This window comes from Sulfuriferula thiophila (assembly GCF_003864975.1).
GTDB classification, from domain to species: domain Bacteria; phylum Pseudomonadota; class Gammaproteobacteria; order Burkholderiales; family Sulfuriferulaceae; genus Sulfuriferula; species Sulfuriferula thiophila.
Genome location: NZ_BHGL01000046.1, coordinates 57,672 through 115,342, shown reverse-complemented (window position 1 = coordinate 115,342; position 57,671 = coordinate 57,672). Strand labels below are relative to the sequence as shown.

At 47.8% G+C, this 57,671-nt stretch carries 54 protein-coding genes (2 of these 54 cut by a window edge); 38 read left to right on the top strand and 16 right to left on the bottom strand.

The genetic code is table 11. The features are described from left to right. Together EJE49_RS12300 and EJE49_RS12295 are read right to left on the bottom strand one after the other, a co-directional pair. Positions 1-33, bottom strand: the beginning of a protein-coding gene (locus EJE49_RS12300) for an NAD-dependent epimerase/dehydratase family protein (protein ID WP_124951258.1). The gene continues 855 nt to the left of window position 1, outside the view; the window shows 33 of its 888 coding nt (coding positions 1-33); it begins with the start codon at positions 31-33; the stop codon falls past the left edge of the window. Between the two features lies 1 nt (position 34). Continuing rightward, positions 35-1,087, bottom strand: a complete 1,053-nt coding sequence (locus EJE49_RS12295; protein WP_124951256.1) for an LLM class flavin-dependent oxidoreductase — start codon at positions 1,085-1,087, stop codon at positions 35-37. A gap of 148 nt (positions 1,088-1,235) precedes the next feature. Here EJE49_RS12295 and EJE49_RS12290 point away from each other — a divergent pair, with 148 nt between their 5' ends. The 12 genes from EJE49_RS12290 to EJE49_RS12235 all read left to right on the top strand — a co-directional run bounded on the left by EJE49_RS12290 (position 1,236) and on the right by EJE49_RS12235 (position 10,588). Then, entirely contained in the window at positions 1,236-2,045 is an 810-nt protein-coding gene (locus tag EJE49_RS12290) for an ABC transporter ATP-binding protein (RefSeq protein ID WP_124951254.1), read from the top strand. Then, positions 2,045-2,836, top strand: coding sequence for a lipid asymmetry maintenance ABC transporter permease subunit MlaE (gene mlaE, locus EJE49_RS12285; RefSeq protein ID WP_124951252.1), 792 nt, complete (start codon positions 2,045-2,047; stop codon positions 2,834-2,836). The genes EJE49_RS12290 and mlaE overlap by 1 nt, the downstream gene beginning before the upstream one ends. Before the next feature lie 3 nt (positions 2,837-2,839). Then, complete coding sequence (gene mlaD / locus EJE49_RS12280; protein WP_124951250.1) at positions 2,840-3,349, top strand: outer membrane lipid asymmetry maintenance protein MlaD; 510 nt, start codon at positions 2,840-2,842, stop codon at positions 3,347-3,349. Then, on the top strand, positions 3,346-4,701 hold the full coding sequence (locus EJE49_RS12275) for a TolC family protein (protein WP_124951248.1): 1,356 nt from the start codon (positions 3,346-3,348) through the stop codon (positions 4,699-4,701). The genes mlaD and EJE49_RS12275 overlap by 4 nt, the downstream gene beginning before the upstream one ends. A gap of 105 nt (positions 4,702-4,806) precedes the next feature. Next, the gene (locus tag EJE49_RS12270; protein WP_223246949.1) at positions 4,807-5,385 is read left to right on the top strand and encodes an MlaC/ttg2D family ABC transporter substrate-binding protein; all 579 of its coding nucleotides are present in this window, start codon (positions 4,807-4,809) and stop codon (positions 5,383-5,385) included. Positions 5,386-5,394: 9 nt separating this feature from the next. Continuing rightward, complete coding sequence (locus EJE49_RS12265) at positions 5,395-5,661, top strand: STAS domain-containing protein (protein WP_124951244.1); 267 nt, start codon at positions 5,395-5,397, stop codon at positions 5,659-5,661. 5 nt (positions 5,662-5,666) lie between these two features. Beyond that, the gene (locus tag EJE49_RS12260; protein ID WP_223246948.1) at positions 5,667-6,569 is read left to right on the top strand and encodes an ABC transporter ATP-binding protein; all 903 of its coding nucleotides are present in this window, start codon (positions 5,667-5,669) and stop codon (positions 6,567-6,569) included. Further along, positions 6,566-7,321, top strand: a complete 756-nt coding sequence (locus EJE49_RS12255; protein WP_124951242.1) for an ABC transporter permease — start codon at positions 6,566-6,568, stop codon at positions 7,319-7,321. The genes EJE49_RS12260 and EJE49_RS12255 overlap by 4 nt, the downstream gene beginning before the upstream one ends. A 10-nt stretch (positions 7,322-7,331) precedes the next feature. Next, complete coding sequence (locus EJE49_RS12250) at positions 7,332-7,574, top strand: BolA family protein (protein ID WP_124951240.1); 243 nt, start codon at positions 7,332-7,334, stop codon at positions 7,572-7,574. Next, positions 7,574-8,827 carry a UDP-N-acetylglucosamine 1-carboxyvinyltransferase gene (gene murA, locus EJE49_RS12245; RefSeq protein ID WP_124951238.1) on the top strand — a complete coding sequence of 418 codons (1,254 nt, stop codon included), beginning with the start codon at positions 7,574-7,576 and terminating at the stop codon, positions 8,825-8,827. The genes EJE49_RS12250 and murA overlap by 1 nt, the downstream gene beginning before the upstream one ends. 10 nt (positions 8,828-8,837) lie before the next feature. After that, the gene (gene hisG, locus EJE49_RS12240; RefSeq protein ID WP_124951236.1) at positions 8,838-9,479 is read left to right on the top strand and encodes an ATP phosphoribosyltransferase; all 642 of its coding nucleotides are present in this window, start codon (positions 8,838-8,840) and stop codon (positions 9,477-9,479) included. Further along, positions 9,476-10,588 (top strand): glycosyltransferase family 9 protein, encoded by a 1,113-nt coding sequence (locus EJE49_RS12235; RefSeq protein ID WP_124951234.1) that lies wholly within the window; start codon positions 9,476-9,478, stop codon positions 10,586-10,588. Before hisG ends, EJE49_RS12235 begins: the two co-directional genes overlap by 4 nt. On the opposite strand, the gene EJE49_RS12230 is transcribed toward EJE49_RS12235, so the two are convergent. Then, positions 10,564-11,460: a glycosyltransferase family 2 protein gene (locus EJE49_RS12230; protein ID WP_223246947.1), complete on the bottom strand. Its 897-nt coding sequence runs from the start codon at positions 11,458-11,460 to the stop codon at positions 10,564-10,566. The two genes, EJE49_RS12235 and EJE49_RS12230, sit on opposite strands and share 25 nt — an antisense overlap. Here EJE49_RS12230 and EJE49_RS12225 point away from each other — a divergent pair. Further along, positions 11,446-12,501, top strand: coding sequence for a glycosyltransferase family 4 protein (locus EJE49_RS12225; protein ID WP_189941890.1), 1,056 nt, complete (start codon positions 11,446-11,448; stop codon positions 12,499-12,501). The two genes, EJE49_RS12230 and EJE49_RS12225, sit on opposite strands and share 15 nt — an antisense overlap. Here EJE49_RS12225 and EJE49_RS12220 read toward each other — a convergent pair. The 13 genes from EJE49_RS12220 to EJE49_RS12160 form a co-directional block, all read right to left on the bottom strand. Then, a complete protein-coding gene (locus EJE49_RS12220; protein ID WP_189941888.1) occupies positions 12,491-13,771 on the bottom strand; it encodes an O-antigen ligase family protein in 1,281 nt (426 codons plus the stop codon). The two genes, EJE49_RS12225 and EJE49_RS12220, sit on opposite strands and share 11 nt — an antisense overlap. 79 nt (positions 13,772-13,850) lie before the next feature. Continuing rightward, the gene (locus EJE49_RS12215; protein WP_124951228.1) at positions 13,851-14,831 is read right to left on the bottom strand and encodes a CgeB family protein; all 981 of its coding nucleotides are present in this window, start codon (positions 14,829-14,831) and stop codon (positions 13,851-13,853) included. Between the two features lie 34 nt (positions 14,832-14,865). Next, the gene (locus tag EJE49_RS12210) at positions 14,866-15,987 is read right to left on the bottom strand and encodes a glycosyltransferase family 4 protein (RefSeq protein WP_124951225.1); all 1,122 of its coding nucleotides are present in this window, start codon (positions 15,985-15,987) and stop codon (positions 14,866-14,868) included. 47 nt (positions 15,988-16,034) lie between these two features. Then, the gene (locus tag EJE49_RS12205; protein ID WP_124951223.1) at positions 16,035-16,784 is read right to left on the bottom strand and encodes a flagellar brake protein; all 750 of its coding nucleotides are present in this window, start codon (positions 16,782-16,784) and stop codon (positions 16,035-16,037) included. Between the two features lie 32 nt (positions 16,785-16,816). Next, entirely contained in the window at positions 16,817-17,107 is a 291-nt protein-coding gene (locus tag EJE49_RS12200; protein WP_124951221.1) for an EscU/YscU/HrcU family type III secretion system export apparatus switch protein, read from the bottom strand. Further along, positions 17,100-18,119, bottom strand: coding sequence for a flagellar hook-length control protein FliK (gene fliK / locus EJE49_RS12195; protein ID WP_124951219.1), 1,020 nt, complete (start codon positions 18,117-18,119; stop codon positions 17,100-17,102). The genes EJE49_RS12200 and fliK overlap by 8 nt, the downstream gene beginning before the upstream one ends. Positions 18,120-18,121: 2 nt before the next feature. Further along, positions 18,122-18,457, bottom strand: a complete 336-nt coding sequence (locus tag EJE49_RS12190; RefSeq protein WP_124951217.1) for a flagellar protein FliT — start codon at positions 18,455-18,457, stop codon at positions 18,122-18,124. Between the two features lie 5 nt (positions 18,458-18,462). After that, the gene (fliS, locus tag EJE49_RS12185) at positions 18,463-18,942 is read right to left on the bottom strand and encodes a flagellar export chaperone FliS (protein ID WP_124951215.1); all 480 of its coding nucleotides are present in this window, start codon (positions 18,940-18,942) and stop codon (positions 18,463-18,465) included. A gap of 273 nt (positions 18,943-19,215) precedes the next feature. After that, positions 19,216-20,793 carry a GGDEF domain-containing protein gene (locus EJE49_RS12180; protein ID WP_124951213.1) on the bottom strand — a complete coding sequence of 526 codons (1,578 nt, stop codon included), beginning with the start codon at positions 20,791-20,793 and terminating at the stop codon, positions 19,216-19,218. A gap of 185 nt (positions 20,794-20,978) precedes the next feature. Then, positions 20,979-21,626: a response regulator gene (locus EJE49_RS12175; protein WP_124951211.1), complete on the bottom strand. Its 648-nt coding sequence runs from the start codon at positions 21,624-21,626 to the stop codon at positions 20,979-20,981. Positions 21,627-21,633: 7 nt separating this feature from the next. Then, entirely contained in the window at positions 21,634-23,061 is a 1,428-nt protein-coding gene (locus tag EJE49_RS12170; RefSeq protein WP_124951883.1) for a PAS domain-containing sensor histidine kinase, read from the bottom strand. Between the two features lie 463 nt (positions 23,062-23,524). After that, positions 23,525-24,235 carry a class I SAM-dependent methyltransferase gene (locus EJE49_RS12165; RefSeq protein ID WP_124951881.1) on the bottom strand — a complete coding sequence of 237 codons (711 nt, stop codon included), beginning with the start codon at positions 24,233-24,235 and terminating at the stop codon, positions 23,525-23,527. A 24-nt stretch (positions 24,236-24,259) separates the two neighbouring features. Next, a complete protein-coding gene (locus EJE49_RS12160; protein WP_124951209.1) occupies positions 24,260-26,941 on the bottom strand; it encodes a bifunctional acetate--CoA ligase family protein/GNAT family N-acetyltransferase in 2,682 nt (893 codons plus the stop codon). A 301-nt stretch (positions 26,942-27,242) separates the two neighbouring features. Here EJE49_RS12160 and EJE49_RS12155 point away from each other — a divergent pair, with 301 nt between their 5' ends. The 25 genes from EJE49_RS12155 to EJE49_RS12030 form a co-directional block, all read left to right on the top strand. Next, positions 27,243-28,166 (top strand): histone deacetylase family protein, encoded by a 924-nt coding sequence (locus EJE49_RS12155; protein ID WP_124951207.1) that lies wholly within the window; start codon positions 27,243-27,245, stop codon positions 28,164-28,166. A gap of 440 nt (positions 28,167-28,606) precedes the next feature. Beyond that, entirely contained in the window at positions 28,607-29,332 is a 726-nt protein-coding gene (locus tag EJE49_RS12150) for a flagellin N-terminal helical domain-containing protein (protein ID WP_124951205.1), read from the top strand. Positions 29,333-29,394: 62 nt separating this feature from the next. After that, entirely contained in the window at positions 29,395-29,736 is a 342-nt protein-coding gene (locus tag EJE49_RS12145; protein WP_124951203.1) for a flagellar protein FlaG, read from the top strand. 17 nt (positions 29,737-29,753) lie between these two features. Then, on the top strand, positions 29,754-31,169 hold the full coding sequence (gene fliD / locus EJE49_RS12140) for a flagellar filament capping protein FliD (RefSeq protein WP_124951201.1): 1,416 nt from the start codon (positions 29,754-29,756) through the stop codon (positions 31,167-31,169). Positions 31,170-31,398: 229 nt separating this feature from the next. Further along, on the top strand, positions 31,399-33,930 hold the full coding sequence (locus EJE49_RS12135) for a tetratricopeptide repeat protein (protein ID WP_124951199.1): 2,532 nt from the start codon (positions 31,399-31,401) through the stop codon (positions 33,928-33,930). Positions 33,931-33,946: 16 nt separating this feature from the next. Further along, positions 33,947-35,065 (top strand): dTDP-4-amino-4,6-dideoxy-D-glucose aminotransferase VioA, encoded by a 1,119-nt coding sequence (gene vioA / locus EJE49_RS12130; RefSeq protein ID WP_124951197.1) that lies wholly within the window; start codon positions 33,947-33,949, stop codon positions 35,063-35,065. 9 nt (positions 35,066-35,074) lie between these two features. Next, positions 35,075-35,776, top strand: coding sequence for a WbqC family protein (locus EJE49_RS12125; protein WP_124951195.1), 702 nt, complete (start codon positions 35,075-35,077; stop codon positions 35,774-35,776). 77 nt (positions 35,777-35,853) lie between these two features. Then, positions 35,854-36,966, top strand: a complete 1,113-nt coding sequence (locus EJE49_RS12120) for a class I SAM-dependent methyltransferase (protein ID WP_124951193.1) — start codon at positions 35,854-35,856, stop codon at positions 36,964-36,966. 36 nt (positions 36,967-37,002) lie between these two features. Next, positions 37,003-37,662 carry an acetyltransferase gene (locus EJE49_RS12115; protein WP_124951191.1) on the top strand — a complete coding sequence of 220 codons (660 nt, stop codon included), beginning with the start codon at positions 37,003-37,005 and terminating at the stop codon, positions 37,660-37,662. Between the two features lie 65 nt (positions 37,663-37,727). Next, entirely contained in the window at positions 37,728-39,758 is a 2,031-nt protein-coding gene (locus tag EJE49_RS12110) for an O-linked N-acetylglucosamine transferase, SPINDLY family protein (RefSeq protein ID WP_124951189.1), read from the top strand. A gap of 88 nt (positions 39,759-39,846) precedes the next feature. Then, entirely contained in the window at positions 39,847-40,776 is a 930-nt protein-coding gene (locus EJE49_RS12105) for an exo-alpha-sialidase (RefSeq protein ID WP_124951187.1), read from the top strand. A gap of 92 nt (positions 40,777-40,868) precedes the next feature. Next, a complete protein-coding gene (locus EJE49_RS12100) occupies positions 40,869-41,654 on the top strand; it encodes a TylF/MycF/NovP-related O-methyltransferase (RefSeq protein WP_223246946.1) in 786 nt (261 codons plus the stop codon). 48 nt (positions 41,655-41,702) lie between these two features. Continuing rightward, a complete protein-coding gene (locus EJE49_RS12095) occupies positions 41,703-42,518 on the top strand; it encodes a phytanoyl-CoA dioxygenase family protein (RefSeq protein WP_124951183.1) in 816 nt (271 codons plus the stop codon). A 107-nt stretch (positions 42,519-42,625) separates the two neighbouring features. Further along, the gene (locus tag EJE49_RS12090) at positions 42,626-43,015 is read left to right on the top strand and encodes a hypothetical protein (RefSeq protein ID WP_124951181.1); all 390 of its coding nucleotides are present in this window, start codon (positions 42,626-42,628) and stop codon (positions 43,013-43,015) included. A gap of 71 nt (positions 43,016-43,086) precedes the next feature. Further along, on the top strand, positions 43,087-44,322 hold the full coding sequence (locus EJE49_RS12085; RefSeq protein ID WP_124951179.1) for a TolC family protein: 1,236 nt from the start codon (positions 43,087-43,089) through the stop codon (positions 44,320-44,322). Further along, positions 44,319-45,821: an efflux RND transporter periplasmic adaptor subunit gene (locus EJE49_RS12080; RefSeq protein WP_124951177.1), complete on the top strand. Its 1,503-nt coding sequence runs from the start codon at positions 44,319-44,321 to the stop codon at positions 45,819-45,821. The genes EJE49_RS12085 and EJE49_RS12080 overlap by 4 nt, the downstream gene beginning before the upstream one ends. After that, on the top strand, positions 45,821-48,952 hold the full coding sequence (locus EJE49_RS12075) for an efflux RND transporter permease subunit (protein WP_124951175.1): 3,132 nt from the start codon (positions 45,821-45,823) through the stop codon (positions 48,950-48,952). The genes EJE49_RS12080 and EJE49_RS12075 overlap by 1 nt, the downstream gene beginning before the upstream one ends. A 32-nt stretch (positions 48,953-48,984) precedes the next feature. Continuing rightward, a complete protein-coding gene (locus EJE49_RS12070) occupies positions 48,985-49,344 on the top strand; it encodes a copper-binding protein (RefSeq protein WP_124951173.1) in 360 nt (119 codons plus the stop codon). A gap of 259 nt (positions 49,345-49,603) precedes the next feature. Beyond that, positions 49,604-52,666, top strand: a complete 3,063-nt coding sequence (gene fdnG, locus EJE49_RS12060; RefSeq protein WP_145962018.1) for a formate dehydrogenase-N subunit alpha — start codon at positions 49,604-49,606, stop codon at positions 52,664-52,666. 12 nt (positions 52,667-52,678) lie between these two features. Next, complete coding sequence (gene fdxH, locus EJE49_RS12055) at positions 52,679-53,554, top strand: formate dehydrogenase subunit beta (RefSeq protein WP_124951167.1); 876 nt, start codon at positions 52,679-52,681, stop codon at positions 53,552-53,554. A 45-nt stretch (positions 53,555-53,599) separates the two neighbouring features. Further along, positions 53,600-54,235, top strand: coding sequence for a formate dehydrogenase subunit gamma (locus EJE49_RS12050; RefSeq protein WP_124951164.1), 636 nt, complete (start codon positions 53,600-53,602; stop codon positions 54,233-54,235). After that, a complete protein-coding gene (fdhE, locus tag EJE49_RS12045) occupies positions 54,232-55,161 on the top strand; it encodes a formate dehydrogenase accessory protein FdhE (RefSeq protein ID WP_124951162.1) in 930 nt (309 codons plus the stop codon). Before EJE49_RS12050 ends, fdhE begins: the two co-directional genes overlap by 4 nt. A gap of 17 nt (positions 55,162-55,178) precedes the next feature. Next, positions 55,179-56,633: an L-seryl-tRNA(Sec) selenium transferase gene (gene selA, locus EJE49_RS12040; protein WP_124951160.1), complete on the top strand. Its 1,455-nt coding sequence runs from the start codon at positions 55,179-55,181 to the stop codon at positions 56,631-56,633. 44 nt (positions 56,634-56,677) lie between these two features. Further along, positions 56,678-57,355: a nitrate reductase gene (locus tag EJE49_RS12035; protein ID WP_124951158.1), complete on the top strand. Its 678-nt coding sequence runs from the start codon at positions 56,678-56,680 to the stop codon at positions 57,353-57,355. Further along, on the top strand, positions 57,352-57,671 hold the start of the coding sequence (locus EJE49_RS12030; RefSeq protein WP_124951156.1) for a (Fe-S)-binding protein. It continues 1,033 nt past the right edge of the window; 320 of the gene's 1,353 nt are visible here — the first part of the coding sequence; the start codon lies at positions 57,352-57,354; its stop codon lies off the right edge, out of view. Before EJE49_RS12035 ends, EJE49_RS12030 begins: the two co-directional genes overlap by 4 nt.

Here is a 57,671-nt window from a genome sequence, read left to right as displayed (position 1 = left end):
ATGGCTGCTGCTGCCGGTAACTAATACTCGCATGTTAATCGCGCAGAGCCGGCATGACGTCGCTGGCGATACATTGCATCGATTCCTGAATGATTTCGGTATCCAGTGCCCCGGCGCCCACTGCACAAAGTAAATTGGTTACGCCTGCCTCACGATATTTTTGTAATTTGTCGATGCATTCATCTGGTGAGCCCACCACGACCATGCCGAATGTTTCCAGCATGGTTAAATTGATACCTAATTTCAGCAAGCTGCGGAATCGCCCCAGATCATGGAAATGCTCATAGCTGGGGTAAAGTTTTTCCAGTACGGGCAGGGTGGTGGCGAATAGTTGCTGATAGAACCAGACCAGTGCGTCTTTAGCGAGGACCCTGGCACGTTTGCCATCAGGCAGGCATAAAATACCCACGGTCATGCCTGCGCGGGGGGCTGCGGGTCCTTGCCATGCATCCAGATAATGCCGAATATCCTGTTTTACCATCATCCACGGCTTGAATGGGCCTGCCAGCATGCCGAGTTGTTCCTGAGCGGCCCATACAAAGGTATCGGGGCTGACTGCTGCCGTCCATATAGGGGGGTGAGGTTGCTGTATGGAATAGGGCAGGATATCCAGTGCATCAAGATGGAAATGCTCACCATGAAAAGTCACGGGTTGTCGCGAAAAGGCTAGTTGCAGAATTGCCAGCGATTCGGCTGTCAGCGTGCGACTGTTGCGCATATCCGCACCAAATGCGGTGTATTCCTGAGGCGAAAAGCCCCGTCCGATACCCAGTTCAAAGCGACCTCTGGATAAAATATCCAGTGTCGCTGCTCGTTCGGCAACATGTACCGGATGGTGGTAAGGCAGGGGAGTAACCCCTAAACCCAGGCGAATGTTCTTTGTACGTTGACTGGCGGCGGCCAGAACCAGATCGGGTTTGGATGAATGGGAGTAGCCGCGCATGAAGTGGTGTTCTACCAGCCACGCGCAACCGTAGCCCAGGCTATCTGCCAAGGTGATTTCGTTTAGCGTTTGTTCAAATGCATCAGCTTCGCTACGCTTAAGCTGCGGGGGTTGCGAGATTTCAAAAAAAAGATCGAGTTGCATAGCGTTCAAACATTATCAATATCTGCTTATGATGCCATTGTTGCGGCAAAAACACCAAACCGGATTTATATTAAGCAGTGGTCAATATATTTGTTGTCAGTGCCATATCGAGTTAGAATATCAGCATCTCAAACCCTTATAACATCTCGTGTCTACTGATAATCTCATCGAAATTCGTGATGTGTCATTTGCTTACCGTGACCGCCCTATTCTAAAGGGGATCAACCTGACTGCACCGCGTGGCAAAGTGATTGCGATTATGGGTGGTAGCGGCTGTGGCAAAACGACGCTACTACGTCTGATTGGTGGTCAATTACGTCCTTCTCACGGTGAAGTACGTGTCGATGGCCAGGTTATCCATCAGCTAGGCGTCGATGCGCTGTATCAAATGCGACGCAAAATGGGGATGTTGTTTCAATTTGGCGCGTTGTTTACGGACATGACGGTGTTTGAAAATGTAGCCTTTCAAATGCGTGAGCATACCAATTTGTCCGAAGCCGTGATTCATGATCTGGTATTAATGAAACTGCATGCGGTTGGCTTGCGCGGCGCGCAGAGCCTGATGCCACATGAGTTATCCGGCGGTATGGCGCGCCGTGTAGCGCTGGCGCGCGCAGTAGCACTTGATCCTATGTTAATAATGTATGACGAGCCTTTTGCCGGACTGGATCCGATTTCTCTTGGGGTTATCGGTAATCTCATCCGGCGGTTGACGGATGCGCTTGGTTTGACGTCAATTCTGGTGACGCATGATGTGCATGAGTCGCTGGAAATAGTGGATTATGTGTATTTTATTTCCAATGGGGTAGTTGAGGCCGAGGGTACACCGGATGAAATACGCGCATCTAAATTACCTTTTGTGCATCAATTTATTCATGCTGAGGAAGATGGTCCTGTGCCATTCCATTATCCAGCGCCTGACTATGCTGCTGATTTGGGCTTGCGGAGTGCTGGCTGATGTCAACCAAACAAAATCTGATTAGCCGTATCGGGCATCGTGTCATTGACAGTGTATGGCTGATGGGGGTTGCAACCCGATTTCTGATGCAGGTGTTATGGCGCTCAGGCACTAGCTGGCGACGCTTCCATCTGATCATTCGCGAGATATATGCGAGTGGTGTATTGTCGCTGGTGATTATTATTGTTTCCGGATTATTTGTCGGCATGGTGCTCGGTTTGCAGGGTTACGAAACATTGCAGACATACGGCAGCGAGCAGGCATTGGGTATCCTGGTGGCTTTATCTCTGGTACGCGAACTCGGTCCAGTCGTTGCCGCCTTGTTATTCGCCAGTCGTGCCGGCTCGGCAATAACGGCAGAAATCGGATTAATGAAAACCACTGAGCAATTAAAAGCCATGGAAATGATGGCGGTTGATCCGATTGCTCGTGTTATTGCCCCGCGGTTCTGGGGCGGGGTGATTTCCATGCCGTTACTGGCAGCGATTTTTTCTATTGTCGGTGTGTTCGGTGGTTATCTGGTGGGTGTGGTGCTGATCGGCGTTGATGAAGGTTCATTCTGGTCACAAATGCAAGCAGCGGTCGATGTGCGTGAAGATATCCTGAATGGTGTCATTAAAAGCGTAGTGTTTGGATTTGCAGTTACAACCATTGCTTTATTTGAAGGCTTTGACGCAATGCCGACTGCTGAAGGAATTTCGCGTGCGACAACCCGTACCGTGGTCACGTCATCGCTGGCCATTCTGGCACTTGATTTTATTTTAACCGCATTTATGTTCCGAGGTGTGTGAAGTATGGAAAGAGCTACACTGGATTTTTGGGTAGGGTTATTCGTAGTTGCTGGTTTGGCTGCGCTGCTTGCTCTGGCATTGAAAGTTGGCAATATGAGCAGCTTCGGGACTAGTCATAGCTACAGTGTCCAAGCTGACTTCAGTAATATCGGCGGTTTGAAAATTCGTGCACCTGTAAAAAGCGCAGGCGTTGTGGTCGGCCGTGTCAGTGACATTCGTTTTGACAACCAGACCTTTGAAGCCACTGTGACGATGAAGCTAGATAATAAATACAATTTCCCTAAAGATACCTCTGCGGCGATTATGACGTCCGGCTTACTGGGAGAGCAATATCTTGCCCTTGAGCCGGGCGGTGATATGAAAAATCTTGTTGCAGGCGATAAAATAAAAATTACACAGTCAGCGGTCGTGTTAGAGAGTTTAATCAGTCAATTTCTATATAATAAAGCATCTGATGCGCCTACAGCTGATTCAGCTCAGGTTGCAGCACCTAATTCAGGAGTCCATCCATGAAAAAAAATATAATCAGTGCCATGATTGCCATAGCCTTGGCTACGCCACTAACGGCGTCTGCACAGACGGTTAATCTTTCAGAAGCCGTGCAAATGAGTCTGAATGCTGATCCGCGCATCAAGGAACGTGAGCAGCTGGTTGAGTCCGCCCGCGCTTTGCTGGATGAGGCTGAAGGAAATAATGGATTAAGGGTTAGTGCCAATATATTCCTTGGACTTGCGCCACAAGTCAAAGGCGGCTTTTATCAGAATGGCGAAACTTCGGGAACGACACCCCGCACAGATGGTCCGTTTCCGGGTGGTTTATCAGATTGGACCTCGCTGCAATTTGCAATAATCAAACCACTGTATACCTTTGGCAAGATTGAACATTATAGCGAAGCAGCAAAAGGCAACGTAGATATTAAGCGCGGTGATGTTCGGATTGGACAGGCGGATACTGTCATGGACGTGAAGCGTGCTTATTACGGCTACTTGACGGCTCGTGATTCACGACGTTTGTTGGAAGATGTGCAAAGCCGGTTGGATGATGCATTATCGCGTGTTAAAAAGAATCTCAAGGACGATAATGGCGAATCGAAACAGTCTGACTTATATGCATTGCAAGCAGCTAGCGGCATGCTGGGTAAATACCTTAGCCAAGCCACAGCAATAGAAAAAATAAGTCTGGATGGTTTAAAGTTACTGACTGGCGTCGGTATGGATAGCAAGTTGCAGGTGGCGGATGACAGTCTGCAACCTGTGCCTTTGCCATCAGGCACACTAGCCGATTTTGAATCGCGTGCTGTGGCTGACCGGCCTGAAATGGCCCAACTGGAAGCCGGTATGCGCGCTCGACGTGCTTTGGTTGCCGCTAAAAAGGCGGAGATGTATCCGGATATTTACGCTGGAGTGATAGGGCAGGCTAACTATGCCTCACGTCGCGACACGCTGAATAATCCATACGTTTACGATTCGTTTAATAATTTCGGTGTTACGCCTGCGGTTGGCATGAAATGGGATATTAAATTAGGTGTGGTTCCAGCCCAGATTGCCCAGGCTCAGGCTGATTTGGAAGCGCTGAATTACAAAACGCAATTTGCGCAGGCTGGGATTCCTTTTCAGGTATCCGAAGCATATAACCAGGTCCAGGCCAATTATGTGGCTCAGCAGAAATTGGCGGATGGCGCAGCGGCAGGTAGGCGCTGGATGATTGCTTCATTGGCCGATTTTAATGCAGGTCTGGAAAAAGCTGATAAAGTCGCCGATGCGTTGAAAACTTATGCGCTGACCCAGGCTGAATATTTGCGTACTGTGAATGACTACAATATGTATGTAGCTCAATTGGCGCATGCAATTGGTGAAACTAAATAACCTCTTCGATTTCTAATTACTTTTAATATACGTATTTAAATCATGTTTACCTTATTTAATAAACTGCGATGTTTTTTTGTTGGCACTATGTTCGCTGCAATCAGTGTGTCTGCTTACGCAAGCGAAGTGGCACCCGATGTATTGGTAAAGACCACAACGCAGGATGTCACTACAATTCTTAAACGTGACAAAACGGTCTATGCAAATGACACCCAAAAGCTTTACTCGTTAATTGATGCCAAGGTATTGCCACATTTCGATTTTAACCAGATGACCATGCTGGCTGTGGGCCGTTATTGGCGTCAAGCCACACCCGCTCAGCAGCAAGCACTGGTTAAAGAGTTTCGCACGCTGCTAGTAAGGACATATGCCAATGCTTTGGCTGCGTTTAACAATCAGGTTATCGAATTCAAACCGTTTTCCATGCCTGTCGGGGCAACGGACGTGACAGTGCAAACTCAGGTAAAACAGCCTGGTGCCCAGCCCATTCCGATTGATTACAGTATGGAAAAGACGGCTGCAGGTTGGAAAGTTTATGACGTGACTATCGATGGAGTAAGTCTGGTTTTGAATTATCGGGGCTCGTTTGGTGCTGAAATTCATAATAAGGGTGTAGATAACTTGATTCAAACGCTGGCCGCGAAGAATCAACAGCCTAATACCAAGGCCGCAACATCAAAATAAGCATAAACTATGAGCAATACCTACCTTATCCAGCAAGAATTAACTATACCTACTGCTACAGAACAGTTGGCAGAAGGTATAGCTGCCTTGAACAAGGGGATGAGCGAGTTTGATTTTTCTGCCTTGCGTGAAATGGATTCAACGGCATTGGCATTAATTTTAGCCTGGCGTCGGGAAGCTGAACGCCTTGGTAAACGATTGTATTGTATTAATCTACCCGAAAACCTTAAAAATTTGGCCGCGCTGTATGGTGTGGAAAATTACATTTCCGCCTGAACGTCGTGACTATACCTGCTATTAGTATCCATCAGCTGCATAAGCACTTTGGCGCATTACATGCGTTACGAGGTGTTGACTTAACTGTTAATCAAGGTGAGTTTTTTGCACTATTAGGCCCAAACGGCGCAGGAAAAACTACGCTAATCAGCATTTTGGCCGGCCTGACACGCGCAGATAGCGGAACCGCACACGTCATGGGGCATAACGTCGTGACTGATTACCGCGCGGCTCGACAGTTGCTTGGTATGGTACCGCAAGAACTGGCCTACGATCCTTTTTTTACGGTGCGAGAAAGTCTGCGGATTCAGTCAGGTTATTTTGGTTTACGCCGTAATGATGACTGGATTGATGAGATCATGAGTCATCTTGGCTTGCTGGATAAAGCGGATGCCAATATGAGGTCACTGTCTGGCGGCATGAAGCGCCGCGTACTCGTTGCTCAAGCATTAGTGCATAAGCCACCGGTGATCATTCTGGACGAGCCAACTGCCGGTGTGGATGTGGAGTTGCGCCAGTCATTATGGACTTTTGTACGCCAACTGAATGCCTCTGGCCACACCATTATTTTGACTACCCATTATCTTGAAGAAGCCGAGGCTTTATGTGATCGGGTGGCCATGCTTAAGCAAGGACAAATCGTGGCGCTGGATAAAACTGCCAATCTGCTGAAAAATGCGAGTGAACTGCAGTTGCAGATCCGCATACAGCCTGATGCGCTTCCATCTGATCTCCAGCCCCGGATCATTAAGCATGTGGATAATGTTTATACATTAGGACTAAAAGCACCTGCCGAAATTGAATTTATATTGGCCAGCCTACGTTTGGCGGGTGTCAACGTGAACGAAATCGCGCTGGCGCAACCGGATCTGGAAGATGTCTTTGTGCAGATTATGGGGCGGTCATGATCGGATTCTATACCTTGCTTTATAAGGAATTATTGCGCTTCTGGAAAGTGTCGTTCCAGACGGTTTTGGCTCCGGTGATTACAGCATTGTTATATTTGCTGATTTTTTCACACGTGTTGGCAGAACATGTTCAAGTATATCCGGGGGTTAGTTACACCGCATTTCTGGTGCCTGGCCTGGTGATGATGTCGATGCTGCAAAATGCGTTTGCGAACAGTTCATCGAGTCTGATTCAATCCAAGATTACCGGTAATATTGTCTTTGTGCTCTTGCCGCCATTATCTTATCTGGAATTTTTTGCTGCTTACCTTGTTGCTGCTATTACACGCGGAATAGTGGTAGGTTTGGGTGTTTTTGTAGTGACTTTGATATTTACGTCTGTGAGCATAGATCATCCATTATGGCTGATTTTATTCGCTGTTCTTTGTAGCGGGATATTAGGTGCTTTGGGGGTAATTGCTGGTATTTGGGCAGAGAAATTTGATCAACTTGCCGCATTTCAGAATTTTATTATCATGCCACTGACTTTTTTGTCGGGCGTGTTCTATTCCATTCATTCGTTACCACCATTCTGGCTGGCCGTATCGCGGTTCAATCCGGTGTTTTATATGATAGATGGCTTTCGCTATGGTTTTTTTGGCGCGAGTGATGTTTCACCAGGCTTGAGTTTGCTAGTCGTGCTCGTAAGCTTTGTGGCATTATCCGCATTCTGTTTGCTTTTATTACAACGTGGCTACAAGCTGCGTCATTGAGATATTTATAATGGTACAACCTGATAGTATTAAACACTCCATTGAACAAGGAATGACATGTGAATTGGTGCGTGTTATGGGAGATGGTCAACATTTCGAAGCGGTTATTGTCAGCACGGAGTTTGCTGGTAAAAGCCGCGTACAGCAGCATCAAATTGTGTATCGTGCCTTGGGTGATCGCATGAAGGAAGAAATTCATGCGCTTTCCATGAAAACCTTTACCCCTGAACAATGGGCTGAGGAAAGTCGCTAATGGATAAGCTGGCTATACAGGGTGGTACACGCCTGAGTGGCGATGTACGTATATCCGGTGCGAAGAATGCTGCATTGCCGATATTGTGTGCGGGTTTATTAACTGCAGATGTATTGCATCTTGATAATTTGCCCAAGTTGAAAGATATCAGCACATCATTGACATTGCTTGCGCATATCGGCATGCAAGCGGCGCTGGATGACCATGGTGGTGTTGATTTACATGCGGCCGAGTTAACACGGCTTGAAGCGCCCTATGAGCTGGTTAAGACCATGCGCGCTTCGATACTGGTACTTGGTCCCATGCTCGCACGTTGTGGTGAAGCCATGGTGTCCTTACCCGGTGGTTGTGCCATTGGTTCACGACCAGTGGACCTCCATATCAAGGGTCTGCAAGCTATGGGTGCGGAAATCCATATTGAACATGGTTATATACATGCGAAAGCCAGCCGTTTACAGGGGGCGCGTATTTTTATGGATACCGTGACGGTAACTGGAACGGAAAATTTGATGATGGCCGCCACGCTGGCACAGGGTGTTACCGTGCTGGAAAACGCTGCCCGCGAACCTGAGGTCGTTGATCTGGCGAATTGTCTGATCGCAATGGGGGCTAATATCAGCGGTGCGGGCACGGACACCATTACCATCCATGGGGTAGATAAGCTGCATGGAGCGAACTTTAGCATCATGCCAGACCGCATTGAAACTGGAACATATCTTGTAGCTGCTGCGATGACGCAGGGACAGATCAGAATTACGCATACACGTGCTGATACCATAGATGCGGTGCTGGATAAATTGCGTGAAGCAGGTGCAGAGATTGAAGTGGGTGTGGGTACTATTTCACTGACTATGCGGCAACGACCACGTGCAGTGAGTATTAAAACAGCGCCATACCCGGCTTTCCCTACAGACATGCAGGCACAGTTTATGGCTATGAACTGTATCGCTGACGGCGTGGCGACAGTGACCGAAACTATTTTTGAAAATAGATTCATGCACGTGCAGGAGATGCAGCGTCTAGGTGCCAATATCGAAATTGAGGGCAATACCGCAGTCGTGCGTGGCGTAGAAGGTTTACAGGGTGCTGTCGTAATGGCCACTGATTTGCGCGCCTCTGCTTCGCTGGTTCTGGCGGCTCTGGTGGCAGATGGCGAGACAGTGATTGAGCGCATCTATCACATAGACCGTGGATACGAATGCATAGAAGAAAAATTCAACCAGGTAGGTGCGCGTATCAGTCGTGTACATTGAAGGGAATAATATGATTACTATTGCATTATCCAAGGGACGTATTTTTGAAGAAACGTTGCCGTTACTTGCAGCTGCTGGGATAGAGCCACGTGAAAATCCTGAGAAATCACGCAAATTGATTATCTCTACTAATCTTCCTGATGTACGTCTGATCATTATTCGTGCCACCGATGTTCCGACTTATGTACAACACGGTGCCGCTGATCTGGGTGTAGCCGGTAAGGATGTCTTGATTGAGCATGGTGGAGATGGTTTATACCAGCCACTGGATCTGAAAATTGCCCGTTGCAAAATGATGGTAGCCGCTCATCCTGCTTTTGATTATGAACAGGCTGTGCGTCAAGGTGCGCGATTAAGCGTGGCCACAAAATATCTAACAACTGCACGAGAATATTTTGCTGCAAAAGGTGTGCACGTCGATCTGATTAAACTGTACGGTTCCATGGAACTGGCACCACTGGTTAAATTAGCCGATGTGATTGTTGATCTGGTTAGCAGCGGCAGTACACTGAAAGCGAACGGCCTTGTAGCGGTTGCTGACATTATGGATATCAGTTCACGTCTGGTTGTTAACCAGGCAGCACTAAAACTCAAACGTGCAGAAATTCAGCCTTTACTGGATACTTTTGCCAAAGCGGTAAGCGCTGATTGAGCCAACGTTCTATGCCTTATGATCTGCCGAACGACCCCAGCATACGCCGTATTTTGATTATCAAATGGAGTGCGTTAGGCGATATTGCAATGGCGACCTGCGTCATGGAAGATGTGGCACGCGCTTTTCCGAATGCACAAATAGATCTGAATACGTTACCGCCCTGGGATAAATTATTTACCGGTGATCCGCGTTTCAGCAATATTAGTAAAATCAACATTCGCGCCAAGCAAGGTAAGTGGGCTGCGATATGGGCATGGATGCAACAAGTCAGACAGCAGCGTTATGATTTAATTGTAGACTTGCAGTCAAATGATCGCTCACGCTTCATGCTGATGTTTCTGCAATTAACCGGCAATGCTACGCGGTTTCTGATTGGTAATCATCCTAGCAGACCATACAATATAAGTGGTCCGGACATGCCTGGCGATCCAAATCCGGTACAACGGATGCGGGCGGCGATAAAAGCTGCAGGCATCCCAGTGAATACAGCACGACCAGTACTGCATATTCCAGCTCATAATCAGCAACATGCTCATGAATTACAAAAAAAATATGGGTTAACTGCAGGCCGTTATGCGATTTTTTATCCAGGCTGCCAGGCTGCAGGGTATTTAAAACGCTGGGGAGAAGATAAATACGCTGAATTAGCACGGCAATTGTTAATCAGTGAAGTGGATCAGGTTGTGCTGATCGGCGGCAAGGATGAAATTGAAGATTGTCGGCGCATTACCGAACTGGTGGGTGCTGGTGTCGTTAATTTATGCGGCGAAACTGAGGTGCTGGATATTGTACCTTTAGCACGAGATGCCAAATATCAAGTGGGTAATGATACCGGTACGGCGCATCTGGCAGCATCATCCAGTCAGCCCATGGTTGTCGTCTGTGGACCAACAGACCCTTATCGAGTCAAGCCGCAAGGAGATAACGTCATTGCGATTCAGGCTGATATGCCATGTCTGAACTGTTACTGCAAGCAGGACTGCACGCATCATTCATGTATGAAAGCGGTCCAGCCGGAACATGTTATTGAGGCGTTGCATTTCAAGGACGGTCCGGTAATGATCATACCGATTCCCAAGGCTCAGCAAGGTTTATCAGATTCATAAACGGGTGGGTTATCCGGCGCACCAGCCGGCATAAGGGTTTTGCCGTAACGCTTGCGCTGATGAAATTCGTAGAGTTTGGCGTATTTTAAAAACACATAAAAAGCGCCGCAAACAGAAGTAATGAAGCCACCCCATCCGTTTAAAAAAGCGCGTTTGAAAAAATAGGCGCGCAGAAAATAAAAGGGTGGGTAAAACACCAGCATCCATGGGTTAGGATAGGTGCCTTTGGCGACCTTGTCTTTAACCAGGCCGGTGGAATAAGCATTTAGTTTGCTTACTTTGATATCGATATCGGTTTCCCCATAGTGATAAAATGGCGCGGTCAGATTTTTAACTATGCCATCTACTTTGGGGGCCGCATGGACGGGCATATCAGTAATGTGGCCTTTATCTTTGCGGAACAGGCGCAAGAATTTATTGAGGCGAACAAAGCGGTTGTTCATTTGCCAGAACATTTGTTCCTGGCGCGGAATGGTGTAGCCATCAGCATCAGGTCCGCGTCGCAGTAAATCACGAATTTCCAGTTGGGAATCGGGTGAAAGTGCTTCGTCAGCATCCAGCAATAACACCCATAAATACGAGGTTTTCGTTAATGCTATCTGTTTTTGTTTGCCGTAACCCAGAAATGGTTGGTGGAAAATTTTGCAACCATATTGCTTAGCGATATCCAGTGTTGCATCTGTGCTGCCAGAATCAAGCAAGACTATTTCATCCGCCCATTTTACGCTTTCCAGGCAGCTGGCCAGAGTGCGTGCGTTGTTGAATGTCGTGACAAATGCTGAGAGTTTTTCCATGAAAATGTTAATGACTTGCTGTACGAAAATGACCCAAACTATACCACAGGGCAAGGTACGCTCTTGAAAATATTGCATGTAATCGCATCCACTGATGTCGGTGGTGCAGAAAAGCATTTGCTGGATTTATGCTTGCAACAACGTGAGTTGGGGCTGGAAGTCAGTGTCGCACTGCCGGCTGAAGGTGCGTTGAGCCAAGCGCTGGAAACTCATGGTATCAAGTATTCGCTGATTCGTTCTGGTGGCCGTTTGCATCCTCTGGCTTTATGGTCATTAAGGCAAGTAATTCGGCGTATGCAACCGGATCTGGTTCATGCTCATATGCTTAAGTCAGCCTTTATGGTGGCATATGCAGATCGGCAGATTCTTTGCGTTGCGACTGCGCATAATATTGTTAAACATCTTGGTCCATTTCGCCGCTGCCAGCATGTTATTTGTGTGTCCGAGATGGTGCGTGAGTCATTGTGTCAGTTAGGCTATCCAGAAGCGATGGCAACTGTGGTGCACAATGCCGTAGATACTCATGCATTTAATACGTCAAAGCGTGAAGCACTACGTAGCCAATATGGCTGGCAAAATCAGCTTGTTGTGTTGTGCGTGGCAAGGCTAGTCCCGGCTAAAGGTCAGACCTATGCCATTGCTGCTCTGGTTAAACTGATACCAAAATTACCAAATATAAATTTAGTATTAGTAGGCGAGGGTGATGATCGGGACAAACTACTGCAGCAGGCCCATCAATCAGGAGTGTCTGAACATTTAAGCCTGTTAGGGTCCAGAAACGACGTGCCTGACTTGTTGGCTGCAGCGGATATTTACCTGCAGCCCAGTATCAAGGAAGGTTTCTGCATCGCATTCCTGGAAGCAATGGCAACTGGATTAGCCTGCATAGGCACACAAACAGGTGCGATACCGACCATGCTTGATACGGGTAACAATGGTATCCTTATCCCTTCCGGAGATACGGATGCCATTGTCGAAGCCGTTTCATCCGTGGCAGTAGATGCGGAGCTGTGTACCCGTTTCGCGGCGGCCGCCAGAATTACTGCACAGACCCAATTTAGTCCCGAGAAACAGGCACGCGATACACTAGCCGTATATCTGCAAGCTCTCAATCAATAGCCGGTTTTTGTTTATCGGTCATGAGCACTGCAAAGAAAATAGCCAGCATCCACCAGGTCATCGCTGACAGTACGCTTGCGTAAAATGCAATCCCAGCGTTGATCGGCATGATGGCAGCGAATACAGCGATACCAACCGGGGCTGCATAATTGTTATGCGCACGAATGGCCTGCCATGTCAGTCGCACCAGGAATCCCAGAAAAAGGAAGTAGCCAACTACGCCGATGATGCCGGTTTCCACCAGGACTTCCAGAAATATCTGGTGCGGATGATTGGGCCCCATATCAGATCTCATCTTGAGGAAAAAATCATCTTTTTCAGCATAGGGTGGATAGGCATAGCGAAATCCTCGCGGACCGACACCATTAATTAAATGATCTTTACTCATTTTCAGTGCGACTACCCAGATAGGTAAGCGGATACTGGTCGCCGCATTAACCTTGTCATAATCACCACTGAATAATCCTTCCGTGGCTTCAATTTTTTTCTTGAACGGTGAGTAATGGTCGAGTGCTATCCCCATGGGGATAGCTAATAACAGCAAAATAACCACGTATTTTTTGATAGATCGTTGTGGATTGGTCATATATAGGTAGATTGCAAATCCGGCCATGCTGACCGCATATATCGCCCAGGAGGCGCGGCTTCCTGACAACAATACGACAGCCGTGTAGGGCGCCAGAAGTAGCCAGTAAGCCCATCCGTAACGACTCGTTTTCGCTAACTGGCGCACTTTTTCAAAATAGATTGCCCCAAATGGGGCAATCCATAAGCCCATGGTCAATTTTGGATAAAACAATCCACTTAGTCTGTCCGCTATCATTGGAGAACCGATGATATTCTTGCCGGTAACTGCCTGCAATAGGCCATCCGCAATGACAATACTAAACATGGCAAAAATCGCCGTGAAAAGTTTTGGCCTGTGATCAGGATTGGCCAGCGCATAAACGGCAAACAGAACTGCAAATGGGAAACGCATGAAGGCCAATGCTGTGCTCGCAGTAGGCTCAAACATTACTGCATCAGGCATTGAAGTAAGTATAGGTAGCCAGATGCAGGCAAAGAGTATCAGCGCCCAGCGCATGTTGCCAGAGTTAACCCGGCTAATCCCTTCTTTTGCCAGCAATACCATTCCACCTATCGCCATGAGTGCCAGTGGCACTTCAAAGCCCTTGCCAAACGGCATGGCTATTACGAATGCGGCAATTAACCACCAGCCATAATTCTGTACAGCATTAGTAAATCTTGAATCTGAAACAATACGTGGCATGACAGTTCCTGTTTGGTTAATATTGCTCGATTCGTCGGTATTGATTGTCATATATTCTATTCGTGCGGTTAGGCTCTGTTTATATTAAACCAACTTGAGTAAGCATAGTTTTCGCCCTATGCGCATAAGTATGTTCAGCCATCGCGCGTTTGTAGCCGGCCTGCCCAATTGCATTGGCAAAGTGAGCATCTGTTGCAAGACGGTCATACTGTTCGTGCAATTCATCAATGGAATGGTAGACCAGTATTTCTCTATCCACTTCGAAGCATAGATCAATATCCTTCATCGCATCATTCAATACGGGGGTCATGGTTGCGTAGGGTTCAAAGCTTCGTTGACTGAGACCATTGATGACATTTTTTTCGTTCTTGATATTAAGGACGGCACGACATGAGGCATAAACGCCGGGTAGCTTAGTGTATGGTAAGCGATAGGCATTAATTATATGCTGGGTATTTTTTAATTTTGACCAACCTTTGCCATACAGAGTAATAGGCCTCTTAATAGTGCTTATCATCTCTCCGCGACCCACGGTATTGTTTGCAACATAGATAATGGCGTTGGAGCGAATTGCAGGAATAGGGTGAAATATTTTCTGGTTAACAGCTAAAGGTAGATAACTTGCCGGAGCGGAATATCCATACTCATGGGCTGCGTCAATGAATGCCGTGTCGGTACAGAACACCCAGTCCACATGGTTGGCAAATATACCTTCAGCGCGGTTGAATTTGTCTCCCACCCAAACGATTTTGGTCGCATGGGGGCAAGTTGCTGTCGTTAGTTGGAATAGGTGTTCAGGTAACCAGTTCGAGGCAATCATGACGAACACGATCAGATCGGGTTGAAAGCTTTGCAATTTTTTCCTTAGGCTATCAGCCACAACTTTTGATTTGTCGCCCTGTATTTTGCCGAGCAATTTATAATATGTTGATTGTGCGAAGCTGTCGCCATTTAGAGCAAAGTAATCTACATCGCAGCCAGTTTGCTTGAAGGCTTCAACTGTATTTTCTGTCCAATGGACAATACTGTTGTATTTTCCGATTACCAGTACTTTAATCAATCACGAATCTCCAGTATTAAAATATTTAACAAACTTATTTATCGATAAGTTCTCGATACGCGGCAAGCGTGCTTGATTGCATATTAACCAAAGTAAAGGTCTGATTCTCTGCTATCGAGTATGGGTGGGACAGGCAGCGCTGAACGGTTTGTTGCAGCATATCCAAATCACATAATGGCACGAGCCCTTCGGGAAAGAGTGCCTGCAGCACCTCGCCAACGCCACCATGATTGTATCCAATTACCGGAATGCCGAGCGTGAGCGCTTCAGGTGTGGTGCGCCCAAATGCTTCAGGATCCTGCGAAAGCGAAAGTACAAGATCGGATACAGCCATAACTTCTTTCAAATCAGTACGATGGCCAATCAAGCTAATGTCCATATCCAGACTCAACGTGCTGATTTGCGTTTTCAGTTCCTGTAAGAAAGCCTGTTTTTTTGGGTCGGCTTCACCGACGATTAGGCCATGGACGTTTAGACCCGCATACTTCAAACGAGCCATGAGCTGAATAAAATCCAGTTGGCCTTTCCAGCGTGTAATACGGCCTGGCAGGGTGATTACAGTTTTACCGATCAGTTGCGGGTAATCTTTCCGCCATTTTTGCAGCCATGCATTATCTGGTTGATAGCCACGCGGGAATTCCTGCGGATCAACCCCTCGATAAATGAGACGGATAATTTCCGGGTTAACTTGCGGATAATTTGTGAGTATGTAGTTACGAATGGTGTTTGAAACGGCGATGACACGTTCGCCTTTGGTCATGACAGCACTATAGGCATTCACGGTATAGGCACCGTGTACGGTGGTGACCAGTTTCGGGCGCGTGGCGGGATCCATGCTACGCCAGGCAAGGTAACCTATCCAGGCGGGCATGCGTGAGCGCAAGTGGAGAATATCAACTTTCTGCTCGATTAAGAGTCGCCGTAAGCGTGGCACTAAACGTAATGTAAGCAGGGATTTTTTACCAATATCCCAATTGAAATGGGTTGAACCTTCGGATATCAGTTGCGACTCCATGCGACCACCCGCAGACATGACTAGCGAGCGGTGTCCGTTTTGTACCAGATATCGGGCTATTTCCAGGGTGCCGCGTTCGACGCCACCAGCATGTAACGCAGGGAGTAGTTGCAATACGGTGAGCGGGCGATTATTGGGCAAACGGCAGTTCCACAGTTTTTATATTTATAAGGATTAAACTTTGTAGCTTAAACCATGCCATGCATGCGGGCATTACGTTCACGCTCTAGCTGCATAATGTAGCGTTGTACCATTGTTAGCATGCCTGGTGCCATATGCACAAATTCACATCCTAAACGGCGATTGGTTTTGCCATTAGCCAAGCTGAAGTCTTGTGTATTGCAAACTTTTAATGTGACATTGATTGTTCCATTTTCAGGCAGATCAATCTGGCAGTTCTGATACGTTTGGCCGACTTGGGTTTCCAACAGGCGTTTTTCATCAAGTATGGCAATGCCACCACCGCTAATGTCGACTACAGACACCGTATGAAATCCTTCAGCCAATGGAATTTTGCAATGAACTTGCTGACCAGCAGGTGTATTAACCCGGAAATACTCACGACGTTGCAGGCGAATTAAAACGGGTGGCACGCTTATGCATAATGAAGGTTGCCCATCCTGGGTGCACTCGGTAACCTGAGAAGCGAAAAAGGAAATCCTTACTTTATCCAAAGTGGATTCGAACTCGATATCATCGGACTCGAGAACGCGCTGATTGATGAGAGCGCTTGGGGCGCAGTCAATAAAAACCAGGTTTTTCTTGTCATCTATATCCAATATAGATGTGACCACGACCTCCGCACCACCGTTGATTACCATGGTAATCAATTGATGCTGATCCTTAATACCTTGCAGCAGGCTTAATATTTCGCGGCGTGAATGGATTTGGTACAGGCTTTGATTTTCGGTACCAAGTTCAGGCTGAATAGGGGGCATGGTCAAATCGCTAGGTCAAAAATGTTTGATTATTATAGCTGAGACGCGTCATCAAGCGTGGATTTTTGTCCATTCTCAATACGATACAGCCAGGCGAGCAATTCTGCTACGGCACGGTATAAAGCAGGCGGGATGTGCTGATCAAGATCCACTTGCATAAGCAGTGAAACCAGTTCTTTGGATTCGTGCACAAATACCCCGTTAGCTCTGGCGCGAGCAATGATTTCTTCCGCAATCAAACCTTTGCCCTTGGCGACAACTTTAGGGGCGGCATCACCTGTTTGGTATGCCAGTGCAACTGCGGATGGTAGCGGTTTATTCATTTGATTTAACCAGCAATCCGTCCAGCGGTATGCCGGCCGCGGCTAACGCATCATTCAGTTTATTACCGTGTGACTTTAGTTGAGCGGCGGCGGCTTCTGTGTCGGCATGAATTTGCATTGTAAGGCGCTCACCACTGAGACGTAACGTTGCTGTAATTGTGCCCAATTGCGGCATTTCAAAACGTACATCACTGCGCCACGAAGTTTGTTCTTGAGCATGGCTCGTTTCAGGGGGGTCTTCACTTACCTCCCATTGCATGGTTTGACCGGGCCAAACCTCGCCTTGCCAGATAATGCGATTTTGCTCGAGGGTCTGTAACTGCTGATTAACTAATTGGGCGAGAGGCTGGGTGAGTGTTGGGACGGTAGTTTCACTACTAGCCTGTGTGGCTTTAGGCTCTGTGACCATCGTGGCAAATTGACTGATTAGCTGAGCTTGCGGTTCTTGTTTAATCTCCGCCAGCGTTCTTTGCCCGTTTACCCACTGATTTAAATGCGATTCATAAAATACGCCTGTTTTCGTAAGCGTATCCTGTAATGCATTTGCCAATTGGGGTGTCGAAAAATCAGCTAGCGGGACTATCGGTGATTTGCCTATTACAGGACTTGACTGGGTGCTGTTGGGTAAATTGTGCAGCAGGTTGTCGATCAGTTTTGCTGTGTTGCTCAATGAGGTTGTGCTGCTTGTGGAGATCGGTGTTGCTAGCTCCGGATCAGTATTAAGTAAAAAGGTAGGACGAGGCTCTTTTCCTATCAGTGTAAGCGTGAGTTTTTCACCTACGCCTGTTGATGCCGGTAAATTCATGCGGGCAGTTGCGTCCGCAATTTTAACCAGAAAGCTGCCATCGGTTAATTTGGCCTGAACATCGGCTTCTAATTGCTGACCCAGATTGATCTGGGTCAGCCGATGTAATACTTCTTCTCGTATATCCCCAAGCGGGGAGGTAGGCAATAAGGCATGAATCAATGTTACAGGTCGGGTGCCAGTGGGTTCCGGCAACGGAAATAACATGATTAATACGCTTGATGATTACCGTAAGTCATGGACAGTTTCCGCTCTGTATTGCCACTATTTATCAGATTGGAGAGTTGAGCCATCCAGGGTTCGGTAATATCTCGTATTGCACGATCATCAGCCAGTATTTGTTTAATGACTGCCAATTTGCGGGATCGCAATTCACTGCTGAGTTTGACAGGTGCTTCCCCCATTTGCAGCGTATGAATATGACCTGCGCAATTACTTTCTAACGCGGTAAGTTGCTCCCATTCGCCTTGACGAGCAGCCGTCAACATCTGTTTAGTGATAACGGCAACGGCTTCATACAGGCTAATGACTTCTTCACTGTTCATGATGGTTACGCCCTCAGGGAAGATGTAGCACGGGGGGAGAGTGGGTCAAACTGGTTGACGTTAACGGGTGCTGTGATTGGCGCTGAATTGATGTTGGTATTTTCAATCGCTAGCCATGCACCACGCAATTCATCAACTAATCCCGCAATTTCAGTCAGTATGGCAAGATCGTTTTTCAGATTGGCTTCGAGCAACCGGTTGCACATATATTCATATAACGAATCCAGCGTTAAGGCGATTTCTCCACCTACTTTTTTGTTTAAACTTGCACGTAAACCGTCATTGATAATCGATATGGCATGCGAGATAGCACGGCCTTTGGCAGCAATGTCATGGTTCTGGGTGTGCAAATAAGCGCGGTCTATCGCCAGTTTTGCGCCATCAAACAGCATAACGATCAGTTTTTGTGGTGATGCGGCTAAGACCCCGGTTTCCATATCCACTTTTGCATAAGCATTTGCGCCACTGCGTGCTGTACCAAACATGATTTCATCCTTATGCTGAATTAATTAAATTCACTAGTAGCTATGCTGATAGCACATTGTTGTACTTGTAATTATATTAGCGGCATCTAAACCCATATATTTAGCCTTTTGCGGTAATTTTCATTAACGGACTCTAGCTGGGTATTAATTTATGTGTGTATTCAACATGGTGGCTAAATTAGGCCGTGCGCAGCACAAGCAGAATTTTCGCAACTGCTGCACAGAGGCTGGCAGTTACTGTTGTTTCTGCTCGCTTTAATTGTTCCAGGAAGCTTATTCGGCAGCTATCACGCGATTCTTTCCCGATTTTTTTGCTTTATACATAGCCGCATCAGCGCGTTTAATCGTATCGAGCAAATTCTCTTCTGGATTGCGCGTTGCCACTCCAGCACTAAACGTCAGGAAGAGTTTTTGATTGTTGTACATGAAAATACGTTTGGTAAGCTCTTTTTGCAGCCGTGAAACTACCGCCATACCCTCGCTTAGCGGGGTGTCGGGTAACACTACAACGAATTCTTCGCCACCAAAGCGACCGATTACATCCATTGAGCGCAAGGTGTCTTTGATGATACGCACAACGTGTATTAATGCTTCATCCCCTGCTTCATGACCATGTGTGTCATTTAATTTCTTGAAATCATCGATATCGAGCATAGCGACACTTAGCGCAGTTCCGTGGCGATCTGCACGGGCCTGTTCGCGCTCAAATGCATCATCAAGACCACGACGGTTGAGGCTATTGGTGAGCTGGTCGTGGCTAGCCAGAGCGCTTATCTCGGCCAACTCGGCCTCAAGTGCATGAATGCGCGCTTCGGCCGCTTGCACCTCTTCACGTGCGACCAGCATTTCATCGCGAGATTGCAAAGCTTCCGCTTGTATGGTGCGCGTATCACGCATCACGTCATCAAGTATGGTATTGAGTTCGCTGATATGTTCAGCCTTGGCGATTTTTTGCGTATAGGTATCGATCTTGCCGTGGTAATCGCCAGTGCTGGTTGCGATAGCGCCTAACCGATCAATAAAGATCGTAATCATGTTTTTGACTGTGATCTTTGCCTCGGACAAACTGTCTTTTAGCGTGCCTTGCTTGTAGATGACTTCCTTAAGGCTTTGCGTAGCATCTTCTAATGAGCGGTGGTTAATAGGGCCGGCGATCAGGTTCTGCACCACATCGATCTGACCACGTAACCAGCTATCATCATCCAGCAAGTAACTTACGTTATCCAGCAGCAATCTGAATAAGCGCAACAACAGATCCTGTTGCTCGGCGATATCACCGCTTTTCAGTTCTATGCGAAAACATAACTGCTTCAGGCGATTGCCAATCTCACTCAGTTCCTCATCAGTTCGCGCATCCTTGATCGCAGTACCCAGAGCTTCGGATTCTTCTGCAAGTTCCGGTATGTTCGACAATAATGATGCAACGGCAAAGGTGAGGGTGCGGGTCAGTAATTCACGTAATAATTGCGTTTGCTGGCCATCGCTTGGCATGACCTTCTTGACAACAGCACTGACTGGTGCGGGCGCAGCGGGCAGGGAGGCTGGCTTGATTTGCTCTTCAACCAGGGAAGAAAGGCCAGAGTCGTACTCTTGCCAGTCATTCGCTTCTGCTGCGCGGCGTAGCCGCTTGCCAAAAATGGATGTTTCGCCAGTGAGTTGAGTCAGTTTTCCGGCAAAGCTGGTCAGGATTTGTTCAGCGCTTAACGCATCCTGAGTTCCGGCAATTTCATTGTAGGCTTCGCGATACGCTTCGGGTGTAGGTGCAATGCGCTGCATGGCAAGCTGTCGGAAGGCTTCGCGAGCAATTTCTGCAGGATTTTGCGGGGCTTCATTTTGAGGTGTTTTTTTCATGATCGCGCTCTTTTCTATGCACGGTTATCAATTCCAGTTAAGAGAATGATACACCGAGCACAAAAAACGCAATCAAGTAATTAACGGCATAAAAATGGATTACTTTAGGGCTTTAGAATAAAAAACATGAAAATATTTCACGTAAAATTCTAATGTTATTAAAAATCAAAATGTTATATTGTTTTTTAATCGACTAGTCGATTCTTCATCGCGTAGTGCATGAGTTCTGCGTTGTTTTTTAATTTCATCTTTTGCAACAATCGAGCACGGTACATACTGACGGTTTTAACAGACAGATTTAACTCGGTAGCTATATCACTCACGCACTTACCCGAGGCTATCATGGTCATTGTCTGATATTCGCGATCAGATAGCGTTTCGTGTAACGCCGTCTGGTGGTTTCCACCAACTTGATTTGCGAGTTCTTGAGCCAGTGCGTTACTGATGTATTTACGTCCGGCAATCACCTCGCGAATGGCCACTACTAACTCAGCAGGCGCGCTCTGTTTATTCAGGTAACCAGCCGCTCCCGCTTTCAGAGAGCGGATAGCGTACTGGTCTTCGCGATGCATTGAAAGCATCAATACAGCGATATCCGGCGCTTCTTTTTTGATCTGCTTCAAGATTTCGATACCACTACGATCAGGCATGGAAATATCCAGCAGGAGCACATCGTATTTCCCTTGTCGGGCTAACTGTATAGCCTCATGTCCGGTTTCAGCATCACCAGCCACAACGAGGTCGGAAGTGTCAGCCAGAATTTGTTTCAAACCTTCACGGACGATAGCGTGATCGTCAACAATAAATACACGTATAGCTTTTTGCGATGTCATAATTGCTTTAATTTAGCGGGATTTGAATTGAGATTAAACTGCCGGCGCTTGGGCTTGCAGTTATCGATAATTTGCCACCTAATGAGCCTACGCGCTCCATCATGCCGCGTATGCCAAATGACTGAGGTTTTAGTCTATCAGATTGTTCCATACCTCGGCCATTATCTGCAATATCTAATGTAATACTGTTTTTAATTCGTTTCAAATTAACGTTTACCTGAGTAGCATGCGCGTGTTTGCTAATATTGGTTAGCGCTTCCTGGAAAACGCGGAAGAGGGCAGTGGCTTGATCCGCATTGAGCTCTATGTCTTCATCGGTGCTGGAGAAATTACATGGAATACCCATTTGCCGCTTAAACTCCTGAGACTGCCATTCAATGGCAGCAACGATACCAAAGTCGAGTATGCTTGGCCGTAAATCACCTGCAATACGGTGTACCGATTCTATGGTGCGATCAGCTAATGTATCAATATAGTTCACTTTTTCGATCATTACCGTATCTTCTTCAGCAACTCTGCGTTTCACCAGAGTGAGAGCCATTTTGATGGCGGTCAGGTTCCCACCCAGATCATCATGCACCTCACGCGCGATGCGCATGCGCTCCTGCTCTTTAACCTGTTGAATATGGGCAGATAATTCAGCCAGGCGTTCACTGGAACGCTTGGCCTCGATTTCCTCAAGCTTGGTTTGCGTGATATTAGTAATGACACCATCCCATACGACTGTGCCATCAGGCATTGCACTTGGGGTAGCACGTATATCGATCCACTTGATATCTTGCCAGGCTTCAATCCAGATTCTGCCTTTCCAGTTCCAGGTGAGTAGTTGCTGTGCGGAGAATTGCATGGATTCAAGATAACTAACTCTGTCTTCGTTCATGATTAAGTCCAAAAACAGGTCAGGGTTGTTCTTTAGTTCGTTTGCTGTGATGCCAAGCAAGTCCTCACAACGATCACTGACATAAGTAAATTCGATATTGTCGTTAGAGCGGCGTAAGAATTGGTACACGAGACCCGGGATGTTGGAAACGATAGCCTGGTAACGCAACTCGCTGAGCTGCAAAGCAACCGCGGCAGCCTGATGCTGGCTAATATCATTACCAATGGCGATAAAGACTGGCGTAGTGTGTTCTGGTGACCGGAACAGCCTGAATTCAATAGGGTATGTTGAACCGTCACGTCGACGATGCACAGTTTGAAAAGTTACTCGATCAGTAATGCCTTCGCGTAGCGGATGAAGAATCTTCTTTAATGATGCCTCAGTTAATTCCGGAGCAATATCTAATGGCGACATTACTTCCAATTGAGTCATCGTATACTGCAGATTTTCTTGTGCAGATTCATTAACATGAATGAAACGCCGAGTTGTGCAATCAACAATATAAATTTCACTGAAAGAGCCATCCAACACAGTCAGCAACCATGCGCCATCCATTACATCATCCTTAATATTGGTCATATTGATCGAGCATATTTAATATTATCCGTATATTTTACGCCTGCTGTAGTCGAGGTTGTTGCTAATTTTTCGAGGATTTAAAGATTGCTAACATTTTATTTAACATAATATACATTATGGGAAGTCAGGTTGAATTATGTTAATACTGTTTACCCGTCCCAATCCTGCTAAGATCCAAATTCGCTATTCACAGTCAGAAATATACCGGCTTTAGTACAAGACTTAACGCTACTGAACCCTATGCGTTATTTCCTGGTGGTATTGCGCGGCGTATTTCTTGAAGGCACACCATTCCATTTGCTCATCACTCAGTTTTGGCCATTAGCTGTGATAGGGACAGTTACGCTGATTATTGCGGGTTGGCTATCCGACATCGACTATACTGAGCTGTGGCTTGAACTCCTTCAGAGTGGATACATACCACCCGACGCTATGAAACTTAAGACGGTTTACGCAGTAAATCAACTCGTATCGGCATAAAAAAATCTGCACCGGCTGTGGTCATATGGCGCATGAATTTAGTATAGACGGCATCTAATAATTCAGGGGATAAAGAGTGATTAGTGTGAGTTACCTTGATGATTTTGTCTTCGAATTGCGCAAAATCATCAAAATGCATGGTGGTTTTAAAGAATTTTTGGGTAACTAACGTCATCAATTCAGATGAAACCGCACGTTCCACGGCTGCAAATGCGGCCTCCCTAACTTGCTTTTCATCATGAAACAACCGCAGTATCTCGTTGAATTCACCTGCATAAATTGGTTCTGATATATAAGCCAGCCCACCCGGCTTGAGCACGCGATGGATTTCCTTAAGCGCTTGATCCATTTTGTTCATAGGCACGTGATGCAACGATTTGAACATTAATACAATATCCATGCTGTTATCGGCAACCGGAATATCTTCTGCACATCCGGCTTCAAAACAGACGTTAGGCAAATCCGTCACCATCAGGTTATTTGCATGCTGTATGGCATCCACTTCAAGTGCAAGTATGGAGGCCACCCTGCCCGCCTTGGCAATAGCCCGCGTCTTATCTGCCTTGCCACAACCCAGTTCGAGAATTTTTGCCTGATCCATCGGCAGTAACTGTTCGTAAATTTCTTGTTCGTCACAGATCAGATCAATATCAGGAATGGTGATTTGCATTGTATGTTCTTTCATAAATGTGGGTTATAGCGTTTTATATACTCGTTTAATGGAAATGTCTTCATCACTGGTACTGATTGCAAACCCCAGTCGTTCAACCAGTGCAAGCATGGCGTGATTACTTGCCATTACTTCGCCCTCGATGATTTCCAGACCTTTGGAAATCGCAACATCCATTAAACTGACCATTAGTTTGTTGCCTATGCCTTTGTGCTGCCATTCATCTGCTACGACCAGCGCAAATTCGCAGCTATCGCCATCAGGATTGGTAATGTAACGGCATACACCCAACTCAACTTCCTGATTATCATCCTGCTCCAGTACGGCAACAAGTGCCATTTCCCGGTCGTAATCAATTTGGGTGAAACGTACCAGCATATTCTGCGTGAGTTCCTGCAGCGAATCCATGAAACGAAAATACTTGGCTTCTTCTGATAGGCCGCGTACAAAAATCTGTTCCAATTCAGCATCTTCCGGGCGGATTGGGCGTATCACAACATCCGAACCATCGGGCAGTTGCCAATGGCTAATAAGGTGGGTCGGGTAAGGGTGTATGGCCATATGTGCATAACGATGCGTAGACGGCGCGGGAAAACCTACTGAAAAGCGTGCATCGACAGCAATAACACCATGCTCATCAACTATCAGCGGATTGATATCCATTTCCTTGATCGAGGGCAATTCACAGACCATCTCCGAAACACGTAGCAATACATCTTCCAGCGCCGCCATATCAATTGGAGGCATGTGTCGAAAAGCGCCGAGCAGTTTCGCAACCCGGGTGCGGCTAATCATGTCTCGCACCAGAAAACCGTTGAGCGGCGGCAACGCCACAGCCCGATCTCCCAGTACTTCAACCATAACACCTCCGGCACTGAAGGTAATAACCGGGCCAAATACCGGATCGGTAGTGACACCAATCATTAATTCACGGCCATTAGGCTTGACAGCCATAGGCTCGATCACGACCCCGTCGACGCGAGCATTGGGACGGTTAGTTTGTACTGCCTGAATAATCTCATGATAGGCCGCTCTGACCGCCTGGGCATTACCCAGATTCAGGCGTATCCCGCCGGAATCTGATTTATGCGAGATATCCGGTGAGTTGATTTTCATCACCACAGGCAACCCGAGTTCCTCAGCAAGCACCAAAGCCTCATTGGGTGTGCGTGCAATCACGGTTCTGGCAATTGGAATGTGAAATGCAGCCAGCACCGCCTTGGATTCCATTTCATTCAGCACCGTACGACGATCTGCCAGCGCACCTTCAATCAGCAAGCGTGCGCCTTCCACATCGGGAGCCTGATGCTGAGACAGCGGACCAGGGGTCTGCAATAACAGTTTCTGATTATGGTAATAAGCACCGATAAAAGAGAAAATTTCTACTGCCGGTTCCGGCGTGCGGAAACTGGAAATTTTAGCTTGAGTGAATGCTAATCGACTCTCTGCCACCTGCCCTTCCCCCATCCAGCAGGCAACGACAGGCTTGTTGAATTGTTTCGCCACGTCTATCACTGCCTGCGCGGCTTGCAAAGGTTTGGTCATGGCTTGCGGCGTTAATATAGTCAGCACGCCGTCCACGCCCGGATCTTGCAGGCACAGTGTCAGGGCATCACGGTAGCGGTCAGCAGTCGCATCACCAATAATATCAACGGGATTGCCGTGCGACCAGGTTTCCGGAAGCACTGCGTTTAATTTAGCGATAGTTTCCTCAGCCAACGCCGCCATGCTCACACCCAGATCAGCAGCGCGGTCACTGGCCATCACTCCGGGTCCGCCGCCGTTGGTCACAATGGCAAGCCGGTTCCCCGCCGGATGGAAACGTGTTGATAGCGCCTTGGCTGCAGAAAATAACTGCACAATAGTATCGACGCGGACGACACCGGCCCGGCGTAAGGCCGCATCAAATACATCATCAGCGCCCACTAATGCGCCAGTATGGGAAAAAGCCGCTTTGGAGCCGGCTTCGTGACGACCGACTTTCACCAGAATTACCGGTTTAAAACGCGTTGCAGCACGCAATGCACTCATGAAGCTACGTGAATGATGGATGCCTTCGATGTACAGCAGGATACTTTCAGTTTGAGGATCCGATACCAGGTAATCGAGTATCTCGCCAAAGTCCACGTCAGCAGTGGCACCCATGGAAATGATGCTGGAAAAACCGACATCATTCGGCTGTGCCCAGTCCAGAATTGCCGTACACAGCGCGCCGGATTGGGAAATTAGCGCCAGTTTGCCCGCTTTTGCGCCACCATTACTGAATGTAGCGTTCAAACCGACCGATGGACGCATGATGCCAAGGCAATTCGGCCCGATTAAACGCACGCCATAACGCCGGGCATTTTCCAGAACCGCACGCTCAAGTGCGATACCCTGCGGCCCCGCCTCGCTGAATCCTGCAGATAGAATAACCGCAGCGCGTACCCCATGCTTACCGCAAGCTTCGATAATCGCAGGTATGGTTGCCGCTTTGGTCGCTATCACTGCCAAATCAATCCCGTCACCAATTTCTTCTATACTGGCATAGGCACGCTGCCCCTGGATTTCCGCATCTTTGGGATTAATGGGATAGAGTTTGCCCTGGTAACCGCTCTCCAGCATATTCTTGAATACCACGCCCCCAACTGATTCAGGGCGATTACTGGCGCCAATTACAGCAACAGAACGCGGAGAAAACAGCGGGCTGAGATAATGTTTACCCATGAGAGTACCTATGATGGTGCATCAAGACTGTCCATTTGCGCGTTGCGCAACTACCTTTAATCAATATATACGATTTATATGACGCATTCTATTACACCGCTGTATTAGTGATTTATTTATGCTTAAATATCAAGAGACCTTTGCGCGATTACTGCGCTTGTTCATATTTCGTTGGAAATAAGCATCAAAAATGCTCATGTACTACTTGTACACTCCGCTTTTTCGCTGATTTCCGCCTCATCTAAACTGCGCTCGCTACAACATGCAACGGTCTCATTAAAAACCACTAAGGACAATGCTTGTGCAAACTGCATTCATCACCCACTCAGCCTGTCTTAAGCATGACATGGGCAACGATCACCCGGAGTCACCTGCCAGGCTCGCCGCTATTGAAGACCAGCTCATCGCCTCAGGCATTTTCCCGTTTCTTCAGCATCATGACGCCCCTCGGGCAACGGAAGAACAATTAGCCCGCGTACATACGCATGAGTATATTCACAGCATAAAGGTCGCTGCGCCTCAGCAAGGGCTAATTTACCTTGATCCCGACACTGCGATGAATCCTTATACCCTTGAAGCTGCGTTGCACGCGGCTGGCGCAGCTGTACTGGCAACCGACCTGGTGATGGGCGGTCAAGTCGAGAATGCATTTTGCAATGTGCGCCCTCCCGGGCACCATGCAACTCGCAATCAATCCATGGGTTTTTGCATATTTAATAATGTCGCCGTAGGCGTTGCCCACGCCATGGCGCAGTACGGCCTGAAACGCGTCGCTATTGTGGATTTTGATGTACACCATGGTAACGGCACAGAAGATATATTCAAGGATGACCCACGGGTAATGCTGTGCTCCACATTTCAGCATCCGTTTTATCCCTATAGTGGCGCTGATAGTGGTAATGATCACATTATCAATGTGCCGTTAGCTGCGCGCACGGACAGCCAAGGCTTTCGAGATGCCGTTAATTCAGCATGGTTGCCAAAACTGGAGGCTTTTAAACCGGAAATGATTTTTATATCTGCGGGATTCGATGCGCATCGTGAAGATGACATGGCCAATCTCGGCCTGGTCGAAGCTGATTACACCTGGGTGACACAACAGATCAAAGCGCTAGCCACACAATATGCACAACAACGTATCGTTTCCACTCTGGAAGGCGGTTATGCATTACACGCCTTGGGCAGGAGTGCTACGGCCCATATTCGCGTGCTATGCGATTTATAAACACCCAAAACCCAATCTATTACCACTACATTCGCCTGAATCATAAAATTTAACAAATTATTTAGGTGATTTTTTGCCCTCAATAACCAATTATTTGGTGTTAATTGCAAATAAATAAACTATTTTTGCACTGTCTTAGCGGTTATTTTTGGTCACACCCCTCAATTATTTAATCTCCTATTGCATTGATATTTAATGAAATTATTTAAAAAATAAAACTTTTTCTAAAGTTTTATAGATTGCTCTCGTTAAACATCTTGCAGGCAGCGTGGTCAGCAACACTAAACAAGATCGCAAGCTTGAGATTCAGATTAAAGTTTTATTTTGAGCAACCGTTAAAGATTACAACAGCGGAGCAAATGCCACGCTAAGCAAGACAAACCGTAGTTCATGGCCCAGTTGCCATATTTATCTAACACAGTAACTTAAGGAGAATTATCATGGCACAAGTCATCAACACCAACGTAGCAGCCCTCTTCGCAGGTCAAGCTCTTAACAAATCAAACCTTGCATTGCAAACGGCTCAAGAGCGTTTGTCTTCTGGTCTGCGCATCAACAGCGCGAAAGACGATGCAACCGGTTTGGTTACTGCTACAGGTTATGATAGCCAGATTCGCGGTGCAAACCAGGCTGCACGTAATGCTAACGATGGTATCTCCACCGCACAAACCAACGACGGTTACATGGCACAAATCACTGCTAACTTGCAGCGTTTACGTGAACTGGCTGTGCAAAGCGGTGGTACCTTAACCAGTCAAGCTGAAGCTACTGCACTGGTTGCTGAAAACACACGTATTAACGCATTGGCTGGCAACACAGGTTCTGTAGTAGTGAACTCTAACGGTGGCACGGTCAGCGGTGTTGGTACTAAGCCTACTTTGGCAGCAACCGCTACTTCTACAGTTGCTCAGATTGATACCGACATCAGCGCTGTATCAACAGCTCGCGCCAGTTACGGTGCTGACATGGCAACCTTAGCCTCTGCTGTAGCCAACTTGCAAGTGCAGTCGGTTAACCTGTCCGCATCGTACAGTCGGGTTATGGATACTGACTACGCGGCAGAAACTGCAGCCATGGCGAAAAACAACATCCTGCAACAAGCTGGAACAGCAGTGCTTGCACAGGCTAACCAGACACCAAACAGCGTGTTGTCATTACTGCGTTAAGTAGCTAGAATGAAAATCCTAACCGGATTACCGGTTAGGATTTTACAGTGAAGGAGATCGAGATGATCATCCAAAATACGAATTCAGCCATACAACCTATACAGTCCGGCATAGGCATTAGTAGTGCTACGCCCGTCAATATTCCAAGCTCGCCTACGCCCTCTTCTCAACAACCGTCGTCTCATCAGTTAAAAACGGCTGTGGACAGCATCAATCGCGGTATGTCGCTTGCAAATTCAAGTCTGCAATTCAGTGTTGATGCCAGCACCAAGCAAGCTGTGGTCAGAGTGGTTGATACCGATACAGGGCAGTTGATTGTGCAAATCCCTTCCAAGGTTGCATTGGCGATCGCACAATCTATAGATCAACAGCAGCAAGGTCTGCTACTAAGCCAAAAGGTTTAGATTCAGGAGAAAACATCATGGCAACTTCCGCTGTCGCATCGTCGAGCTCAGGCACCCTTGATGTTCAATCCCTGGTTTCACAGTTAATGGCAGTTGAGCGTCAACCAATCGACAAACTCAATACAAAGATTACCAGCTACCAGGCTAAAATTTCATCTCTAGGCACGCTCAGCGGACTGATTTCAAGCTTTCAGGCTGCAGCCAAAGGTATTAATACCAATATTCAGGCTTTTTCTGCCACTCCTTCTGATGCTAGCGTATTTACTGCTGCAGCAAATACGACAGCCGTGCCGGGTACATATACAGTCAGCGTTTCTCAGCTTGCACAGGCGCAAAATCTGGTCGCTGCTGGCCAAACGAGCACTTCTACGGCTATTAGTAATGGTGTAGCAACAACAGTTACATTTGATTTTGGGACGATCAGTGGAGGCACACTCACTGGCGGCGTATACAGTGGTGCGACATTTACTACAAACGGCAGCGGAACTAAAAGCATTACTGTAGACGCGACCAACAATACGCTACAAGGTATTAGAGACGCGATTAATACCGCCAATATTGGGGTCACGGCCACTATCGTCAATGATGGTAGCGGTACACCTTATCGACTATCCTTGGCTTCAAGCAGTTCAGGCGTCAGCAATAGTCTAAAAATCACGACAAGTGGCGGCGATGGCACCATCAATAATTTGCTGGCATATGATCCTGCCGGCACACAAAATTTGAACCAGACTGTCGCAGCTCAGAATGCTAATCTGACCGTCAATGGGATTGCGGTTACCAGTGTCACAAATTCGGTCACAGATGCTATCCAGGGCGTTACACTTTCACTTAAAAACATTACAACAGCACCCACCACGTTAACGGTGGCGCATGACACTGCTGCAATTAATACAGCGGTATCTGGTTTTGTCGATGCTTACAATGCATTGGCTGCCCAGCTTAAGAGTCGCTCAGCATATGGTGATGCCAGCACACCGGCAGGAACTTTAGCGGGTGATGGGGCGATACGCGCTATTCAGGATCAATTACGCGGTATTTTTAATTCACCAACCAGCGGTGGCACGATGACCTGGCTTGCACAAGCGGGTGTCAGTTTTCAAGTGGATGGCACGCTCAAGCTGGACAGCACCCAGCTTAATACCGCGATGACGAATAACTTTAGCGATGTTGCAAATTTGTTTTCATCTTCTACCGGTTTTGCCACTCGATTGGATTCGTGGGCTTCGTCTACGCTGACCCCCGGTGGCTTGATCGACACACGAACCACGAGTCTTAAAACGTCTATTTCCGGATATAACGACCAAATTAATAGTTTGGAAGTCAGAATGACCACACTGCAAAGGTTATATTCAGCCCAATACAGTAGCCTTAACGTATTACTAAGCAGCATGGATAAGACGAGCGCCTACCTGTCCAAGCAACTCGGCTAATTAATTAGCTATTTATGCAATCTATTCAAGACTAAGCAATATGAGTGTTGCTTAGTCTTGATGCATGAGTTGTATGGAACTCTTATATCAATAAGATGGATTTCTGGGATACTTTATAAAATTCAGATTTATCCATGAAACGGATTCGGCTAACTCTGGTCGCTCAAAAATCGAATAGCGAAAAGGTAATTATCGTGTTTTGAGGTTTAAAATAGAATAAACTTGCACGATGACGTTAATTAAAATAAAAAATAAGGTGGGGGCAGGAGAAGCTATGCTTCTGACGATTGATCAAGCCCTTCAGCAAGCTGTCAACCTTCATCAGGCAGGCCAGTTAGTAGAAGCTGAAAATATCTACCAGACTATCTTGCAAAATTACCCCAAGCACGCTGAGAGTAATCACAACTTAGGTATCATAGAATTACACAGACACAACCCATCTGCTAGCTTAGCGTATTTTATGGCGGCACTTGATGCCAACCCTGCTAATGGTCAGTATTGGCTAAGTTACATCGATGCACTTATCCAGTCCGGACAATTGCATGATGCTCGAGATGTACTTGCCCTTGCTCAGAGTCATGGATTAAATGGGGATGGAGTTGAGTTGTTGTCCTCACGTCTTGAGCAGCAAACGCAACTGAATATTGCCAAGGACAATGGGGTTTCGCCTGAAACTTTACCAACCGATAAAAAAAATACACCCAAGCCTGGTAAAACTAATAAAACCTCTAATAAGCCCAATCAGAATGCGGGGAAAGCTCCCAGTGCTCAGGACATGAAATCTATTGCCGTTCTGTTTAATAAAGGTTTATATCCTGAATCAGCAATCCTTGCCCAACAAATGACAGTTCGCTTTCCATATCATGGGTTTGGCTGGAAAATATTGAGTTCGGCATTGTTGCAGATGGGGAAAAATACTGATGCGCTGATTACCATACAAAAAGCGGCTGCACTATTGCCCAACGATATCGAAACGCACAGCGATATGGGTGTCATTCTGTATAACCTGGGGCGTCTCAATGAGGCAGAAACCAGTTATCGACGAGCCCTGCAAATCAAACCGAACTGGGCTGTCGCACATAGCAATTTGGGTATAACGCTACACTGCCTTGGTCGACTCAGTGAGGCTGCTGCTAGCTACCGGAAAGCGTTACAGCTCAAACCGGATTATGCTGAAGTTTATAACAATCTAGGTGTCACGCTTAAAGATATGGGGCAACTACGTGAGGCTGAGTTCAATTACCGCCAGGCATTGAAAATAAATCCTGATTTCGCCGGAGCGCATAATAATCTGGGCATCTGTTTAAAGGATTTAGGGCAACTAGATGACGCTGAAGCCTGCTACCGGCGGGCGATTGAGCTCAACCCGGATTTTGTTGATGCTTATAGCAATCTGGGGGGCACACTTCATGATTCAGGACGATTGGATGAGGCAGAAGCTAATTATCGCCACGCGTTAACGATTAATCCCAATCTTGCCGATGTACGCAGCAACCTGCTGTTCAGCCTCAGCCAAAATGCAACGGTTAATGCGAAACAGCTTTTTGCCGAGCACTGCAAATTTGGCGAAATGTTTGAGCCCCCTTTCCTTGATAATCGTCCTTCGTTCCACAACACAATAAACACTGCTCGCAAATTACGGGTAGGTTTTGTTTCAGGTGATTTCCGCAATCATGCGGTTGCGTATTTTATCGAGCCGGCACTCACATTTCTGGCAACCTATCCTCAATTAGCGCTGTATGCATATACCAATAACGTCATGAGTGATGTCACCACTCAGCGTTTACGGCAATATTTTACCGAGTGGAATCTGGTTTCAGGCATGACGGATGATGCACTGGCAGAAAAGATTCGTGCAGATGCGATAGATATATTAATAGATTTATCAGGCCATACCGCACATAACAGACTACTAACCTTTGTACGTAAACCAGCTCCTGTACAAGTTAGCTGGATGGGTTATCCCTGTACCACTGGCTTAAAGGCAATGGATTACTATTTAACAGATAGATCATTTCTGCCTCCTGGCGAGTTTGACAATCAGTTCACAGAAAAAATCGTACAGATTCCCGCCAGCGTGCCTTTCCTGCCTAGCAAAAATGCACCGCCAATCAATGAACTACCTGCGCTAAGTAATGGTTATATCACTTTTGGCAGTTTTAATCGGCCTAGCAAACTTAGCCGTTCGGTAATCGCACTTTGGGCAAAACTACTGCGTGAATTACCCGATTCCCGTTTAGTGTTAGGGGGTATGGCTCTGGATGGAAAACATAATGCGCTGATAGCGCAATTTGCCAAAGAAGGCATTACACAGAACCGACTGGTTTTTTATGCTCGTAGCGATTTGGATAGCTATTTGGGATTGCATAATCAAGTAGATATATGCCTGGATACTTTCCCTTACAATGGTGGTACTACTACCCTCCATGCTCTATGGATGGGCGTGCCGACACTTACCTTGGCAGGTAGCACACCGGCTGGTCGGTCAGGCGCTTCAATTCTCAGCAATGTTGATCTAAGGGAATTTATCGCAGTCGATGCAGCGGATTTCATACAGAAAGCCATCTATTGGTCAGGGAATTTAACAGTTCTGTCTGACATTCGGGCTGAGTTGAGGGAGCGCTTCACCCGTTCAACTACTGGCCAGCCTGCTATAGTCGCAGCCGGGGTGGAACGCGCTTTAAATATAATGTGGCAACGCTGGAGTGCAGGTTTACCACCGGAAACATTTGAAGTGACATCCGATATGTTAACAACATGAACTAAGGGGCTAGAAATTGACAGATTCTGATGACGCTCAACCTATCTATGTAACGCAGCCTTACCTGCCTCCGCTGGAGGAATTTATTCCCTATCTGGAACAAATTTGGGAAAACAGATGGTTAACCAATGGCGGCCCTTTCCACCAGCAGTTTGAACGGGCGCTATGTGAGTATCTGGGCGTAAAGCATCTTGCTCTGTTTACTAATGGCACCCTTGCCCTTGTTACTGCGCTACAGGCATTACGAATAACCGGAGAAGTAATTACAACGCCGTATTCATTTGTGGCTACTGCGCACTCATTGTTGTGGAATGGCATTAAGCCTGTCTTCGTTGACATTGACCCGAACACACTCAATCTCGATCCGAACAAGATTGAAGCAGCAATTACCCCGCAAACTACCGCCATCATGCCGGTGCACTGCTATGGACACCCATGCGATATAGATCGAATTGAGCGTATCGCTGACAACTATGGATTGAAAGTGATATACGATGCCGCACATGCATTTGGTGTGCAGTGCAATGATGGCAGCGTACTCAATCACGGTGACTTATCCGTACTGAGTTTCCATGCTACCAAAGTGTTCAATACATTTGAGGGTGGTGCAATTGTCTGCCACGACGCTAAAACCAAGCAGCGCATTGATCATCTGAAAAACTTTGGTTTTGTGGACGAAGTGACAGTAGTTGCCCCAGGCATTAACGGAAAAATGAGTGAATTCAATGCTGCATTAGGATTATTACAGCTAAAAAATATTGATGAAGCTTTGTTAAAACGTAAGGCCATTGACGCACGATACAGACAAGCACTGGCTGGGGTAACCGGGATTCATTGCCTGTTAGTGGAAGGTGAGAAAGTCGCTAATTATGCCTATTTTCCGATTCTGGTTCAGTCCGAGTACCCTCTTCGTCGTGATGAGTTATATCAGAAACTGCAAGATAACGGCGTGAAGGCTCGTCGATATTTTTATCCATTGATTAGCGATTTCCCCATGTACCGGAGCTTGCCGTCCGCAGCGGAGTCAAATCTGCCTGTTTCAAGGAGAGTATCGGAACAGGTTATCTGCTTGCCGATTTATCCTGATTTATCCGAACAGCAGGTTGATTACATCCTTTCGCTAATTATTGGCTAGTATTCGCACATGACGACTGTCGCCATCATGCAACCTTATTTTTTGCCTTATATCGGCTATTTCCAACTAATGGCTGCAGCCGATAAATTCGTCGTGTTTGATGATGTAAATTTTATTAACCGCGGCTGGATAAACAGGAACAGGCTATTGTTGAATGGCAGTGCATATACCTTTACTGTACCGTTACGTCATGCCAGCCAGAACAGGTTGATTTGCGATATTGAATTGGATGATGAGCAGAACTGGCGTGCAAAGTTGCTTAACACCATTCGCCAAGCTTATGGTAAAGCACCCTATTATGCTCAAGTGTCGATCTTGCTGGAAAACCTGATTAATTATCCAGCAACAAAACTTGATGCATTTTTGCTTAATAGTCTGTGCGAGATTGCGCGTTACCTCTCTATTGAGGTAGAAATCATTAATTCATCACGCATTTATAACAACGCAACCCTGAAAGGTCAGGAGCGTATTCTGGACATCTGTCGTCAAGAAGCAGCCGATATTTATATCAATCCAATTGGGGGCGTTAATTTATACGATCGTGACAGTTTTTTAAGTAAAGATATCTCACTTAAGTTTGTAAATTCCCATCCGATTGATTATCCACAAGGGAAAAATGAATTTATACCCTGGTTATCAATTATGGATGTGCTCATGTTTAATGACAAAGCTGCTATTGGTAGATTTATTAATAAGATAGATTTGATTTGATAGAATTTACATTACAAATATGTCGTGTAGAAAATGCAATTAATTAAGTGTTAATTTTGTTAGAAAGAGCAGATAAGATGCAACCAAATAATTTTGCGAAACATGCTCAGTCCGAACAATCAATATTGGTGTTTCCCGTGACGCATCCTGATGGCCGGGCATATTTTGAAGATGCGCGTGAGCGCGATGAGCACGTTATTGCAGCATCATCAGTATGGGATGATGAATTTTCCAAAGATACACAACGTTTCGCTCTGCTGCCTTATGTGTATGAGCCAACCTTCCCTGCCCTGTTTCTGGATTTACTTAATAAACATAACATTACCCGCGTGTATGCGCCGGTTGCATCTGTTTATTCATGGCTGGCTCAATTCATTGCAGAACATAAGATTGCAATTCAATTGATAGGTGAGTCACCCATCCAAAGGGAAATGAAACGTTTTGACAAACTTATGGATAAAGTCGCACATTTCAGGGGTTTTATTGATGTTTGCGCCGGAGATACATGCGACTTAAGCGACCTTGAAATTGCAGCGGTGTTTCGCATGGCCAGCAACATATACGGCGAATCAAATGAAGACAAGATTGCGGCGATGATGGCTATATTTGCCACTGTACCTAAAGGCGATGTGGTCGAAATTGGTTCACTGGTGGGGAAATCTGCGGCAGTACTTACGCTATTGGCACGTCGATATGGGGTTGGCAATGTACTCGCAATTGACCCTTGGCAAGCAGAAGCGGCTATGCAGCATGATTCACCTGATATTGTCAGAGTGGGTTTGGCGAACGAATGGAAATATGAAGTACCACCACAGGACTTTGTTATTAACTTGCTGCCCGTTGGCCTGGGAAATTTGAATTATTTACGCCAGGAATCAATAAAGGGATGTGAGTTTTATAAAGATAACCGCACTGTAATAAGCCCGGCCTTTGGTCGAGTGGAATATCAAGGCAAGATAGGGATCATACATATTGACGGCAACCATGACTACGCACAGGTAAAACAAGACTGCGAATTATGGATGCCGCTACTGGTGACAAATGGCTGGCTCATTCTGGATGATTATATTTGGGTTCATGGTGATGGGCCGCGCCGTATTGGGGATGCATTATTGGAGCAGCGGGCACAGGCTATAGAACGTGCGTTTGTCTGTGGGAAAGCGTTATTTATCAAGTTTAATGGGCTTTAATGCTCGCATATATATTTAATAAGGGACGGAGATAAAATGCGCAAAATAGTCATTTTTGGCTTGAAGGATTATGCAGAGCTTGCGCATTATTATCTCCAGCATGATACCGCCGATGAAGTAGTGGCATTTAGTGTTCATCGTCAATATATGCCTGAAAATGCCATGTTTGGCGGTTTGCCTGTTGTCGCCTTCGAGGATGTAGAAAAAATATATCCACCCGGTGACTTTTTCTTTTTTGCACCAATGTCACCGAAAAATATGAATCGTGATCGCGAGACCGTTTATTTAGCGATCAAGAGCAAAGGCTATCAATGCATTAGCTACGTCAGCAGCAAAGCGACAACGTTTGATAATGTAATTGGCGAAAACTGTTTCATTCTTGAAGACAACACCATTCAGCCATTTACGATGATAGGCAATAATGTCGTGTTATGGAGCGGCAATCACATTGGCCATCATGGTGTTATCCGTGATCACGTCACCTTTACCTCGCATGTCGTAATGTCAGGACATTGCGATATTGGTGCCTACAGTTTCTTTGGGGTGAACTCGACCTTGCGGAATGGTTTAAGAATTGCTGAGGGTGGTTTTATAGCCATGGCTGCGGCAATTATGAATGATACCGACGCATGGAGTGTCTACAAAGGCAATCCGGCTGAAAAGCTGAAAATACCAAGCACAAAAGTACGATTCTAAATTGAAGTTGATGAATAAGTTCCTGCATATCTAAGGCAATGATTTGCTAAATTGAGGAGAAGTTTTTGAACAGTGTTCATGTAGAAAATAGTAATCAGCCAGGCATTGCAGTAATTATGACTGATGCTATTGCTTTTCATCAAAACGGACAGTTGCTTGAGGCGATAGACGCTTACCAACAAGTACTGGCATTGGATCCAGTTAATTTCGAAGCTATCCACTCGGTTGGTCGCGCGGCTCATCAAATGGGGCAATGGTCGCTCGCTGAAGATTTTTTACGGGCTGCACTTTCTCTCAGACAGGATTCCATAGAGGTGCTCAACGACCTTGGTCTTGCTTTGCTATCGCAGGGAAAGTTGGCGCAATCACTAGACTACTTACTTTGCGTAATGGAGCGCTCCCCGGATTCGCCAGAAGCCATATTCAATGTAGCTACAATTTACTACGATCTGGGAAATCTGGATAAAGCCATGCAGTATTGCATTAAGGCAATATCACTGCAGTCAAATTTCTTGCCTGCACACCTGCGTATAGGGATGATTCATTACAAGCTGGATGATTTGCACAGAGCGCAAGAAAGTTTTGCCAAAGCCTACCTGATAGACCCGGATAACACAGACACCCTGAATCTTCTCGCTATGCACAAGATTGCCCAAGGACGGCCTGATGAAGCGTTGCCCTATGTAACGCAGGTACTGTCGCAGCATCCAGAACATGAATTCGCGAATGGACTGATGCGCGACATTACCCATAATCTACACGACCGGGCATCGACCAAGGAGGCTTATTACAATGCCGGAATGATCGACCTGGCAGAAGCAATAGCCCGAGATGAATTAGCCAAAAACAATTCTGTAGAGAATCATAACTTTCTGCTGAAATGCTACTTAGCCAGCAACAAGCATTCTGCCCATGATTATTTTGAAGAAAGCAGGACATGGTCTAAGCAGCACGCTCATGAAGAGTTGTTGCCTCACCCTGGCGAATTTAAAAATGACAGAAATCCAGATAGACGTCTCAGAGTGGGGATAGTCGGAGATTATTTCTTTAACGTCATTGGCATACATACGCTCTACCCTTTCTTCGTGTTGTACGACCATCAACAGATAGAATTATATTGCTACAATTTTGGTCCGGATGAAGATGAAATCCGCCCCCTCGTTGACCACTACAGGGATATCAACGGGCGATCCGATGCAGAGTTTTGTGATCTGGTTCGTAAGGATGCCATTGATATCATGCTGGATATTAATGGCCGGATTCGCACCCCGAATTATTTCGAAGCGCTGCTCAAGCAGCCGGCCCCTATTCAGGTGAATTGGTATAACCTGCCCTGTACCGTGGGCGTTAAGGCATATAACTATGCGATTACTGATGATTATTGTGTCCGCCCTGAAGAAGAAGATGTTTATGTAGAAAACATCTTCAGAATGCCGACGGGAACCATCTGCGCGTGGGCATTAGGGGAGCCTCCTGCAGTACCCCCTCCCCCTTTCGAATCTAACGGGTATATCACCTTCGGGTGCTTTGGCGATTTTTTCAAAGTGAATGAGGAAGTCTTAACCACTTGGGCCGAATTGCTTAAGCGGGTGCCCCATTCCCGCCTTTACTTAAAGTCCAACAACTTGCGTTTAGTTGCGGAACGCGAACGTGTATCTGATTTTTTCAAGCGCCATGGGATCGAATCCAATCGACTCCTATTGGAAGGCATGTCCCAATACAATCAAATGAAGAAAAGCTATGAATGGATTGATATTGGACTGGACACTTTTCCCTACAGCAGTGGTTCGACAACCATAAATGCACTGTGGCAGGGTGTGCCTGTCATTGCTATTGAAGGCAATGACTGGCGGGGAAGAAGTACGGCTGCGGTTCTTGCCGGCTGTGGTCTGGAGCGTTTTATTGCACAAGATGTTACTGAATACATCGATATGGCAGTATCACTTGCAAAAGACACCGCTCAGTTGATCGAATTACGAGCAAACTTAGCTAAACACCTCACAACCTCGCCGCAGTGGCAATTTGAAAAATTCACTCGCAATTTTGAATCCAGATTGCGGTTAATTTGGCAACACTGGCTTCAGCATTCTGAATAACCATGCCCGAAATTTTCATATCGTCAGGACTACCCGGTATTGAGTAAAGAAGGATTAAAGTAATGAATACAAAAAGCGAGTTAATCTTATGCCGTGGGTAAAACGTGGTCTTGTTTTTGATCCTCTGGTGCATGCACCATGGATACATTCACATGCACAGGTACCAACCGCATTTGAAATGGATCAGCGTATCCGGGTATTTTTTGCGGGACGTAATCAGGCCGGAAAAAGCTTTATTACCTACGTTGATTTAGACAAAACGGACCCTGCCAAAATACTTTATGTTCATGACAATCCGATTATTCCATTAGGAAAAATCGGCACCTTTGATGATGAAGGCATGATGCCTAGCGACCTGGTAGTCAATAAGGGGCGAATATATTTCTACTATAGCGGCTGGAACCAAAGAGTAACCTGCGCATACCATAACACCACAGGCATGATCGTTAGTGATGATGGCGGCATGACATTTCACCGAGTATTTGACGGCCCTGTTCTGGATCGTATTCCTACAGAACCTTATATGGCAGTCACACCTACAGTACTGATCGACAATGGCATATGGCGTATGTGGTATGTCTCAGGCACTTCCTGGGAAGAAATTGACGGGAAGTACGAACCGATCTACGTAATTAAATACGCACATTCTACCGATGGTATCCATTGGATAAGGCCTGAAGGCATCTGCATTAAACCGAAACACAACTTGGAAGCCTACTCCAATCCCAGCGTAGTTAGGGATAGGGATATCTATAAAATGTGGTTTAGCTACCGGGACAGTATAGAGTTTCGCGGTGGGCGAGGCAGTTATCGAATCGGCTATGCGGAGTCCCTGGATGGCATTGATTGGTGCCGGAAGGATGATATATTTGAATTGGCGCAGTCACCTGCCGAATGGGAAAATCAAATGCAATGCTACCCCTACATTATCGATATCGCAGACAAAAGATACATGTTTTACAATGGCAATGGATTTGGACGTAGCGGGTTTGGTGTGGCCGAATGGCGGGATGACTAGGTTTCATACCTTTTATGGCTATGTAACTCACTTTTTTGCATACTGTTTGCAGTAAATAATTTGTAACTTTTCTAATCTGACAGAAAAAATTAATGACCATGAAACCAATATCGCCCCAGCAAGAAGCCTCATATCAGATTGAAACGACAGCATCCATGGAACAACTTTCTTCCAGGGAGCGTCTGCAAGAGGCCTTTGTACATAGCCCGTTATCAGAAGAGGACAGGCTATTCAATATCGGCATGTATACGCGTAGCTCTGTCCTGGTGAAATTCCTGGTGATGAGTGATATCTATCAGCGCATCCAGAAAATTCCGGGCTGCTTAGTCGAATTCGGCACCTGGTGGGGGCAAAATCTGGTGCTGCTGGAAAATCTTCGAGCTATTTACGAGCCTTTTAACAAACAACGTACCATCATCGGCTTCGATACTTTTGACGGCTATACCAAGCGCAGCGATAAGGATAAAGAAAGCGAGGTATGGGATGAGAATTCGTATAGCACAGGCAAAGACTATGTTCAGTATCTGCGTGAATTGCTCGAGATTCATGAAGGATGCAATGTATTAGGGCATGTGCGAGGTCGCCATAAATTGATTGATGGGGATGTATCCGTTACCGCACCAGCTTACTTTCAAGCCCACCCGGAAACAGTTGTGGCGTTTGCATATTTTGATATGGCGCTCTATAAACCGACCAAAATAGCACTGGAAACCATTAAACCGCATTTGATATCGGGAAGTATTTTGCTGATGGACGAGCTTACATGGGAAGAGTCACCGGGCGAAGCAATTGCATTCAAGGAAGTTTTCTCCCGGGATGAAGTAAGCATTGAAAAATGTGCGCTTTATCCATCCAAAGCCATTGTTACTGTGCGATGAAAACCGTTAGCGCGATTTAATCGACAAGTCACACAAGGAGCGCCAGCAATGGAACCAATAGAACAATTTAAAAAAAATGGTTTTTATATCGCTCGAGGTCTCATTAATAGCGACGAAATTATTGCTGTTCGGGAAGGTTTACATAAAAACTTCAAAGACCAGCTCAGCTTTCTGGGCGAATCCATTGCAGGCGAAGAGCTTCTAAGCACAATGCAACGTCTGCATAGCATTGATATAGAGAGGTACAAGAAGCTGGTTGGTGCGCTATGGCGCAAAATGGAAGTGTATAACCTCATGCACCATCGCAACATTCTCAAATATCTGTCGGATGTTTTTGGGTGGAAGGATATATTTTTACCCGGAGGCCAAGTTGTACATATCATGGCTGAAGAACTTAAAATCCCTAACGGCTATTTTGGCCTTGTTGCCCATCAGGATTTTCCATCGGTTCAAGGCAGTCTGGATGGCGTAGTTGCCTGGCTCCCGTTAGTTGATGTTGACCGCGGAAATTATCCGCTAGAGGTCATACCGGGCAGTCATTTACATGGATTATTACCTGCCAAGGAAAGCAGTAATAAGACCTGGGAGGTCGATAATAGTCAATGTCGGGACGAGTTGTTTGTACCTGTCGAGGTTAATGTAGGTGATGTAGTATTCATGTCACTTTTTACCGTACACCGTAGCTCGCAGAACGGTGATGCAGGACGGTTAAGGTGTGCATTATCGACGCGTTTTGATAACGCAGATGAACCAACATTTATAGAGCGTTGCTATCCAACAGCCTATCTAAGAACGGTGCAACGAGAGCAGTATTTTCCAGGTTTTCCTACCAGTGCACAGGTAAGCAAAGTTTTTAGTTCCTAACGGGAGCGCATTAATCATCCTAAGATGGTGATCCAGCTTGATCCAATTCAGTGTCTTGGATAAAAGATTTTCTTGTGATAGCCAGTTCTATCATTTACACTTAATTTATGCATTTCATTAATCGCAAATTACTGTCAACATTTGCCCGCCTGTTACTGGCGGTGATGCTGTTTGCCCAGTATTCGCTGGCCACACAAGCATGCATGTTGCCCGAAGCTGCGCCGGCTATGGTGTTTATGGATGAAGCCATGCCGGATTGCCATATGCATGATATGGACGAGCATAATCCGAATGCATGCTTTGCTCATTGCACTTCAGATTATCAGGCACTGGATACGCATCACGCCGCACTGGATTTACCGGCAGTTTTACTGCCTACTGCGTTGGCAGTTTCAAATCAGCGCGGGTTTATCCCTGCCCAAACTTACCTACCTGCTGTACTCGCTCGCGTAGTCGGGCCACCCCCCTACCTGCTGCATCAAAATTTCCGTATTTAACCTCCTTCGGTTTCATTAACCGCTGACTTTTGTCGGCTTTAAGTTTCGTTAATGTTGCTGGTGGAGTTGCCATGTTTATCCGAATTACCCTCATAGCAGGGATTATTGCATTCGCGCCGCTTGCGGTTGCCGATCAGTTGCGTCTCGATGATGCAATGAACCTTGCTGTTGCCAATCAGCCCCTGCTTTCCGGGCAGCGTGCCTTGATTGAAGCCAACCGTCAGGCTATTGTTGCCGACAGCCAATTACCTGACCCCAAGCTGAAACTAAGCGTCAATAATTTACCGATTGATACATACAGCCTCACTCAGGATGGTATGACACAGCGCACTATCAGTATTGAGCAAAGCTTCCCCGGAGGAAACAAGCGCACTTTAAGAGGACAGCTCGCTCAAACCGAAACCGAGCAAAGCGTTGCTGATCTGGCTGCCAATATGCGTGACGTGAGACGCGCAACCGGGAGTGCCTGGCTGGATGTGTACTACCCCCTGCAGGCGCTGCATCTGGTGCATGAGCAGCAACATGCTTATCAACAACAAATCGCAGCAGCGAGAATTGACTATCGCGCCAACAAAACCTCGCAAGATGCTGTATTAGCACTGCAAAACGGGCTGAATCAATTGCAGGACAGAGAGATAGAGCTCACTGCCCAGGCTGAGCGTGCACGTGCCATGCTGGCACGCTGGGTCGGGTCTGCAGCACAACGTGATTTGCCGAACAGGTTACCTGATCTGCCTCAGCCGGCCAGCTTGGCACAACTGCGTACACAACTCACCACGCATCCTGAAATCCGTAAGCTGGACCAGGCTATCGCGTCCGCCGATGTCGATGCAAACCTGGCTAAAGAAGCCAGCAAGCCGGACTGGAGCCTGGAACTGGGTTATTCCAAGCGCGGTCCTGCGTATGCCGACATGATATCGGCGCAAGTCGCGGTGGATTTGCCGATTTTTCCGGGTAAGCGTCAGGATAAAACCAGTGCTGCTAAGCAATATTTGCTCAGCAAAGCCCGCTATCAGCGCGAAGATCGTTTGCGCAGTCTTGAAGCGGAGCTCACTGCTGCATACGCTGAATGGCAAGCTGCAAATAGCAGAGTCGCCTTGTTGCAAAAAAACACGCTACCCAATGCCACCCAACGCATCTCGGCTGCACTAATAGGCTACGGCACAGCCAGCACGAGCATGAATAACGTATTCGAGGCGCATCATGCGCAGCTTGAAGCCAACTTGCAATTGCTCGCCCAGCAGGTAGCCCAGGCCCGCGCGCTGGTGCAACTGGGGTATTTCGCCAATGAGGAAAAACCACAATGAAAAAAACAGCTTTATTCGTCGCTATAGCGGTAATGTGTGCCGGCGGTATCGGCTACCTGGTCGGGCACAATAGCAGCAAAACTTCAGCAACGATGACGACTACCACACCGCAAAAAGAGCGCAAAGTACTGTACTGGTATGACCCTATGGTTCCCAACCAGCATTTTGATAAAGCCGGAAAATCGCCGTTTATGGATATGGCACTGGTGCCCATGTACGACGATGATTCAACCACACCAGGCACTGTCAAAATTGATCCTGCTACGGTACAGAACATGGGAGTGCGTACCGCAATGGTGATGCGTGGCAGTCTAAGCCGGCATATCGACACGACAGGCGTGATCAATCCGGACGAGCACCGCATTCAGGTCGTGCAAACCCGTGCCGCGGGCTGGGTTGAACGTCTGCATGTCAGTGCGACGAATGACCCGGTAAAGCGCGGGCAATTGTTGCTGGAACTGTATTCGCCCGATCTGGTAGCTGCGCAGGAAGAATACCTGCTGGCGCGGCAGAGCCGCAATGGTGCTGGCGGAGACGCCCTGCTCCAGGCCGCTCAGGCAAAACTGGCATTGCTCGGCCTCAGTGCAGGACAAATTGCCCAATTAAAATCCGGCAATAAGCCTGGCCGCCTGATTGCCTTCTATGCACCCACGAACGGCATCGTCTCCGAGCTCAATGTCCGCCAGGGTGCACAAGTTGCTCCCGGCATGAATCTGTATTCGCTGGTTGATCTGTCCAGTGTCTGGGTAACAGCCGAGATACCGGAAACCCAGGGTGGCTGGTTACGTGAAGGTATTAACGCGCTGGTAACGGTACCTACCTATCCCGGCAAACAGTTCAACGGCCGTATTGAATACGTATACCCCAACGTCAGCGAGGCAACGCGCACGCTACAGGTACGGATACATCTGGCCAATCCTGACGGCCTGCTCAAACCCGGCATGTTTGCCAATGTGGCACTGGATGATGGCGCCAGACAGGATGTATTGCTGGTGCCAAGCGAAGCGGTGATTACCACCGGACGTCGCAGCGTGGTAATCGTTGCCGATGGCGGCGGCAAGTTCCATCCGGCTGAAGTGCATCTGGGTCGCGAGTCAGGTGGTCAGTATGAAATACTGGATGGCTTGACGGAAGGTCAAACTATCCTGATTTCCGGGCAGTTCATGATTGATTCGGAAAGCAATCTGAAAACAGCACTTGATCGCCTGCAGCCGCCGCAAAATACACCAGCACAAGCCGCACCCATGACAACGAATACCATACAAAAAATATACACAGGTCATGGCAAAGTGAATGAAATCGATATCGCTGACGGCACTATCAATATCACCCACGATCCGATTCCCAGCCTGAAATGGCCGGGCATGACCATGGACTTCACCGTGAAGGATGCCGCTATGCTGAAGTTGGTCAAACCGCAGGATGTCATTGATTTTGAAATGACAGAATCGAGCAAAGGCGAGTACACCATCACCAAGATCAGCAAGGGAGCGCACTGATGATAACGGCGCTGATACGCTGGTCGCTGCATAACCGTTTTCTGGTCATCGTCGCTGTTGCGCTACTGAGCGTATGGGGTGTACGCGCCATCATGGAAACCCCGCTGGATGCGATACCCGACCTGTCCGATGTGCAGGTGATTATCAAGACCAGTTATCCCGGACAATCACCACGGGTGGTTGAAGATCAGCTCACCTACCCGCTTACCACCACGATGATGTCGGTGCCGGGGGCGAAAGTGGTGCGCGGCTACTCATTCTTCGGTGATTCGTATGTATACGTGCTGTTTGAAGACGGCACCGACCAGTACTGGGCACGTTCCCGCGTGCTGGAGTACCTCAATCAGGCAGCCGGCAAACTCCCTGCGGGCGTCAAGCCCGAAATAGGGCCGGATGCGACGGGTGTCGGCTGGATCTATGAATACGCGCTGGTCGACCGCAGCAACAAGCATGATCTGTCGCAGTTGCGCAGCCTGCAGGACTGGTTCCTCAAATACGAGTTACGCAGTGTGCCAGGGGTGGCCGAGGTGGCAACCCTGGGCGGCATGGTCAAACAATATCAGATTGTGGTCGATCCGCAGCAGTTGCGCGCCTATCAGATCCCGCTGTCCAAAGTCATCCAGGCGGTTCAGGCAGCCAATCAGGAAACGGGTGGTTCTGTGGTTGAACTGGCCGAAGCCGAATACATGGTGCGCGCGACCGGCTATCTGAATTCTGTTGCAACTATCCAGAATATCCCCGTCGGGCTGGGCAAAGCCGGCACGCCCGTGTTGCTGAAAGACGTAGCGCGCGTTCAGATCGGGCCGCAACTGCGCCGTGGCATCGCCGAGCTAAATGGGAACGGTGAAGTCGTGGGCGGCATCATCATCATGCGTTCCGGCAAAAATGCGATGGATACAATCAAGGCAGTCAAAGCCAAACTGGAAACCCTGAAACAGGGGCTGCCAGCCGGGGTAGAGATCGTACCAACCTACGACCGCTCTGATTTGATCCAGCGCGCGGTCGACACGCTTACTCATAAATTGGTTGAAGAGTTCGTTGTAGTTACATTGGTTTGTTTGATATTTTTATTCCACCTGCGCTCGGCATTGGTAGCCATTATCACTCTGCCTATCGGTATCCTGATTGCATTTATCATCATGCAGCATCAGGGTATCAACGCCAATATCATGTCGCTGGGTGGCATTGCCATTGCTATCGGCGCAATGGTCGATGCCGCCGTGGTAATGATAGAAAATGCCCATAAGCATCTGGAAGCATGGCACCAGCAGTCTCCGGATCAGCCCCCGACCGCTGCACAGCATTTGCAATTGATTGCCCATGCGGCGGCAGAAGTTGGCCCAGCCTTGTTTTTCAGCCTGCTGATTATTACAGTAAGTTTCGTCCCCATCTTCACCTTACAGGCACAGGAAGGCAAACTGTTCGCCCCTCTCGCCTTTACCAAAACCTATGCCATGGCTGCCGCAGCCGGCTTGTCGGTGACGCTGGTTCCGGTATTAATGAGTTACTTCATACGCGGCAAGATCGTCGAGGAAAGTAAAAATCCAGTCAATCGCTGGCTGATCGCTCTGTATCGGCCAGTAATTAACCGTGTACTCAGCTACCCGAAAATCACTTTGGGTATAGCCGGCATGTTGCTGCTACTGACCTGGTTCCCTGTGTCCCAACTGGGCAGCGAGTTCATGCCGCCACTGGAAGAAGGTGACCTGCTGTATATGCCCACTGCACAGCCCGGCTTATCCGCCGGTAAAGCGGCAGAACTGTTGCAACAGACCGACCGACTGATAGCAACGGTTCCCGAGGTCAAGCGAGTATTCGGCAAGGCGGGACGCGCGGAAACCGCGACTGACCCTGCACCGCTGGAAATGTTCGAGACCACTATCCAGTTCAAGCCCAAGTCGGAATGGCGTCCGGGAATGACAGAAGCCAAACTGATCGATGAACTTGATCACATCGTTAAATTGCCAGGGCTGTCCAATGTCTGGGTGCAACCGATCCGCAATCGTATCGACATGCTGGCAACTGGCATTAAAACGCCGGTGGGCATCAAGATCGCCGGACCTGACATCAAGGTTATCGAGCAGATCGGCGAGCAGATTGAAGGGCTGATCAAGCCCATACCGGGTACGGCTTCGGCACTGGCTGAGCGCCTGAATGGTGGTCGCTATATCGACGTCAATATCGACCGTTTGGCCGCAGCCCGTTATGGATTAAACATCAAGGACATACAGGAAATTATCGCCACGGCGGTGGGGGGCGACAATATCAGTGAAACCATTGAGGGGCTAGAACGTTATCCCATTAATATCCGCTATCCTCAGGCCACGCGCGACTCTCTGAGCCAATTGCAATCGTTGCCCATCATTACCGATGGTGGCGCCACTGTACCGTTATCGGCAGTAGCTGAAGTAAAAATAGTGGACGGGCCGCCCATGCTCAAAAGCGAAAACAGTCGCCCCAGCGGCTGGGTGTATGTGGATATTCGTGGCCGTGATCTCGGTTCTTATGTGGCTGAAGCGCAGCAGATTGTGCGTGACAAGGTAAAACTGCCGCCGGGCTACTCCATAGCATGGTCGGGTCAGTTCGAATATCTGGAACGTGCCAGCAAACGCATGACCATCGTCATCCCCTTAACCTTGTCGATTATCCTGCTACTGCTCTACCTGACGTTCCGCCGTGCCAGTGAAGCCTTGCTGATTATTGCTACCCTGCCCTTCGCACTCATAGGCGGATTCTGGCTGGTCTATCTGCTGGGTTACAACATGTCGATTGCGGTCGCGGTCGGTTTTATTGCGCTGGCTGGCGTCGCTGCGGAATTCGGCGTCATTATGCTGCTCTATCTGGATCAGGCCATTAACCGTTATCAACTGGAAGGCAGGCTGAATTCCCGCCAGCAGCTAGTGGAAGCCATAGTCGATGGCGCAGTGCTGCGCGTGCGTCCCAAGGCCATGACGGTGATGGTTATTGTTGCCGGTTTACTGCCCATTATGTTTGGTAGCGACACCGGTTCGGAAATCATGCAGCGCATCGCCGCACCGATGATAGGCGGTATGATCACCGCTCCGCTGCTCTCCATGTTTGTCGTGCCCGCAGTTTATCTATTGTGGAAGGGACGCAAGCTAGCATCCTGATTTTATTATTTTTAACCCGAAAGGAAAGCACCATGAAAACGATGAAAATTACATTAATCCCGGTTGCTATTGCAGCCGTTCTGTCATTCTCCGCAATGGCCGCCGATACCCCGGATATGGCTGGTATGAAGATGGATGCACCCAAAACCGTGGCTGGCAAAACGCATCACGGCATTGGCGTCATTAACACTGTGAACATCAAAAAAGCCAAAGTGAATATAACCCACGAAGCAATCTCCAGCCTTGACTGGCCAGCCATGACCATGAATTTCAAGGTCACTGGAAAACAAGCGCTCAGCTCACTGAAGCCGGGTGAAAAAGTTGAGTTTGACTTGTCTGAGCAACCCAAAGGACAGTATGTAATCACCAAAATATCGCCACTGAAGCATTGAGCAACCATAACCACAGGTCATGTGGTTATGGTTATCTGGTCGGCCCGTTACTCCTGTGCATGGAATATCGGGCTGACTAAAAATTTGGTATGCAAAGGAGCTGTTAACTGCATTTAATCAAACTTAACTTGTCCGAATTTTAACTGTAATAGCCAACAAAAAAGCTAATTGACAATAATTAATTCATCGTCTTTAATTAGAACGCAAGGGAAGCTGAATACATAATAAAGAAATAAAACTTCAATCACCTGGAGGGGTTATGAAAGTCAACAGACGACAATTCTTCAAAATCTGTACAGCAAGCATAGGAAGTTCCAGTTTAGCCCTGATGGGATTTTCTCCCAATGAGGCATTAGCCGAAATCCGAGCCTTCAAACTTGAACGAACTACCGAAACACGCAACACCTGCCCGTACTGCTCCGTAGGCTGCGGCATCCTGATGTACAGTCTTGGCGACAATGCCAAAAACGCAAAATCCAGCATCATCCATATAGAAGGCGATCCCGATCATCCGGTGAATCGCGGTACCTTGTGCCCTAAAGGCGCAGGTCTGCTCGATTTTGTGCATAGCCCCAGTCGTCTCAAATTTCCTGAAGTACGCGAAGCAGGTTCCAGTGAATGGAAGCGCATTTCCTGGAATGATGCATTTACCCGCATCGCCAAGTTGATGAAAGCTGACCGCGATCAGAATTTTATAGCGAAAACAGCTGATGGATTAACTGTTAACCGCTGGCTGACCACCGGTTTTCTGGCAGCTTCAGCATCTTCCAATGAGTCCGGCTACCTGACTCAAAAAATTATTCGCAATCTGGGGTTGCTCGCATTCGATAATCAAGCACGCGTTTGACACGGACCTACGGTGGCAAGTCTTGCCCCTACGTTCGGCCGCGGCGCGATGACCAATCATTGGGTCGATATCAAAAATGCGAATTTGATTGTAATAATGGGTGGCAATGCCGCCGAAGCACATCCATGTGGTTTTAAATGGGTGACGGAAGCCAAGGCGCATAACAAAGCCAGATTGATCGTAGTCGATCCTCGCTTCACCCGCTCAGCAGCTGTGGCAGATTACTATGCGCCTATCCGTTCAGGCAGTGACATTGCCTTTTTGGGTGGCCTGATCAACTACCTGTTAAGCAATGACAAGATCCAGCATGAGTATGTAAAAAAATACTCTGACGCTACTTTCCTGGTGAATGGCGATTACAACTTTGATGATGGCCTGTTCTCGGGCTATGACAAGGATAAGCGCAAGTACGACAAAACCTCATGGTCGTATCAAAAAGGTGAGGACGGTTTCGTACTGGCAGATGAGACGCTGCAAGATCCGCGCTGCGTATTCAATCTGATGAAGCAGCACTATTCCCGCTACACACCGGATATGGTGTCCAAAATCACCGGTACACCAAAGGAACAGTTTCTGCATATCTGCCAGATGATCGCAGAAACGGCTGTGCCTAACAAAACCACTACGTTCCTGTATGCGCTCGGCTGGACGCAACACTCCATCGGCTCGCAGAATATCCGCACCATGGCCATGGTGCAGATACTGCTGGGCAATATGGGTATGGCGGGTGGCGGTATCAATGCACTGCGCGGCCATTCCAATATTCAGGGCTTGACCGATCTGGGGCTGCTTTCCAATATGCTACCAGGTTACATGACACTGGCTGGCGAGAAGGAACAGGATTTCCAGGAGTATCTCGATAAACGTGCGCTGAAACCCTTGCGCCCCGGACAGATGAGTTACTGGCAAAATTATCCCAAGTTCCACGTCAGCCTGATGAAATCCTGGTACGGCGATGCCGCCACCAAGGAAAACAACTGGTGCTATGACTGGCTGCCCAAGCTGGACAAGGTTTATGACGTATTGCAAGTATTCGAGATGATGCACCAAGGCAAGATCAATGGCTATTTCGCTCAAGGTTTCAATCCACTGGCCTCGTTTCCGAACAAGGCCAAGATTGGCGGCGCGCTTGCCAAGTTGAAATACCTGGTGATCATCGATCCGCTCGCGACAGAAACTTCTGAATTCTGGAAAAATTTCGGTGAATTCAATGATGTTGATTCATCCAAGATCCAGACTGAAGTGTTCCGTTTACCTTCTACCTGTTTTGCAGAAGAAGACGGCTCGCTGGTCAGCTCCAGTCGCGTACTGCAATGGCACTTCAAGGGTGCCGACGCACCCGGTGAGGCCAGAGGCGATGCCGAAATCATGGGTGGCCTGTTCCTCAAGCTGCGTGAAATGTACAAGCAGGAAGGCGGTGCATTCCCCGATCCGATACTCAACCTTACCTGGCCGTACAAAATTCCGGACAGCCCTTCTTCGGAAGAGCTTGCCAAGGAATTTAACGGCAAGGCGCTGGCTGACGTACTGGATCCAAAAGACCCAACCAAGGTACTTGCAAAAGCAGGCGAGCAGTTGGCTGGCTTCGCGCAATTACGCGACGATGGCTCTACTGCCTGCGGCTGCTGGATATTCTCCGGTGCATGGTCACAGGCAGGCAACTTGATGGCACGCCGTGACAACTCCGACCCGAGTGGTTTGGGCAATACCCTTAACTGGGCATATGCCTGGCCAGCCAATCGCCGCATACTTTACAACCGCGCCTCATGCGACCCTGCCGGTAAACCTTGGGATGCCAAACGCAAGGTGATTTCCTGGAATACCAAGGAAAGCAAATGGATGGGCATGGATATTCCGGATATGCGTCCAGACGCAGCACCCGAAGAAAATGTCGGTCCGTTCATCATGAACCCTGAAGGTATTGCGCGTCTGTTTGCTGTTGATAAAATGGCAGAAGGTCCTTTCCCTGAACATTACGAGCCTTTCGAAACACCGATAGGCACTAACCCGCTGCATCCGAATGTCATCAGCAATCCGGCTGCACGAGTATTCAAAGGGGATATGGAAGCGTTCGGCAAGGCCAAGGAATTCCCGTATGTAGGGACTACCTACCGGCTGACGGAGCACTTCCACTACTGGACCAAGCACGTCAGACTCAATGCGATTCTGCAACCCGAGCAATTCGTCGAAATTGGTGAGAATTTGGCCAAGGCCAAAGGCATCAAGGCTGGCGACAAGGTCAAGGTGACTTCCAACCGTGGGTTTATCAAGGCTGTTGCCGTAGTGACCAAGCGCATCAAAACGCTTACCGTCAATGGTCAGCCGGTAGATACGGTCGGCATTCCGATTCACTGGGGATTCAAAGGCTTGGCTAAGAATGGTTTCATCGCCAATACCTTAACGCCGTACGTAGGCGATGCAAATACCCAGACACCGGAATTCAAGTCATTCCTCGTTAACATTGAGAAAGTATAAGGGAGGCGGATCATGGCACTACAATCTTTAGATATTCTGCGCAGTTCCGCCACTACAACTCCACCACCTGGCGTACGTCAGACGGCAGAGGTTGCCAAGCTGATAGATGTTTCCAAATGCATCGGCTGCAAAGCTTGCCAATCAGCATGCATGGAGTGGAATGATATCCGTGATGAAATCGGCAGCAATGCCGGTATCTACGATAACCCGCGCGACTTAACGGCGGATTCATGGACGGTCATGCGCTTCTCGGAAGTCGAAGTCGAAAAAGACAAACTGGAATGGTTAATCCGCAAGGATGGCTGTATGCACTGCGCCGATCCAGGTTGCCTTAAAGCCTGCCCAGCACCGGGTGCGATCATTCAATACAGTAATGGTATTGTCGATTTTCACGAGGAAAGCTGCATCGGCTGTGGTTATTGCATTGCCGGTTGCCCGTTCAATGTACCGCGCATATCCAAGAAGGATAACAAAGCCTACAAATGTACGCTTTGCTCCGACCGGGTAGGTGTTGGCATGGAACCAGCCTGCGTAAAAAGCTGCCCGACCGGAGCGCTGGTATTCGGCACAAAGGAGGACATGATAGATCATGCTGCAGAGCGTATTGTTGACCTCAAAGAGCGTGGTTATAGCAATGCCGGACTATACGACCCGCAAGGCATAGGAGGAACGCATGTGATGTATGTGCTGCAACATGCGGACCAACCTGAGCTATATCATGGTTTACCTAAAGATCCATCAATCAATCCCATGGTGTCAATCTGGAAAGGCATTACCAAACCCATAATGAGCCTGGGTATCGGTTTGGTAGCATTGGTTGGATTCTTCCACTACATCACAGTAGGCCCAAATGAAGTTGAGGAAGAAAACGAATCCGAACCGCATTAATTGCGGTGTGATTGATAGGGTAACCATAAATTTGAGGAGCAGCATATGTCGATCAAGACTAATCTGGTAGCTCGTTACTCCACCAAAGAACGCACGAATCATTGGCTGGTGGCGATTACTTTTATCATGCTGGCGTTAAGTGGTCTGGCACTATTCCACCCCGCCTTTTTCTTTCTGACCAATTTATTTGGAGGCGGCCCCTGGACCAGAATCTTGCATCCATTTATCGGCGTGGTCATGTTTGTGGCTTTTCTCAGCCTGATAGTCAAATTCTGGGGTAATAATTACATTACCAAAGCCGACCTTGAATGGCAGAAACATCTGGGTGACATTATGGCCAATAAAGACACGGATTTGCCTGAAATAGGGAAATACAACATTGGCCAGAAGTATTTATTCTGGTCGCTGGTGGTCATTATTCCATTGCTGGTACTGTCCGGTTTCATTATCTGGCGGCCTTACTTTGCGCCCTTCTTCTCAATCAATATCATCCGGCTGGCCGTATTGGTGCATTCACTGGCAGCCTTTATCGCCATAGTAGCCATCATCGTGCACGTATATGCGGCTATCTGGACTAAAGGTTCCATTCGCGCCATGACACGTGGTACTGTTACCGTAGCCTGGGCCAAGCATCACCATCCAGCCTGGTATAAAGAAATTTCAAAGGAAACCAAGTTGTGAGTACAACACCCATCATCCAGCCCGGACAAATAGAAGCACCGTCCGGTGACATCCCTTTCATCTACATATCGCCGAGGGATAACGTTTTCCGTGACCGGGCTGGACGGTTGCGACAACTGGCCGAAGGTCACGTCATGAAGGATTTCCTGTTGTTCATGGCGGAACTGACGGAAGCCCAGCATGCCGCACTGGCAGTTTTTCCCAAAGCCGAACTCCCGACTGAAGCTGAAATAAAGTTATGTCGGGAGCATGGCATGCCACCCCTGTCGGTACAAAGCTGGCCACGCAATACAGTATGGCAAGAAGCACTCAAAAAAATCATTGTTGATGTGATGCGAACAGCGACCCCGGCTACCAAAGAAATCCTGCTGCGTTTGCAGGCACTGGATAGCGATGCGCTGGAAACATTTGCAACAGCGATACTCGCTGGTGAATTTGAAGATGTTGATCTGGGTGCAGCTCCTTTTGTGGCCGCAGCACTGCAGGTATACTGGACGCATATGGCAACCACCCTGGGTGCACAAGCTTTTGGCGCCAACGACATCAGCAATCTGTGCCCGGTGTGCGCTTCACCGCCTGTGTCGAGCATACTACGCATTGGCGGAGCTGAAAATGCGCTACGCTATCTATGTTGTTCGGTATGCAATACGCAGTGGCATATGGTTCGCGTCAAGTGCACAAATTGCGAGTCCACTAAAGGCATTTCGTATTTTGCAATAGCCGGCAGTTCCGGTGCGGTAAAAGCGGAAACCTGTGAAGAGTGCGGTACGTATCTTAAAATTATGCAGATGGACAAAGATCAGTACGTTGATCCGATTGCAGACGACCTGGCAACCCTGGCGCTGGATCTGATGATGGACGAAACCGGCAAACTGCGTAGCGGACCTAACCTGTTTCTGATTTCCACTTCAGCCATGGCTGTGTAATCAGCTGACCGATATCCATGCCGAGTTCACTGTCGAATAGCGCATCGCCCAATTCAACCAGCGCCATGTTAGCTGCCATTCCTTCAGTGGATCGCGTGCTCAATATGGCGGCTACTCAAGCATTGATCACTGAATATGGGCGGAATCCGGTGTTGTCAGCGCTGCGGGCCCTGCTCACAGAGCTGCGTGACCAGGTAACGCGAAGCCATACCCTGCCTGCTGACATATTTTCTGAGCCTGTAATTAATATACGCCTGCAATCAGCGCTGCAGCGCACATCCCGCCCCTCGCTAAGGCCAGTGTTTAATCTGACTGGCACCGTGCTGCACACCAACCTCGGGCGTGCACAAATGCCGGATGTGGCCGTGCAAGCAGTCATCAATGCGATGACCCGCCCGTGCAATCTTGAATATGACCTGGATGGCGGATCTCGTGGAGACCGTGACAGTCTGATTGAGCCGTTGTTGCAGGAGCTGACCGGCGCTGAAGCGGCAACCGTGGTTAATAACAACGCAGCTGCGGTTTTTCTGGCGCTGAACACGTTAGGCTTACGCAAGGAAGTCATCGTATCCCGCGGTGAACTGGTTGAAATCGGTGGCTCATTTCGCGTACCTGATATCATGTCACGCGCCGGCTGTCGTCTTAAAGAAGTGGGAACCACCAACCGCACGCATTTGAAGGATTTTGCGGAAGCAATATCGGTCAAAACAGCGATGCTGCTTAAAGTGCACACCAGTAATTATGCGATCCAGGGATTTACCGCCTCAGTAGCGGAAAAAGATCTGGCTGGACTGGCCCATAAGCATGGTTTGCCATTCATGGTCGACCTCGGCAGTGGCACGCTGGCCGATCTCGCCAAGCTTGGCTTACCCAGTGAACCGACGCCACAGGAGTCGCTGGCTAACGGCGCAGATCTGGTCACCTTCAGCGGCGATAAATTACTGGGCGGGCCACAGGCTGGCATTATCATTGGTCGTAAAGACCTGATTGCCAAAATCAAAAAAAATCCGCTGAAAAGAGCATTGCGGGTAGACAAGATGACTTATGCCGCACTGGATGCGGTATTGCGACTCTATCGCGACCCGGAACGTCTCACCCAGAACCTCCCTACCCTGCGCCTGCTGACGCGCTCGCTAACAGAAATTGAAACCGCAGCAAAAGACGTTTTGCCGATAGTAGCGCTGGCGCTGACTGGTCATGCCACAGTCGCAATCAAACCTTGTCAAAGCCAGATCGGCAGCGGATCGCTGCCGGTTAATCTGCTGCCCAGCGCGTGTCTTACGATTACCCCACTTATCCGGGGCAAAGGCGAAGGCAGTGTACTGAAGAAAATTGAACAGGCGTTCCGTCAACTGCCGGTGCCGATATTGGGCAGAATTACCGACGGGGCATACTGTCTCGATATGCGCTGCCTGGAAGATAAAAATACACATGAATTTGTGAGCCAGATTAAACAGCTACGTTTAACGTAACCGGCAGAATCTACCCTGCCATAAGCATTCAGGATAAATCAAAAATGGATTTGATCACATTTGCAAGGGGCACGGGGCTAGAAGCAGCGTTTACCATTTTCATCATCGGCATTGCATGGCGTTTATTTGCCATCTTCCGTCATCCCGTCAAAAAAGATTTGTCCTTACCGCGTACTACCCACACCCTGTCCGGTGCGATTCGCACGATTTTCAGCCGCATGATTCCGCACCGCGAATTTCGCGCCAGCACCCGATTTTCGGTCATTAACGGCTACACATTTCACCTTGGTCTGGCCATCATCGTGTTTGGTTTCCTGCCCCACATCGTGTTTATCACCCAAATAACAGGACTCTCGTGGCCAGCATTGCCCAATGGCGTTATTTATCTGGTTGCCGCTATCACCATTATTTCCCTGTTGGTCGCCCTCATGGTGCGTATGAATAATCCGGTACTGGCACTGTTATCCAATTTTGATGATTACTTCAGCTGGTTTGTCACCATGTTGCCGCTGGCCACAGGCATGGCTGCGCTGGGTGCGCTGGGGCAAAACGGTTCTGCCCTGGATGCCACGCAGAATGGAGTGGTGGTTGCCATTCACCTGCTAAGCTTTGAATTACTGCTGATCTGGCTACCTTTTGGCAAGCTTGCCCATGCTGTATTGGTCTTCGTATCCCGCGGAACCACCGGTTCCCAGTTTGCACGGAAAGGCGCACGCACATGAGCGATATCGACACACTGCATCCGCTTGAGCTGGATACTCCCCGTCTGAGTGTAGAGAACCCGCAAACGCGCTATGACAAACAAGGCGAACGCCCAGACGAAGAGCGCGTCACAGCGGCTATGCAACGTTTCGCCAAAGATTTTGGCCGCACCGCAGCAACCTATATGGAGTCATGCATACACTGCGGCCAATGTGCTCAGGCCTGCCATTTTTACACCTCGACGCAGAATCCGAAGTACACACCTATCTGGAAACTGGAGCCTTTTAAACAAGCCTACAAAAGGGAATCCGGCGCATTCTCGTTTATTTATAAAGC

Coding starts and splice junctions, on each gene's coding strand:
- EJE49_RS12295 (WP_124951256.1), bottom strand. CDS start 1,087: ATGCAACTCGATCTTTTTTTTGAAATCTCGCAACCCCCGCAGCTTAAG.
- mlaE (WP_124951252.1), top strand. CDS start 2,045: ATGTCAACCAAACAAAATCTGATTAGCCGTATCGGGCATCGTGTCATT.
- mlaD (WP_124951250.1), top strand. CDS start 2,840: ATGGAAAGAGCTACACTGGATTTTTGGGTAGGGTTATTCGTAGTTGCT.
- EJE49_RS12275 (WP_124951248.1), top strand. CDS start 3,346: ATGAAAAAAAATATAATCAGTGCCATGATTGCCATAGCCTTGGCTACG.
- EJE49_RS12265 (WP_124951244.1), top strand. CDS start 5,395: ATGAGCAATACCTACCTTATCCAGCAAGAATTAACTATACCTACTGCT.
- EJE49_RS12255 (WP_124951242.1), top strand. CDS start 6,566: ATGATCGGATTCTATACCTTGCTTTATAAGGAATTATTGCGCTTCTGG.
- EJE49_RS12250 (WP_124951240.1), top strand. CDS start 7,332: ATGGTACAACCTGATAGTATTAAACACTCCATTGAACAAGGAATGACA.
- murA (WP_124951238.1), top strand. CDS start 7,574: ATGGATAAGCTGGCTATACAGGGTGGTACACGCCTGAGTGGCGATGTA.
- hisG (WP_124951236.1), top strand. CDS start 8,838: ATGATTACTATTGCATTATCCAAGGGACGTATTTTTGAAGAAACGTTG.
- EJE49_RS12230 (WP_223246947.1), bottom strand. CDS start 11,460: ATGCAATATTTTCAAGAGCGTACCTTGCCCTGTGGTATAGTTTGGGTC.
- EJE49_RS12220 (WP_189941888.1), bottom strand. CDS start 13,771: ATGCCACGTATTGTTTCAGATTCAAGATTTACTAATGCTGTACAGAAT.
- EJE49_RS12205 (WP_124951223.1), bottom strand. CDS start 16,784: ATGCCCCCTATTCAGCCTGAACTTGGTACCGAAAATCAAAGCCTGTAC.
- EJE49_RS12200 (WP_124951221.1), bottom strand. CDS start 17,107: ATGAATAAACCGCTACCATCCGCAGTTGCACTGGCATACCAAACAGGT.
- fliK (WP_124951219.1), bottom strand. CDS start 18,119: ATGTTATTTCCGTTGCCGGAACCCACTGGCACCCGACCTGTAACATTG.
- EJE49_RS12190 (WP_124951217.1), bottom strand. CDS start 18,457: ATGAACAGTGAAGAAGTCATTAGCCTGTATGAAGCCGTTGCCGTTATC.
- fliS (WP_124951215.1), bottom strand. CDS start 18,942: ATGTTTGGTACAGCACGCAGTGGCGCAAATGCTTATGCAAAAGTGGAT.
- EJE49_RS12180 (WP_124951213.1), bottom strand. CDS start 20,793: ATGAAAAAAACACCTCAAAATGAAGCCCCGCAAAATCCTGCAGAAATT.
- EJE49_RS12175 (WP_124951211.1), bottom strand. CDS start 21,626: ATGACATCGCAAAAAGCTATACGTGTATTTATTGTTGACGATCACGCT.
- EJE49_RS12170 (WP_124951883.1), bottom strand. CDS start 23,061: ATGGATGGCGCATGGTTGCTGACTGTGTTGGATGGCTCTTTCAGTGAA.
- EJE49_RS12165 (WP_124951881.1), bottom strand. CDS start 24,235: ATGCAAATCACCATTCCTGATATTGATCTGATCTGTGACGAACAAGAA.
- EJE49_RS12160 (WP_124951209.1), bottom strand. CDS start 26,941: ATGGGTAAACATTATCTCAGCCCGCTGTTTTCTCCGCGTTCTGTTGCT.
- EJE49_RS12150 (WP_124951205.1), top strand. CDS start 28,607: ATGGCACAAGTCATCAACACCAACGTAGCAGCCCTCTTCGCAGGTCAA.
- EJE49_RS12145 (WP_124951203.1), top strand. CDS start 29,395: ATGATCATCCAAAATACGAATTCAGCCATACAACCTATACAGTCCGGC.
- fliD (WP_124951201.1), top strand. CDS start 29,754: ATGGCAACTTCCGCTGTCGCATCGTCGAGCTCAGGCACCCTTGATGTT.
- EJE49_RS12135 (WP_124951199.1), top strand. CDS start 31,399: ATGACGTTAATTAAAATAAAAAATAAGGTGGGGGCAGGAGAAGCTATG.
- EJE49_RS12125 (WP_124951195.1), top strand. CDS start 35,075: ATGACGACTGTCGCCATCATGCAACCTTATTTTTTGCCTTATATCGGC.
- EJE49_RS12120 (WP_124951193.1), top strand. CDS start 35,854: ATGCAACCAAATAATTTTGCGAAACATGCTCAGTCCGAACAATCAATA.
- EJE49_RS12115 (WP_124951191.1), top strand. CDS start 37,003: ATGCGCAAAATAGTCATTTTTGGCTTGAAGGATTATGCAGAGCTTGCG.
- EJE49_RS12105 (WP_124951187.1), top strand. CDS start 39,847: ATGCCGTGGGTAAAACGTGGTCTTGTTTTTGATCCTCTGGTGCATGCA.
- EJE49_RS12100 (WP_223246946.1), top strand. CDS start 40,869: ATGACCATGAAACCAATATCGCCCCAGCAAGAAGCCTCATATCAGATT.
- EJE49_RS12095 (WP_124951183.1), top strand. CDS start 41,703: ATGGAACCAATAGAACAATTTAAAAAAAATGGTTTTTATATCGCTCGA.
- EJE49_RS12090 (WP_124951181.1), top strand. CDS start 42,626: ATGCATTTCATTAATCGCAAATTACTGTCAACATTTGCCCGCCTGTTA.
- EJE49_RS12085 (WP_124951179.1), top strand. CDS start 43,087: ATGTTTATCCGAATTACCCTCATAGCAGGGATTATTGCATTCGCGCCG.
- EJE49_RS12080 (WP_124951177.1), top strand. CDS start 44,319: ATGAAAAAAACAGCTTTATTCGTCGCTATAGCGGTAATGTGTGCCGGC.
- EJE49_RS12075 (WP_124951175.1), top strand. CDS start 45,821: ATGATAACGGCGCTGATACGCTGGTCGCTGCATAACCGTTTTCTGGTC.
- EJE49_RS12070 (WP_124951173.1), top strand. CDS start 48,985: ATGAAAACGATGAAAATTACATTAATCCCGGTTGCTATTGCAGCCGTT.
- fdxH (WP_124951167.1), top strand. CDS start 52,679: ATGGCACTACAATCTTTAGATATTCTGCGCAGTTCCGCCACTACAACT.
- EJE49_RS12050 (WP_124951164.1), top strand. CDS start 53,600: ATGTCGATCAAGACTAATCTGGTAGCTCGTTACTCCACCAAAGAACGC.
- selA (WP_124951160.1), top strand. CDS start 55,179: ATGCCGAGTTCACTGTCGAATAGCGCATCGCCCAATTCAACCAGCGCC.
- EJE49_RS12035 (WP_124951158.1), top strand. CDS start 56,678: ATGGATTTGATCACATTTGCAAGGGGCACGGGGCTAGAAGCAGCGTTT.